General features: G+C 56.6%; 51 protein-coding genes, 1 tRNA gene and 5 pseudogenes (1 of these 57 cut by a window edge). 22 read left to right on the forward strand and 35 right to left on the reverse strand.

Going from position 1 to position 57,671, the window contains the following annotated elements; genetic code table 11:
- Nucleotides 1-266 (reverse strand): alpha/beta fold hydrolase (locus tag HMPREF2724_RS06265; protein ID WP_210386684.1); only part of this gene is annotated, 266 nt, incomplete at its 3' end.
- Nucleotides 267-403: 137 nt separating this feature from the next.
- On the opposite strand from HMPREF2724_RS06265, the gene HMPREF2724_RS06270 reads away from it, so the two are divergent.
- Nucleotides 404-703 carry an acyl carrier protein gene (locus HMPREF2724_RS06270; protein WP_061923789.1) on the forward strand — a complete coding sequence of 100 codons (300 nt, stop codon included), beginning with the start codon at nt 404-406 and terminating at the stop codon, nt 701-703.
- Between the two features lie 2 nt (nt 704-705).
- On the forward strand, nt 706-1,488 hold the full coding sequence (locus HMPREF2724_RS06275; protein WP_061923793.1) for an HAD-IIA family hydrolase: 783 nt from the start codon (nt 706-708) through the stop codon (nt 1,486-1,488).
- Nucleotides 1,489-1,504: 16 nt separating this feature from the next.
- Here HMPREF2724_RS06275 and HMPREF2724_RS06280 read toward each other — a convergent pair whose 3' ends face one another.
- Together HMPREF2724_RS06280 and HMPREF2724_RS06285 are read right to left on the reverse strand one after the other, a co-directional pair.
- Entirely contained in the window at nt 1,505-1,903 is a 399-nt protein-coding gene (locus tag HMPREF2724_RS06280) for a hypothetical protein (RefSeq protein WP_062038085.1), read from the reverse strand.
- Nucleotides 1,904-2,161: 258 nt separating this feature from the next.
- A complete protein-coding gene (locus tag HMPREF2724_RS06285; RefSeq protein ID WP_070587766.1) occupies nt 2,162-2,965 on the reverse strand; it encodes a serine hydrolase domain-containing protein in 804 nt (267 codons plus the stop codon).
- A 129-nt stretch (nt 2,966-3,094) separates the two neighbouring features.
- Between HMPREF2724_RS06285 and HMPREF2724_RS06290 the strand changes: the two genes are divergently transcribed.
- The gene (locus HMPREF2724_RS06290; RefSeq protein WP_070587773.1) at nt 3,095-4,801 is read left to right on the forward strand and encodes an alkaline phosphatase D family protein; all 1,707 of its coding nucleotides are present in this window, start codon (nt 3,095-3,097) and stop codon (nt 4,799-4,801) included.
- A 153-nt stretch (nt 4,802-4,954) separates the two neighbouring features.
- Here HMPREF2724_RS06290 and HMPREF2724_RS13170 read toward each other — a convergent pair whose 3' ends face one another.
- From HMPREF2724_RS13170 to HMPREF2724_RS06335, 10 genes and pseudogenes are all read right to left on the reverse strand, one after another.
- A complete protein-coding gene (locus tag HMPREF2724_RS13170; RefSeq protein ID WP_246818223.1) occupies nt 4,955-5,755 on the reverse strand; it encodes a prolipoprotein diacylglyceryl transferase in 801 nt (266 codons plus the stop codon).
- Between the two features lie 347 nt (nt 5,756-6,102).
- Nucleotides 6,103-6,567: pseudogene (locus HMPREF2724_RS13175) on the reverse strand (mechanosensitive ion channel family protein); the annotation flags it as partial.
- 58 nt (nt 6,568-6,625) lie between these two features.
- Nucleotides 6,626-8,212, reverse strand: coding sequence for a peptide ABC transporter substrate-binding protein (locus HMPREF2724_RS06300; RefSeq protein WP_070456102.1), 1,587 nt, complete (start codon nt 8,210-8,212; stop codon nt 6,626-6,628).
- A 132-nt stretch (nt 8,213-8,344) separates the two neighbouring features.
- Nucleotides 8,345-9,481, reverse strand: a complete 1,137-nt coding sequence (locus HMPREF2724_RS06305) for a trimeric intracellular cation channel family protein (RefSeq protein ID WP_061923808.1) — start codon at nt 9,479-9,481, stop codon at nt 8,345-8,347.
- A 171-nt stretch (nt 9,482-9,652) separates the two neighbouring features.
- Nucleotides 9,653-10,579, reverse strand: a complete 927-nt coding sequence (locus tag HMPREF2724_RS06310) for a PRC and DUF2382 domain-containing protein (protein WP_061923810.1) — start codon at nt 10,577-10,579, stop codon at nt 9,653-9,655.
- Between the two features lie 325 nt (nt 10,580-10,904).
- On the reverse strand, nt 10,905-12,482 hold the full coding sequence (locus tag HMPREF2724_RS06315) for a phospho-sugar mutase (RefSeq protein WP_070587778.1): 1,578 nt from the start codon (nt 12,480-12,482) through the stop codon (nt 10,905-10,907).
- Nucleotides 12,483-12,509: 27 nt separating this feature from the next.
- On the reverse strand, nt 12,510-13,157 hold the full coding sequence (deoC, locus tag HMPREF2724_RS06320; protein ID WP_061923817.1) for a deoxyribose-phosphate aldolase: 648 nt from the start codon (nt 13,155-13,157) through the stop codon (nt 12,510-12,512).
- A 10-nt stretch (nt 13,158-13,167) separates the two neighbouring features.
- Entirely contained in the window at nt 13,168-14,577 is a 1,410-nt protein-coding gene (locus tag HMPREF2724_RS06325; RefSeq protein ID WP_062038073.1) for an MFS transporter, read from the reverse strand.
- Nucleotides 14,578-14,597: 20 nt separating this feature from the next.
- Nucleotides 14,598-15,347, reverse strand: coding sequence for a purine-nucleoside phosphorylase (gene deoD, locus HMPREF2724_RS06330; protein ID WP_062038070.1), 750 nt, complete (start codon nt 15,345-15,347; stop codon nt 14,598-14,600).
- A 104-nt stretch (nt 15,348-15,451) separates the two neighbouring features.
- Complete coding sequence (locus HMPREF2724_RS06335) at nt 15,452-16,387, reverse strand: sugar-binding transcriptional regulator (RefSeq protein ID WP_070587781.1); 936 nt, start codon at nt 16,385-16,387, stop codon at nt 15,452-15,454.
- A 219-nt stretch (nt 16,388-16,606) separates the two neighbouring features.
- On the opposite strand from HMPREF2724_RS06335, the gene HMPREF2724_RS06340 reads away from it, so the two are divergent.
- Together HMPREF2724_RS06340 and HMPREF2724_RS06345 are read left to right on the forward strand one after the other, a co-directional pair.
- Nucleotides 16,607-17,968 carry a lipase family protein gene (locus tag HMPREF2724_RS06340; RefSeq protein ID WP_070432656.1) on the forward strand — a complete coding sequence of 454 codons (1,362 nt, stop codon included), beginning with the start codon at nt 16,607-16,609 and terminating at the stop codon, nt 17,966-17,968.
- A 90-nt stretch (nt 17,969-18,058) separates the two neighbouring features.
- Complete coding sequence (locus tag HMPREF2724_RS06345) at nt 18,059-18,712, forward strand: hypothetical protein (protein WP_062038061.1); 654 nt, start codon at nt 18,059-18,061, stop codon at nt 18,710-18,712.
- Between the two features lie 194 nt (nt 18,713-18,906).
- Here the strand turns inward: HMPREF2724_RS06345 and HMPREF2724_RS06350 are convergent, their stop codons facing one another.
- The gene (locus HMPREF2724_RS06350; protein WP_168164874.1) at nt 18,907-19,899 is read right to left on the reverse strand and encodes a DUF3039 domain-containing protein; all 993 of its coding nucleotides are present in this window, start codon (nt 19,897-19,899) and stop codon (nt 18,907-18,909) included.
- 60 nt (nt 19,900-19,959) lie between these two features.
- A complete protein-coding gene (locus tag HMPREF2724_RS06355) occupies nt 19,960-20,358 on the reverse strand; it encodes a helix-turn-helix domain-containing protein (protein WP_062038055.1) in 399 nt (132 codons plus the stop codon).
- 61 nt (nt 20,359-20,419) lie between these two features.
- Here HMPREF2724_RS06355 and HMPREF2724_RS06360 point away from each other — a divergent pair, with 61 nt between their 5' ends.
- The gene (locus tag HMPREF2724_RS06360) at nt 20,420-20,722 is read left to right on the forward strand and encodes a YrhK family protein (RefSeq protein WP_062038052.1); all 303 of its coding nucleotides are present in this window, start codon (nt 20,420-20,422) and stop codon (nt 20,720-20,722) included.
- Here HMPREF2724_RS06360 and HMPREF2724_RS12360 read toward each other — a convergent pair.
- The gene (locus HMPREF2724_RS12360) at nt 20,719-20,982 is read right to left on the reverse strand and encodes a sugar phosphate isomerase family (RefSeq protein WP_235591259.1); all 264 of its coding nucleotides are present in this window, start codon (nt 20,980-20,982) and stop codon (nt 20,719-20,721) included. The genes HMPREF2724_RS06360 and HMPREF2724_RS12360 overlap by 4 nt on opposite strands.
- 353 nt (nt 20,983-21,335) lie before the next feature.
- On the opposite strand from HMPREF2724_RS12360, the gene HMPREF2724_RS06365 reads away from it, so the two are divergent.
- From HMPREF2724_RS06365 to HMPREF2724_RS06390, 6 genes are all read left to right on the forward strand, one after another.
- On the forward strand, nt 21,336-22,574 hold the full coding sequence (locus HMPREF2724_RS06365; protein ID WP_062038049.1) for a hypothetical protein: 1,239 nt from the start codon (nt 21,336-21,338) through the stop codon (nt 22,572-22,574).
- Between the two features lie 182 nt (nt 22,575-22,756).
- A complete protein-coding gene (locus tag HMPREF2724_RS06370) occupies nt 22,757-23,176 on the forward strand; it encodes an organic hydroperoxide resistance protein (RefSeq protein ID WP_062038046.1) in 420 nt (139 codons plus the stop codon).
- A gap of 142 nt (nt 23,177-23,318) precedes the next feature.
- Nucleotides 23,319-24,791: a DUF3375 domain-containing protein gene (locus tag HMPREF2724_RS06375; RefSeq protein WP_062038043.1), complete on the forward strand. Its 1,473-nt coding sequence runs from the start codon at nt 23,319-23,321 to the stop codon at nt 24,789-24,791.
- Nucleotides 24,788-25,438: a DUF4194 domain-containing protein gene (locus HMPREF2724_RS06380; protein WP_062038040.1), complete on the forward strand. Its 651-nt coding sequence runs from the start codon at nt 24,788-24,790 to the stop codon at nt 25,436-25,438. Before HMPREF2724_RS06375 ends, HMPREF2724_RS06380 begins: the two co-directional genes overlap by 4 nt.
- Complete coding sequence (locus HMPREF2724_RS06385; protein WP_070587788.1) at nt 25,431-28,799, forward strand: ATP-binding protein; 3,369 nt, start codon at nt 25,431-25,433, stop codon at nt 28,797-28,799. The genes HMPREF2724_RS06380 and HMPREF2724_RS06385 overlap by 8 nt, the downstream gene beginning before the upstream one ends.
- Nucleotides 28,786-29,922, forward strand: coding sequence for a DUF3322 domain-containing protein (locus HMPREF2724_RS06390; RefSeq protein ID WP_070587792.1), 1,137 nt, complete (start codon nt 28,786-28,788; stop codon nt 29,920-29,922). Before HMPREF2724_RS06385 ends, HMPREF2724_RS06390 begins: the two co-directional genes overlap by 14 nt.
- A gap of 49 nt (nt 29,923-29,971) precedes the next feature.
- Here the strand turns inward: HMPREF2724_RS06390 and HMPREF2724_RS06395 are convergent, their stop codons facing one another.
- Nucleotides 29,972-30,568, reverse strand: a complete 597-nt coding sequence (locus HMPREF2724_RS06395; protein ID WP_246818218.1) for a hypothetical protein — start codon at nt 30,566-30,568, stop codon at nt 29,972-29,974.
- 39 nt (nt 30,569-30,607) lie between these two features.
- Here HMPREF2724_RS06395 and HMPREF2724_RS12365 point away from each other — a divergent pair.
- Together HMPREF2724_RS12365 and HMPREF2724_RS06400 are read left to right on the forward strand one after the other, a co-directional pair.
- A pseudogene (locus HMPREF2724_RS12365) lies at nt 30,608-31,359 on the forward strand (transposase); the annotation flags it as partial.
- Nucleotides 31,360-31,483: 124 nt separating this feature from the next.
- Nucleotides 31,484-32,113, forward strand: a complete 630-nt coding sequence (locus HMPREF2724_RS06400; RefSeq protein ID WP_070587795.1) for a hypothetical protein — start codon at nt 31,484-31,486, stop codon at nt 32,111-32,113.
- Between the two features lie 13 nt (nt 32,114-32,126).
- On the opposite strand, the gene HMPREF2724_RS13495 is transcribed toward HMPREF2724_RS06400, so the two are convergent.
- From HMPREF2724_RS13495 to HMPREF2724_RS13185, 6 genes and pseudogenes are all read right to left on the reverse strand, one after another.
- Nucleotides 32,127-32,270, reverse strand: a complete 144-nt coding sequence (locus HMPREF2724_RS13495; protein ID WP_083281246.1) for a tryptophan-rich sensory protein — start codon at nt 32,268-32,270, stop codon at nt 32,127-32,129.
- Nucleotides 32,267-32,326: pseudogene (locus tag HMPREF2724_RS13500) on the reverse strand (tryptophan-rich sensory protein); the annotation flags it as partial. The gene HMPREF2724_RS13495 and the pseudogene HMPREF2724_RS13500, both read right to left, overlap by 4 nt.
- Before the next feature lie 592 nt (nt 32,327-32,918).
- Nucleotides 32,919-33,431, reverse strand: coding sequence for an excalibur calcium-binding domain-containing protein (locus HMPREF2724_RS13180; protein WP_083291036.1), 513 nt, complete (start codon nt 33,429-33,431; stop codon nt 32,919-32,921).
- Nucleotides 33,432-33,524: 93 nt separating this feature from the next.
- A tRNA-Ile gene (locus tag HMPREF2724_RS06415) sits at nt 33,525-33,598 on the reverse strand.
- Between the two features lie 103 nt (nt 33,599-33,701).
- Nucleotides 33,702-34,121, reverse strand: a complete 420-nt coding sequence (locus HMPREF2724_RS06420; RefSeq protein ID WP_061923868.1) for a hypothetical protein — start codon at nt 34,119-34,121, stop codon at nt 33,702-33,704.
- A 257-nt stretch (nt 34,122-34,378) separates the two neighbouring features.
- Nucleotides 34,379-34,627 (reverse strand): hypothetical protein, encoded by a 249-nt coding sequence (locus HMPREF2724_RS13185; RefSeq protein WP_246818219.1) that lies wholly within the window; start codon nt 34,625-34,627, stop codon nt 34,379-34,381.
- Between the two features lie 293 nt (nt 34,628-34,920).
- On the opposite strand from HMPREF2724_RS13185, the gene HMPREF2724_RS06435 reads away from it, so the two are divergent.
- The 4 genes from HMPREF2724_RS06435 to HMPREF2724_RS12385 all read left to right on the forward strand — a co-directional run bounded on the left by HMPREF2724_RS06435 (nt 34,921) and on the right by HMPREF2724_RS12385 (nt 40,696).
- Nucleotides 34,921-36,255, forward strand: a complete 1,335-nt coding sequence (locus tag HMPREF2724_RS06435; RefSeq protein ID WP_070587798.1) for an AAA family ATPase — start codon at nt 34,921-34,923, stop codon at nt 36,253-36,255.
- A 320-nt stretch (nt 36,256-36,575) separates the two neighbouring features.
- Nucleotides 36,576-37,289, forward strand: a complete 714-nt coding sequence (locus HMPREF2724_RS06440; protein ID WP_070587804.1) for a hypothetical protein — start codon at nt 36,576-36,578, stop codon at nt 37,287-37,289.
- Between the two features lie 835 nt (nt 37,290-38,124).
- Nucleotides 38,125-40,389, forward strand: a complete 2,265-nt coding sequence (locus HMPREF2724_RS06445; RefSeq protein ID WP_070587810.1) for a DEAD/DEAH box helicase — start codon at nt 38,125-38,127, stop codon at nt 40,387-40,389.
- A gap of 10 nt (nt 40,390-40,399) precedes the next feature.
- Nucleotides 40,400-40,696: a hypothetical protein gene (locus HMPREF2724_RS12385; protein WP_246818220.1), complete on the forward strand. Its 297-nt coding sequence runs from the start codon at nt 40,400-40,402 to the stop codon at nt 40,694-40,696.
- A gap of 86 nt (nt 40,697-40,782) precedes the next feature.
- On the opposite strand, the gene HMPREF2724_RS06450 is transcribed toward HMPREF2724_RS12385, so the two are convergent.
- Both HMPREF2724_RS06450 and HMPREF2724_RS12865 read right to left on the reverse strand, forming a co-directional pair.
- A complete protein-coding gene (locus HMPREF2724_RS06450) occupies nt 40,783-41,673 on the reverse strand; it encodes a DUF2971 domain-containing protein (protein ID WP_070587817.1) in 891 nt (296 codons plus the stop codon).
- A gap of 320 nt (nt 41,674-41,993) precedes the next feature.
- Complete coding sequence (locus HMPREF2724_RS12865; protein WP_168164875.1) at nt 41,994-42,152, reverse strand: hypothetical protein; 159 nt, start codon at nt 42,150-42,152, stop codon at nt 41,994-41,996.
- A gap of 31 nt (nt 42,153-42,183) precedes the next feature.
- Here HMPREF2724_RS12865 and HMPREF2724_RS06455 point away from each other — a divergent pair, with 31 nt between their 5' ends.
- From HMPREF2724_RS06455 to HMPREF2724_RS06465, 3 genes are read left to right on the forward strand one after another with little or no spacing between them, the layout of a single operon-like run.
- Nucleotides 42,184-42,516: a helix-turn-helix domain-containing protein gene (locus HMPREF2724_RS06455; protein WP_070497729.1), complete on the forward strand. Its 333-nt coding sequence runs from the start codon at nt 42,184-42,186 to the stop codon at nt 42,514-42,516.
- On the forward strand, nt 42,509-43,312 hold the full coding sequence (locus HMPREF2724_RS06460; protein ID WP_070587818.1) for an ImmA/IrrE family metallo-endopeptidase: 804 nt from the start codon (nt 42,509-42,511) through the stop codon (nt 43,310-43,312). The genes HMPREF2724_RS06455 and HMPREF2724_RS06460 overlap by 8 nt, the downstream gene beginning before the upstream one ends.
- Before the next feature lie 7 nt (nt 43,313-43,319).
- A complete protein-coding gene (locus HMPREF2724_RS06465) occupies nt 43,320-43,910 on the forward strand; it encodes a PIN domain-containing protein (RefSeq protein WP_070587825.1) in 591 nt (196 codons plus the stop codon).
- A gap of 122 nt (nt 43,911-44,032) precedes the next feature.
- Here HMPREF2724_RS06465 and HMPREF2724_RS13190 read toward each other — a convergent pair whose 3' ends face one another.
- The 10 genes and pseudogenes from HMPREF2724_RS13190 to HMPREF2724_RS06510 form a co-directional block, all read right to left on the reverse strand.
- On the reverse strand, nt 44,033-44,725 hold the full coding sequence (locus HMPREF2724_RS13190) for an APC family permease (RefSeq protein WP_246818221.1): 693 nt from the start codon (nt 44,723-44,725) through the stop codon (nt 44,033-44,035).
- Nucleotides 44,662-45,234, reverse strand: coding sequence for an APC family permease (locus tag HMPREF2724_RS13195; RefSeq protein ID WP_246818222.1), 573 nt, complete (start codon nt 45,232-45,234; stop codon nt 44,662-44,664). Before HMPREF2724_RS13195 ends, HMPREF2724_RS13190 begins: the two co-directional genes overlap by 64 nt.
- A gap of 192 nt (nt 45,235-45,426) precedes the next feature.
- Nucleotides 45,427-46,331, reverse strand: a pseudogene (locus tag HMPREF2724_RS06480) (UTP--glucose-1-phosphate uridylyltransferase).
- 144 nt (nt 46,332-46,475) lie between these two features.
- Nucleotides 46,476-48,425, reverse strand: a complete 1,950-nt coding sequence (locus HMPREF2724_RS06485; RefSeq protein WP_168164876.1) for a glycosyltransferase — start codon at nt 48,423-48,425, stop codon at nt 46,476-46,478.
- A gap of 1 nt (nt 48,426) precedes the next feature.
- Nucleotides 48,427-50,949, reverse strand: coding sequence for a glycosyltransferase (locus HMPREF2724_RS06490; protein ID WP_070587837.1), 2,523 nt, complete (start codon nt 50,947-50,949; stop codon nt 48,427-48,429).
- Between the two features lie 36 nt (nt 50,950-50,985).
- On the reverse strand, nt 50,986-51,804 hold the full coding sequence (locus HMPREF2724_RS06495; protein ID WP_070587840.1) for a glycosyltransferase: 819 nt from the start codon (nt 51,802-51,804) through the stop codon (nt 50,986-50,988).
- 1 nt (nt 51,805) lies between these two features.
- Nucleotides 51,806-52,918 carry a hypothetical protein gene (locus tag HMPREF2724_RS06500; RefSeq protein ID WP_070587843.1) on the reverse strand — a complete coding sequence of 371 codons (1,113 nt, stop codon included), beginning with the start codon at nt 52,916-52,918 and terminating at the stop codon, nt 51,806-51,808.
- A gap of 41 nt (nt 52,919-52,959) precedes the next feature.
- Complete coding sequence (locus HMPREF2724_RS06505; RefSeq protein WP_070587846.1) at nt 52,960-54,183, reverse strand: glycosyltransferase; 1,224 nt, start codon at nt 54,181-54,183, stop codon at nt 52,960-52,962.
- A gap of 242 nt (nt 54,184-54,425) precedes the next feature.
- Nucleotides 54,426-54,596: pseudogene (locus HMPREF2724_RS13200) on the reverse strand (ATP-binding protein); the annotation flags it as partial.
- Nucleotides 54,597-55,170: 574 nt separating this feature from the next.
- Nucleotides 55,171-57,063 (reverse strand): glycosyltransferase family protein, encoded by a 1,893-nt coding sequence (locus HMPREF2724_RS06510; RefSeq protein ID WP_141748348.1) that lies wholly within the window; start codon nt 57,061-57,063, stop codon nt 55,171-55,173.
- A gap of 98 nt (nt 57,064-57,161) precedes the next feature.
- Between HMPREF2724_RS06510 and HMPREF2724_RS06515 the strand changes: the two genes are divergently transcribed.
- On the forward strand, nt 57,162-57,671 hold the 5' portion of the coding sequence (locus tag HMPREF2724_RS06515; RefSeq protein WP_083303845.1) for an ABC transporter permease. Its footprint extends 471 nt past the window's final position; 510 of the gene's 981 nt are visible here — the first part of the coding sequence; it begins with the start codon at nt 57,162-57,164; its stop codon lies beyond the right edge, outside the window.

Raw genomic sequence — 57,671 nt, forward strand, 5'->3', positions numbered from 1 at the left:
GGGGTGACTTCGGGGGAAAGGCCGTGGCCGCGGATGTCGACAAGCAGGCAGCGTGCCTCCGGGAAATGCCGGCGCATGTAGTCCACCTGACTGTAGTAGGCCTCCGCGGACAGGCAGTAGCCGTGGATGAACACCACAGTGATGTCCGAGTCCTGCGGGCCGACCTCGTACCACGCGATGTCCAGGCCATCGTTGCGCACGGTGCCCAAGGAATCGATTCCAGTCAGCCCAGGCTCGTCCGTGTGATTGTGCAAGGACTCGTACATGAGGTGCTGTTCGTTGCGACGCGTCGGCCGCAAACGGCGCGCCCAACTGTGCGCAATCGTCTTTGCTCGAGCCCTATAAATCATGACCTTCCCATAATAGCCGCACCTACCTATATGACCCTATTAGACTAGGACGCATGGCAAACGACCTTTCCGCGCAACTGCAAGCTCGCTTCAACCAAGCCCCTGAAAAGGAGGATAAGCGCCAAGACACTTTCGGCGCGGTGGCTGAGCTCATCAAGAAAGTCACTGGCAGCGCGGAGGGCGTAGAGCGTGAGGCCGCCCTCGAGGACTTGGGCGTGGATTCGCTCGAGCGCATCGAGCTGGCTGTGCGCGCCGAGGAACGCTTCAAGGTGCGCTTTGACGAGGCCGCAATGAAAGACATCCACACCGTCGGCCAACTTACCGAATACCTAGATAAGCACATGGAGGTTTAGCTTTGATTTCTTACCTATCCGATATGGACGGCGTCCTCATCAAAGAGGGCGAGATGGTGCCCGGCGCTGATAAGTTCATCCAGGCGCTCTATGACAATGACATCGAGTTCATGGTGCTGACGAATAACTCGATGTCCACTCCGCGAGATTTGTCCGCGCGCCTGCACAACACGGGCCTGAAGATTCCAGCCGAGCGCATCTGGACTTCCGCCACCGCCACCGCAGCATTTTTGACCACCCAGACGGGCGAGGGCAAGGCTTATGTGGTGGGCGAATCCGGCTTGACGACGGCCCTCCATGAAGCAGGTTGGGTACTCACCGACAACGACCCAGACTTCGTGGTCTTGGGCGAAACGCGCACCTACTCCTTCGAGGCTATTACCACCGCCATTAATCTCATCCGCAGCGGCGCGCGCTTTATTGCCACCAACCCTGATGTCACGGGCCCGGCGCCGCAGGGCGTGTTGCCAGCAACGGGTGCGGTCGCGGCACTGATTACCGCGGCAACCAACCGGGAGCCTTATTACGTGGGCAAGCCAAACCCGGTCATGATGCGCTCGGCGCTCAATAACATAGGCGCGCATTCCGAGAACACGGTCATGATTGGTGACCGCATGGACACCGATGTGAAGTCCGGCTTGGAGGCCGGCCTGCGGACCATCTTGGTGCGCACTGGCATTAGCGACGATCGCGAAATCCAGCGCTATCCATTCCGCCCGAACCAGGTGCTGGATTCGGTGGCAGATTTGGCTGATCGCGTCACTAGCCCCTTCCCCGAGGACTAGTTCTTCGGAGCTAAGGCTAGATTGTTACGTCAACGCGCGCGCTGAATGCGTGCTCGCTTGATAAGAGCTCGACTTCCCTTTCGAGGGCGGCGAGCTCTTTTTGCGTGCCGGTGATGACTTGGCGGCAGCCGATACCCACGCGTGCCGGTACGACGGCGCGCACAAGTTCGGCGTCACCGGGCATGTCCCGGTACCACCGTGTGCACCACTGGGCGGTGAGTGGATCGTCGCCGGGGACGATGAACTCTGACTCAGTGGTGATGCAGCGTGCCATGGCACGCTCTACTGCCGGGCGCAGTTTGCGGGGCATCCCCGCAATGGTGAGCACGGCGGTGTGCACCTGACCGGCATTGCGGTGCGGCCAGGCGCTGGGTGCCGTTGCAGTGGCGACGGCTTCGTGAACGCGAGTATTCACGCCGATTCTCCTTCGACATGTTTAAAGCAGCGCTTCACAGACCTCCCTAAAAAGGGGCGGCCTCCAAGTGCTGCCAGACGAGCTTCGTCTTCCCCAACGAACTGTCTGCGCGTTGGGGCCGATTCTCCCGCGTCACATGAGCCCCATCAACCCTAAACAACCACTTCAACCCCCGTTTGATAAACCTCAACCGAAGGTTGAAAATTCACACGAGAAACATTAGTTAACAAGGGTTTTCGAGAGCCTCACCAGTAACGCCTATCGCGCCTGACACTCCTTCCAAATCGCTGTGTTCGCCTCCGCCCACAAGAGCTTGGCCCAGTCGCCAAAATCGCGATCCGTCAGAGCCACCATGGCCCAATCCCCCGCCAGCCACAGATAGGTTCCAGACATACCGAAGTGGCCTACAGCGCTGGAAGGCAGCGCGCCCATCCACTGCTGTTTCTCGCCGTGAATCTCAAAGCCCAAGCCCCAGGTGCAATCCTTGAAGCTGCCATAGCCCGGCACAATTCCACGCAGGCCAGGAAACTGTACGCGGCGCATCTCGGCCACAGTGCCTGGGTCCAACAGCTGTGGCGAATAGACTTCGGCGGTAAAGGCCGCAAGGTCACTGACCGTGGTCACCAAACCGTGGCCGGCAGAGCCCTCAAGACGCGTCGAGCCCATCCCCAGCGGAGCAAACACGCCCTCGCGCAGATACTCCGGAAAAGGCATTTCCGTAGCCTCTTCCACCACCTCTGCCGCCCACTCGTAGCCGGCCGAGGAGTAGATGCGCCGCTCGCCCACCGGCTTTTGCTGCTCGCGGGAATCAAACTTCACGCCCGAAGCATGCGCCAGCAGGTGCCGCAAAGTCGAGCCTTCTGGCCCGGCGGGCATATCGAGGTCCACCGCGCCTTCCTCCACGGCCATGGCAACGCCATAGGCCACCACCGGTTTGGTCACCGATGCGACGGAGAAGGCCCTGTCCAGCGCGCCCACCGACTCAACGATTTCGCCGCGATGCAGCAGCGCCCCAGCGATATTGTCAGCTGGCCATTCGGAAATCTTGGAGAACTCACTCATGCATTCCAGCGTACCCAGCCCCATCCTTTCGAAAGGCCAGAAAAACGCTACGTAAACCGCAAGTAAAGGCAAAAATAAATCTTTCTCCCCGAGTTGCGAGCTTTCCAAACCGGAGAATATTTGGGGAACATGAATATTTTTCCGCAAAACACCTCTCAGAATGATGCGCCTGCCCGCCGCGGTTTTAACCGCCGCCGCTTCCTCCAAACCAGCAGCGTCGCCTCCGCCGCGGCGCTGACCGCGGGCGGGCTTAGCCCGGCCAACGCGCAGAGCTCACTTCCCGGCAACAAACGCCAGCTCATCGATCCGCCAAAGGGCGAGCTACCTTTCCTGCACGGCGTGGCCTCCGGCGATCCGATTCCGGATTCCGTCATCCTGTGGACCCGAGTTACCTCCTCGCCTGACACAATGCCTGGCTCCGGCGTGGGTCCCGACATCACGCTCGAGTGGGAGGTGGCGAGAGATGAGGAGATGCGCGACGTCGTCAAGCGTGGCAACGTGGTAGCCACAGGCGAGCGCGACCATACCGTTAACGTGGACCCGCACGGGCTTAACCCCGAGACCACGTACTTCTTCCGCTTTCGCGTCACCGACGGCGAGCACGCGGGCAAGGCAAGCCCGGTCGGACGCACGAAGACTGCCCCAGCGGCGAATGCTTCCCCGGAACAGCTAACCTTTGGTGTGGGCTCCTGCGCGAACTGGGAGTCGGGCTTTTTCAGTGCTTATACGGACATCGCCAAGCGGGCGCGCGCTGGCCAGCTGGATTACATGATTTTCTTGGGCGATTACATCTACGAATACGGCGTCGGCGAGTACTCGGGCTTTGGACCGGTGCGCCACCATCACCCGGCGCACGAGATTGTTTCGCTGCAGGATTACCGCGTGCGCTTCGGCCGCTACCGCACAGACCCAGAGTTGCAGGCAGCCCACGGCGCACTGCCTTGGATTGTGGTGTGGGATGACCACGAAACAGCCAATGACTCCTGGGCCGGCGGCGCCGAGAACCACGATCCGGCAACCGAGGGCGACTGGAATTCCCGGCGCGCCGGCGCGATGCAGGCCTACTTCGAGTGGATGCCGGTGCGCATGACGAATCCTTCTCAGGATGGCCACATCTACCGTTCACTTACCTTCGGTGATTTGGTGGAGCTGACCATGATGGATCTGCGTACCTACCGCGACAAGGAGCTTTCCTGGGACCCGGCGGGCTTTGCGAAGGAGGACCGCACGATGCTGGGCTCCGAGCAATACGAATGGCTGCTCGGCAAGCTGGAAACCTCGCAGACCGCGTGGAATATGCTGGGCAATTCCGTGATGTTTTCCCCGCTGAACCTGATTACGCTGCAGCAGGATCCGCAGACCGAAAAGGTATCTTCGGCGCTTTCTTCCAACATCACGGGCATCCCCGTCAACGGTGATCAGTGGGATGGCTACAGCGCTGAGCGACGCCGCGTCATCGAGGCACTGGCCGCCAAGGGCTCCCAGGCGCTCTTCGTCACCGGCGATATCCACACCGAGTGGGCACACAACATCACCCACCAAGGCAACATCATCGGCGCGGAGCTGGTGTGCGCTTCGGTTACGGCACCGAACATCAACGAGCAGTTGAAGCTTCCGCAAAATAACGCGCTTTCCGACGCCGCCGAGCACATCCTGCGCAGCGCCAACCCACACTGCAAGCACGTGGACCTGGATAACCACGGTTATTCCTTCGTCACCGTGCGTCGCGAGGAAGCGGAGATGCATTGGTTGCGCGTGGATGACATCTTGACTCCCGGCTCGCCAGTTCGCGATAGCCTCACGATGACGTGGCGCAAGGGGCAGGGCTTCAAATAGGGGCTTTAAATAAGGAATTTACCCCCGGTTCCCCCCAATCTGGTTGCTTGTTAACATTTCCCTGCGCGTTTCGATATCCATTACGCGGCGCGCGGGCGCCGTTGGGAATCTCCCCCTATTCCCCTTCACTTATTGCCCTATCCTCCCTATCGCTCAAGCGCCGTCGCTTCCCCCAGCGGCGGCGCTTTCTTCTGCCGCGGTGGGCTCCGCGCTAGGCACCGCGCTCTGTGTTGCGGTTTCAGCAGGTACGGTGGTGGCGGCGTCGGAGTCAGCGCCCGAGGAGCCCGAGCGCGAGTCCGCCCGAGAGCCGTCCTCACTAGAGCCGTCCTCACTGGAGCCGTAATCGGCAGAGCTTTCCGCGCTTGTGGTTGGCTCCGCGGCCTCGGTCGGGGTGGTGGTCCCCGGGGCAGGCGGGGTCTCCGCCGAGGAGTCGGCCTCCTCCCCCGGCGCGACTGGGGCGGGCGCTTCCGAGGTGGCGGCGTCGCGCTGTGACCAGTAGGCAGGGTTTAGCCAACCGGTGCCGGCGTCCTCCGGATTCCAGGAGGCAAAGATGAGCAGTCCGGTAATCGCAAGTGCCGCCAGCAGCGTGGTGGTAGAAGAACGAACGCGCCCACCGGCAGTCCACACGTACTGGAACTTGCTGCTTGGGGTATCCGCACGCCAGATGCCGGTGGCCGGCTTTTCTTCCTTTTCCACATCCGCACTCGCGGGCTTGCCGGGGCCATGGTCCTTGGCTTTGGCAACTTCCTCCAGGGCGGTGTCATCATTGTCTGCGTTGTGGGCGCTAGCGCGCGCTGCGACGCCATCTGCGCTTGCCGACGCCGCCACTGCCGCGCCCAGCCCCTTTTCCGCCGCGGTTTCAGGGGTGCGCTCGATACCGGGCTTTCCACGGAGCTGGAAGGACCTGCAGGAAATACGCCGGTCGCGTTGCTGGGTAGGTTGTAGTGATCCCAAAACGCCGAGAGCAGCGCGGAGCGGATTGCGCGCTCAACCGCCCACTGCCGCGAAGGGTTGACCTGCACGAGCACGCGGTATTTAACCTGCCAAGGCTGACCCGCAACAGTTGGTTCCACGATGCCGGTGGCAGAAAGGATCTCGAGCTCGCCGGCGACGTCGCCAGCAATGGCCGGATCCTTGATGGCCTGCTGGGAAATCGTACGCACCTGGGAAGTGATTTCCTCAAGGGTCTCGCCCTCGTGGAGCGGCACCGAAAGGTCCACTACAGCGCGGGACCAATCCTGCGAGAAGTTGGTGATAACGCCCGCCGAGCCATTGGGAACCATGACCACCTCGCCCGTGGGCGTACGTACCTTCGTGGTGCGCAGGGTCAGCGCCACCACGGTTCCTTCCACGCCCGTTGTGCCCTCAAAGCTCACGTAGTCACCGACGCCGAATTGCTTTTCCGAAAGGATGAAAAAGCCCGCGAGGAAGTCCCCGATTATCTTCTGTGCACCAAAACCAAGGGCGGCAGAAACCACCGTCGCCGGGATTGCCGCGCCCAGCGCCGGCACGCCCACGTTCGAGAGTGCGGCCAGCACGAGCAAGAAATATGCCACCGCCTGCAATACGTAGACCAAAGCTCCGCCCAAGGCCAGGCGCGCCTTCGTGGACTCTTCGCCTTCCTCGAGCCGCGATTCCAGGACGCGGATGGCCAGCCGACCCAGCCGCGGCACCAACATGCCCAGCAGCAACAACGCGACAAGCGGCAGGACATGGTCGATTCCGACCTGCCACATCCGATAAAAGAAGTAGCCAACGAGGTTCATATTTTTAGATTAGCCAGGATTCCGCAACGACAACCGGCTAAAAGCTAAAAATGCGCTGTTAGCCTTTGTCGCGAGTCAGCTCAAAGTAAAACGGCTTTCCCTTCCAGCTGAAATGTGGACGCGCGATATCGGTGTCATAGCCGCCAACCACGTTGGATTCCCACAGCGGCAGCGCCGGCAGGTCATGCAAAAGGATGGACTGCGCTGCAAGCAGTTTTTGCTCTTGGACCTTTTTATCGAGTTCGGAATTGGCTTCCTTGAGCAGCCTGTCGAATTCCGGGTTATTAAAGCCGGACTCGTTGAGCAACGAGCTAGATGCGAAGACCGGCTCCAGAAAGTTGACCTCCGAGGGGTACGCAGCCTGCCAGCTGGAACGGAAGGAACCGCGCATCTGACGGTCCGTTACGGCTTGCCGGTACTTCTTAAAGGTCGAGAAAGCACGGCCATAAGCCTCGATACCAAGTGTCTCTGAAACCTGTTTAGTTACCGCATCGACCCATTCCGCATGCCCGCCATCCGCGTTATATCCCAGAAGAAATGGCCCCGTCCACGGCGAGATGGCATCAGCCTTTGCCCACAGTTCGCGTGCCTTTTCTGGGTTATAAACCAGCACTTCCTGACCCGGAATCATCCCCATCTCAGGGCAATATTTTTGGGTGGCAAAACATGTAACCGGAGTGACAGTATCGTCCAAGACTTCGTGCGCGATGCGGGTGCGATCGAAGGACATGGAGATGGCGCGGCGTCGCAAAGCGCCGGCCTCTCCGCGGAACATCGGGTCATTGGCCGGGATGGTGATGAAGCTGAACATGGCGGAAGTCTCGTTGAAGCTTCGCCCGTCCAGTTCCTCCTCAAAGCGGTGGATATGCGTGATCGGCACATCCGTGACCAAGTCCAGCTCGCCGCGCTGCAGGGCAGCATAGGATTCCTCTTCGGTCTCATAAAAGCGAAACTCCAGCCCCTCGTTACGGGACTTTCGCGGGCCGACATATTCCGCGTTTGGGATAAGGTTGATCTTTTCATCCCTATCCCAGCGCGCCAGGCGGTACGGACCGTTGCCGATGGGGTTCATGCCATATGCGTCATAGCCCTTCTCGGCTGAAGGATGCATGGGGAAAAAGACCGAATGGCCCAGGCGTTTCACGAAGTTCGCGGTAGGCTCGGCCAGCTCAATGTGGAAGGTTCTATCGCCTGTTACCTTAAGACCACGCATGGTGGGCTCGCCCTCCCCAAATCCCAGAATCGGCTTGAAGAAGTAGGAGGAAAGCATGTTGTTTTGAACAGCTGCGTTCCAGGAATCCACGAAGTCACGCGCACGAACTGAAGAGCCGTCGGAGAACTTCGCATCCTCACGCAAGACGACGTCGTATTCAGTAGGCGAGGTCTGGGTAATCTTCTGAGCAACGTCGTATTCCGCCTCGCCTTCCTCGTTGAGGTAGACCAAGCCGGAGTAGATGAGATTAACGATGGTCGCGGCCGGCACATCGTTGATATCCGCTGGCAGCAGCGGGTTCTGCGGCTCCGCGCCGTCAGTGGTGATGAAGTCAACGCCCGAGATATCCGGGGTCTGGTCTGGGGGAACACACGCCGATAATGCCAATACCAGGGTGGCGGCTGCGCTAACGCTTAATACGCGCTTTAACATGACGTTTTCCCCCTTTCCACTTATATAAGGAATCGCCTCGGAAAGTCCTGAATGATTCCACCGCATAAGCTTATATGATTGCCCAGCTAAAGCAGAAGAAAAGGTGAGTTTTTACACTTAAGTATCCACTTTTTAATTCTGCTTCTTATAGCGCTGGACTAAGTGCTCCACCAACTCATCGGTCAGCTTTTCATCCGAGAGCACGATGTCTAGGTTCTCACGCTGCTCCTTGAGCATTTCTGGATCGAGCAGCGGTTCATCCTCGTCATAGTCCTCATAGGAATCGCCGCTTAAGTCCACGCCGATTTCCTGCAGGATGCCCTTGGATTCTTGGCTTAGAGCTTCCTCATTCTTCGCGGCAGAATCGGAGTCGGTGGCTGGGATGGCCTCGCCGTGGAGCTGCTCCATGGTGTCGGTGAAGGACTCAAGCAGCTCGGTGGCATCGCTGGTGGCGGCCGCACGGAGGCGACCATTTTGCACTTGCTTTTCGATGCGGCGCTGCAGGGCTTTTTCCATCTGTTGGTGCCGCCAGCTGCGCACCTTGGTGGGCTCTAGGCGACGCCCCACTGCCCGGCCTTTGTTCTCGGCCTTACGCGCGAGCAGCATGACCTGCGCCGCAGTATCGTTCAGCGGCGCCCATTCCTGGCGGGCAGGAATGCGCCAGCCGGCCCAGATGCCGAACAAGGTCAGGATGAAGGAAACGACCGGCCCCACCAGCATGCCAGTGGCCAGGTGGTCGAAGGAATCGGCCACGAGCACCACTGCGGCACAGGCCACCGCGGGGATCACCGTGGGCTGATTATCGCCGAAGACGGCTGGCTCGCGGCCCATACTGATGTCACGGATCATGGAACCGCCCGTTGCAGTAAACACGCCCATCATCACGCATGGGATAAGCGGCAGGCCATAGGTCAGCGCCTTCACGGTACCGGTGGCTGCCCACAGCGCGGAGACTATGGCATCCCCGTGAGATTGAATATAGTCCCAGGTTCTGCCTTTGAAGTAGAAGAATCGTGCAATCAGCGCGCCGGCGAAAGCAAGGTAGAGGTATTCCGGCTGCGACATGGCAGCGACAGTGCCGCGGTTGATGAGGACGTCACGGATCATGCCGCCGCCCAAGGCTGAGAACATCGCGATAAAGAAAAAGCCCACAATGTCATAGCCGCGCTGGCGAGCAAGCGTGCCACCGATGATCCCCATCAATAACACGCCGCTGACGTCGGACCAGTAGTACAGCGCCTCAATCAGCGGATCCACCTCAACATTCATGATTCCAGTCTATGGGCAGAGGCGCCCTACGGCAGGGAAGTTCCTAGTCTTTTCCGAACGCGGGAGGAAGCGAGAAAGACATAAAGACAAATAGGCCGCCGGCAATACTGCCAGCGGCCTATTTAGGAGGTGTCTGTACTAGGTACTAGCTACCTAGTACTATCCAAGTTTTTACTTGGTGGTCTTGCCGTCTACACCCTCGGTCTCGATGCGCTCCTTGCGCAGATCCTCGGAGACGCGCTCGGTGTCGGTAACTTGCTTCTTGTTCAGCTCAACCTTCTCAACCGGAACGGTGTCCTTCTCAACGCGGACGCGCTCCTCGTGGAGGGTGACGGATGCTTCGTCATCGGTCAGGTTATTCTTGCCGCGCAAGGAAGCAGCCTCTTCCTCGGAGATTGGGGTGCGCTCGACGCGAACCTCTTCGCGGGTAACCGGAACCTCAACGTTCTCGGTCTCGGTTACGACATACTTGCGCAGGCGAACCTCACCGGTCTCGACGCGCTCCTTGTTAACGTCCAGCTGCTCCTCGGAACGAACCAGGGAATCGCGGCCATCAACGTCAGCGTGGGTGTGGCCAGCGTTCTTGGTGTGGTCTGCAGCCTCGGTGCCAGCAACGTGGTCCTTGTGAGCGTGCTCCTTGTGCTCTGCACCAGCAGCGTGCTCTGCACCAGCAGCAGCGCCAACGCCTGCACCTGCACCAGCGCCAGCAGCCAGGCCAGCCTTGTTCTTATCGGAAACGTCGTGGCGGCCACCGGTGTAGGCCTGCTCGTCCTTCATGGTGTCAACGCCGTAGTGGCGGAAGATTTCGTTCTGGTCGTTTGCGCTAAGAGCCTTGTCGGTGTCAACGCTTGGAGCATCCTTGATGCGCTCCTTGTCGAATGCGAGGATGAGGTCGTCTTCGCCAGCGAACTTGTGGCCGCGCATCGGAACGATGGACTCGCTCATACCAAACAGACCGTGGCTAACCTCAACGAAGGTTGGCTGACCGGAGTTGTCATCAACGAATACTTCCTTGACGGAACCCAGCTTGTCGCCGTTTACGTCGTATGCGGTCTTGTTGAACAGGTCCTTGATATCGCGTGCATTCTGGTTAGTCATAATTTCCTCTTCCTTTAAAAATGGGCAACTATCAGGCCGTTTGGAAAAACTAAGCGTTTGTGCTAGCTCTCTTTACGGCGCCGAAACCCACAGTACGGAAGTCGCGAGATTCCGCCACCGCAATGTATGGACATCGCCTGCCATAAACCTGTGAAATGTCTTCATTCAAGCGTTAAAAGCCAGCTTATAGGGTTAGGTAACGGTTAGGTCACAACCCATAAATTTCTTAAAATTAATGGCACCAGACGCGAAAGGGGGCGTAACGCGCTCAGCGTTACGCCCCATCTCCTTCCAGGCATCACGGCCCAAGGCAAAGAACTTGCAGCTACATGTCGAAGAAGACCCGCAGATCCTCTGCAATGGCATCCAGGCGGGCCGGATCCGGGGACTCCAGGTAGCACTTGAGCTTCGGCTCGGTGCCAGACGGGCGCACGATGACGCGGTCATCGTCCACGGTGTAGAGCTTCATGCCTTGAGCAAACTTTTCTGCCTTTGCAATCTCCGAGCCCGCCAGTTGAGTCGGTGGGGTCGAGGTGATCTTTTCCATGCCGCGGGTAATCAGCGAAAGGTCTTCCACACGGAAGGTCAGCGGAGCGGTGGCCAGGCGGCCCACGGTGGAGTAAATCTCTGCGAGGCGATCCTGCAGGGTGATGCCTGCATCCTTGCACTCCGAGGCCAGGCTGGCCAGAACCACCGAGGTGGCAACGCCGTCTTTGTCGCGCACGGCCTGCGGGTCGGGGCAAAAGCCGATGGCTTCCTCATAGCCAAAGCTCAAGTCATGGGTTCGGGCGATCCACTTGAAACCGGTGAGCGTTTCCTCATGCGGCAGGCCGTAGTGCGCGGCAATGCGGCCCAGCAGGCGCGAGGATACGAGCGAATTAGCAAACGTTCCACCCACTCCCCTGCGCGCCAGGTAGTCACCCAGCAAGGCGCCGGTTTCGTCGCCGGTGAGCTGACGCCAGACGACGCCGCCTTCCGCACCGTGCGTCGGGATAGCGGCCGCACAACGGTCAGCATCCGGATCGTATGCGATGAGAATGTCCGCGCCGATCTTTTCCGCGTGCGCCTTGCCCAGGTCCAGAGCGCCGGGCTCTTCCGGGTTGGGAAAGGAAACGGTTGGGAAATCCGGGTCCGGCTCGGCCTGTTCCGGCACGAGGGAAACCTCGAAGCCGACCTTCTCGAGCAGCGCGGTGCCCAGCTTTGCGCCCACGCCGTGCATGGCAGTCAGCGCAATCTTGGCGCTGGTGGACCGCCCCACCAGCTTGGCGGCGCGCTCGAGGTACTGCGCGCGGGTATCGACTTCCTCGATGTTGTCGGCGGAACGCGGGACTTCGCTGGCAAACGGCGCCGCAGCAATCGCCGCTGAGATCTCTGCGTCCGCCGGGGAGACAAGCTGCACGCCGTTGGCGTCACCGGTGGCCACGCGGCCGCCCAGGTAAACCTTGTAGCCGTTATCGGCTGGAGGGGTGTGGGAGGCGGTGACCATGATGCCGGCGTCGGCGCCGAGCTCGCGCACGCTATAGGCGGTCAACGGCGTGGGGTTCTGCTTGGGCAGCACCAGGGCACGGCCACCGGCAGCGGAGATAACCTCCGCAGCATCCTGGTAGAAATCGGCCGAGCCGTAGCGGGCATCGCAGCCGATGACCACGACTGGGTTTTCAACCTGCTGTTTTAGCCACGAAACCAAACCATAGGTGGTGCGGATGACCACGGCACGGTTCATGCGGGACTCGCCTGCCCCAACGGCGGCGCGCAGTCCGGCGGTGCCGAAGGCCAGCGGGCCGGCGAAGGCGCCGGACAGCGCGGCTTCGTCGCCAGCTTCAATCCAGCCCAAGACCTCGTCACGGGTTAACGGGTCTGGGTCGTGTTCGGCCCACGTGCGAGCGTATTCAACAAGTGACATTGTTTCCTCGATTCAGCTTCTAAGCCACTAGTTTTCTAGGTCCGCCAGCACCGCGGCGGAGGAAGACAGGCCGAGGCGGGTGGCGCCGGCGTCGATCATCGCCTGCGCGTCCGCGCCAGTACGGATGCCGCCGGAGGCCTTCACGCCGAGACGGCCGCCCACGGTATCTGCCATGAGCTTTACTGCGTGAACGCTGGCGCCGCCGGCTGGGTGGAAGCCGGTGGAGGTCTTGACGAAGTCAGCGCTGGCAGCCTCGGCGGCGCGGCAGGCGGCGACAATCGCGTCGTCGGAAAGCGCGGCGGACTCGATGATGACCTTCAAGACCTTGCCCTGGCAGGCGCTGCGCACGGTGCGGATCTCTTCCTCGAGTGCGTCGAAGCGGCCCTCAATGGCCAGCGCGATGTTGATGACCATGTCGATTTCTTCGGCGCCATTGTCCACGGCAAGGCCTGCCTCGGCGGCCTTGATCTCCGGCTTGACCGCGCCGGAGGGAAAGCCCACCACGGTTGCCACGTGTAGACCCTCGGGAACCTCGACCGGCAGCTGGGACGGGGAAATGCACACCGAGTAGGTGCCCAGGCGCTGGGCTTCCTCGATGAGTGCGGCGACGTCCTGCGCGGTGGCTTCCGGCTTGAGCAGGGTGTGGTCGATCATGGATGCGACGTTGGATGACATTTCTTCTCCTTTAAGCGAGTGTTTCGGAAGCATCTACAGATTTCGCGCGAGAAACATCTCGCGCCTTGCGGGCCATGATGCGGTCGGCCACGACGTAGAGGACGGCGCCACATGCGCCAACGGCGGTCAGCACGCCGAGGGCGAGGTTGAAGCCATCGCTTACGTCAATGAGCTTTGCGGTGTACGCGATGCCGAGCGGGATGGCGATGTTGATGGTCAGGTTGTAGAAGCCGATGGCAATGCCGGACTTCGCGGCCGGGATATTTTGCAGCGCAGTGTTGACCAGCGGTGCATACATCAGCGCGAAGCCAGAAGCGAAGGTCACGATGGTCACGGCCAGCACGGCGACGTGCTCCTGCACGAAGAGAGCGGCTACGGCCAGGGAGCCGACGATCATGACAATTGCGGTGTAGATAGTCTGGCGGGAGTTCAGGACTTTGCCGATCTTGCCGGAGAAGACACCGACCAAGATGGCGCAGATGTAGCCCGGAATCATCAGCAGGCTGGCGCGGTCAATGCTCATGCCGTGCAGCTCGTTGGCCGCAAATGGCAACAAGAAGATGTAGCCCAGCTGCGTGGAGTAGATGAAGAACACCAGGGTGATTGCCCACACGTAGCGGCCGTTGGTGAAGAATTCCGGGCGCACCACGGGCGCCTTAGCGGAGCGGATGTGCAGCGTAAATCCAATCACTGCCACGACGGCCAGGAGGAGCCACTTCCAGTTGAACGCCTGCATGAACATGGTCAGCGCGGTGGCGAAAAGTCCCACCAGGATAAGGCCGAGCACGTCCAGGTTTGACTCCACTGCTTCGTCCTCGGGCACCATCTTGTGGATGGCCGGGATGCACAGCACGAGGATGAGCGGCACGAGGAACATCGCGGTCCACGAGATGTAGGTGGAGATAAAGCCGGAGGTCAGCGCGCCAATCAGCAGGCCAGCTTGGAAGGCGGCGGTGGAAAAGCCGAGGTAGGTCTTTTGGTCTGCTTCAGATAGGTGCTTGGTCACGTAGATGACGTACAAGGTTTCCGCGGCGGCCAGGCCGGTGGTCTGGATTAGGCGGGCGGCCAGCACGATGGGCCAAGAGCCTGAGCCCACGAAACCAATAATCGAGCCGACGGCCACGAGGAGCACACCGGTGATCATGAGCTTGCGGATGGACACGGAGTCCGCCAGCGCCGCGTAGACGACGGCGCCGATGCCGATGATGACGCCGGCAAGGGATGCCTGCAGCGAGGCGGTGTTGTCATCAATGCCCAAGCCTTGCGCAATCGGCATGGTCATGGTCTTAAAACCATTATCCACCACGAGGGAAAAGACGAAGCAGAATAGCAGCACCGGTACGGCTGCCTTAGGGTTGAGGGCTGCATCGACGCCGCGCTTTACGACGCCCGATGGCTTAGCGTTTGTAGCTTTTGACATGGCTTTTTAAGCCATCCTTCCTAGTCCAGGCCTGCCAGTGGCAGTGCGAGCTTCATCATGGTGTGGAATGCGGTCTGGCGCTCCTCAGCCGAAAGGTGGGTATCGGCAGCAATGTTGTCAGAGACGGTGAACAGGCCGAGGGCGTTCACGCCTGCCTCGGCAGCGGTGGCATAAAGCGCAGCGGATTCCATCTCGACGCCGAGCACGCCCATGTGTGCCCAACGGTCATTGACGGTCTGGTCGAAGTTGTAGAAGACATCGGAGCTCAAGACATTGCCGACGTGGATGTGGGCATCCTGCTTTTCTGCCTCATCGACAAGGCCCTTGAGCAGCTTCCACGAAGCCGTCGGAGAGTACTGGCCCGGCAGGTTGTACTGGCTCAGGAAGTTGGAGTCAGTGGAAGCGGCGGAGGCGACGATGACGTCGTGCAGGTCGATGTCCTCCTGCAGCGCGCCGATGGAGCCGACGCGGATGAGGTTCTTCACGCCGTAGTTGTGGATGAGCTCCCAGGAGTAGATGCCGATGGAAGGCATGCCCATGCCGGTGCCCATGACGGAGACGCGGTGGCCCTGGTAGGTGCCGGTGAATCCGAGAATGTTGCGGACTTCGTTGAACTGGACGACGTCCTCTAGGAAGGTATCGGCGATGAACTTTGCACGCAGTGGGTCACCTGGCAGCAGGATGGTCTCTGCGATTTCCGCGCCCTTGGGGTTGATGTGCGGGGTGGCGATTTCGGTGGAAAATTCGTTTGCGTGTGCGGCTTCAGACACGGTGAACTCCTATCGGAAGGATAATGACTTTCAGGCATTACCCTACTCCAGCCAGCACAAATGTCAATGACGCTATTTACATTTGTTCACCTTTATGATACGGCTCACTCCCCTGTCAGAACGCGCTGCGCCGTGTTGTGATCGATGACCAAATGCGTGGCCAATCCTTGCTCGAGTACTACCCGGATGGCGCCGGCCTTTTCCGGCCCGCCGGCAACGAGGACGCGTGCCGGCCGCGCCGCCAGGGCGTCGAAAGTAATGCTCACCGTTCGCGCGTCCACCTCGGGCACGGCCACGCGGCCTTCAGTGTCAAAGAAGCGGGAGCAGACATCCCCCACCGCGCGCTCCAAGATAAGCTGCGTTTCTTCTTCGCTGAGATAGCCCAGGTTCAGCGCCAAAGACTCGCGCGCGGCCGCGCCCACCGTGAACACCGCGACGTCGACATGAGAGCCCATCTCCACGATGTGGGCAATGTGGCGATCTTTTTCCACCCATTGCTTCGTCTCGGCCGAATCGAAAATGACAGGCAGCGGCAGCATAAAGGTCTCCGCATTAAACGCGCGGGCAAAGCCCTGGAGGGTGGCAAAGTCCTTGGTGGAGCGCTGCGTGTGCGAGTGCCCGCCCTTTAGCTGCACCCCCTTTACCCCTTCGAGAGGCAGCTGGCGCAGGTGCTCCGCCACGGCGGACATGGTCTGGCCCCAGGACACGCCGACGCTGGAGCCGTCGTGGACGAGCTCTTCTAGCAGCGCGGCGCCGGCCGCGCCCAAGTCCTGCATGAGGTTGCCGCCGCGTGGGGTGGTGACCACGCGGGCGTCGGCAAGAGCGAAGCGCTCCTTTAGCTCACGCACCAGCTCATCGGAGCGCTCGCGCGGATCGTTAATGCTGATGACCACGAAGCCTTGGTCATGCGCGTGCTGCAAAAGCTTGGAGACCGTGGGGCGCGAAATACCCAGACACTGCGCTACCTCCGCTTGGGATAGGTGCGAGTTGTAGTACAGCTTGGCCACATCCAGGGCCTGCCTATCGCGCGCGTCAATCATGATTCCATTCAAGCACGCCCGCTCAGAAACGTAATGCTAACGGCGTACACCCCTATACGGGCCTGTACAAACGGATTAAATTCATTTCCCCATTGTTAGTTAGCAAAATTAAACCAATAATAATCGGTGTCAGCTCCACCGCGCAGCGCTCTCCCCGCCCCCTAACGGCGTAGCCAGACAAACACTAAGACTCCTCCGATCTCTAGAAAGGACGTTACCGTGCAAAAATCACTGCGCACCTACCTGCCACTGCTTGCTTCTGCTTGCCTGACCTTCAGCATCTGCCCCGCCGCCGTCGCTGCCGATGCTCCGAACACCGAGCTGCCTGAAAGCGCCCTCATTGAAAAGGCCCTCGAAGATCCAGTCGCTGACGAGAGCCCGGCTGAGGCCTCCGACATCGCAACCGACGCCAAGGAGCTTGACGACGCCGCGCCAAGCACCGACGCCGCAGCCCCCTCCGATAACAAGGTCGGCGACGAGTACAAGGCCTTCTACCACGACCCAGTCGAGCTCGAAGGCTCTGAGCCAGGCCAGCTCTTCCGCTCCGATGCCGTGCGCAATCCCGCCAACACGCTGGGCATTACCAACGTGGGCCCGTACAAGGCACAGCGCATCCTATACTCCTCCACCAACCGCAAGGGTGAGAAGATTCCGGTCAGCGGCATCGTGATTGAGCCGAAGGCGGAGTGGACCGGCAACGGTCCGCGCCCGCTCATCGCCTTCGCACCGGGCACCCAGGGTGTGGCCGACCGCTGCGCACCTTCGCGCAAGATTGCCGACGGCGTGGGTGACTACGAGCAGTTCTTCTTTGAGCAGTACCTGAAGAAGGGCTACGCAGTCGTGGTCACCGATTACGAGGGTCTGGGCACCCCGGGCATGCATACCTACATGGACCGTGTCTCGCAGGCACACGCCGTGCTCGATAGCGCCCGCGCTGCCCGCCAGCTAGAAGGCTGGGATATCAACGCCGATAACCCGGTCATCATCAACGGTTACTCGCAGGGTGGTGGCGCCGCCGCTGCTGCCGCTGAGCTTTACAACGACTACGCCCCGGAGCTCAACGTCAAGCTCGCCACCGTCGGCGCCGCTCCTGCGGATCTGACCTTGCTGCCGCCGGCTCTCGACGGCACGCTTTACTTCCTCTTCGAGTCCTTCGCTCTACTGGGGCTGAGCAACTCCTACGACGTGGACCTGTACTCCCACCTCAATGAGGAGGGCAAGACCGTCCTGCAGAACGCCACCAACTCCTGCACCCTGGGTCTGACCAGCTTCGCGGGCAAGAAGATTGAAGACGTCAGCATCGACGGCAAGAACGTCGACGAGTTCATCGCTGAGGCACCTTACGACAAGATCCTGGCCGACCAGCACATTGGCTACGACGCCCCATCCATCCCGGTGGTCATCACCCACGGCCGCGGCGACGATGTGATTCCTTTCTCCACTGCTGAGCAGCTGGCCAAGGAGTGGTCTGAGCGCGGCGGCAACGTCACCTTCATCCCGAACGATGCCGGCTCGCATGTGGCAGGCACCATCCCGCACATCAAGGAATCCCTGAAAGCAATCGAGTCTGCTTTGCAATAAGCCGACAGCTAGAAGCCAGCTTCGCCACAGAAACGCTTCCTAACATCACCCGTGGTCCGAAAGACCGCAACGATAGAAAGGATTTATCCTATGCGTTCCATGAACGCCCTGCGCCGCGCAACCATTGCCGCCGCACTTCCCGCAGTCGTAATCGCCGGTGCCGCCAACGCCACCGCCGCTGAGACCACCGCTGCCGACGGCGCCGTAACAAACCCGGCTGCCGCCACCACCACCGGCACCACCGCAACCGCGCCGGCTGCCGACGGCGCCGCAACAAATCCGGCTGCAGACTCCGATGCCACTGGCACTGCTAACACCGCAGGCATCGACGCGGACACCCCGCTGAACCAGCTGTCCTCTGCCGACCCTGCTGCCCTCCTGCAGCTAGGCAGCTCCCTGCTCGGCGGCAACCGCCCGGACTTCTCTGAGCTCCTCGGCGGTAACACCGACGCCCAGGCACAGGCCGCCACTACCGACGGGCAGGCCGAAGCTGGCGACAACGCCGGTGAAAACACCGACTCGAACAAGGAGAACCTGCCAACCGGCATCAACGCCTTGAAGCACAAGGCCGCACAGCTGGAGCAGGAAGCCGGCCACAAGCTGTTCGAGCTGGACGTCAACGATTCAACTCACGTCCATGTTGGCTTCGCTGAGACCTACGACCTGCAAAAGGACGCCAAGGCTCTCACTGCACTGCAGCAGACCGCCGAGACCAACGGCATCACCCTGACCGCCGACCGCTAAAGCGGCAGAAAGTCAGACAAAGCACGAAAGTACTTCTTCTTCAGATAGCCACCCCGCGGCGCAGTAAATCCCTGCCGCCGCGGGGTAGTTTCAAATTCATCCACAATGCGGTTCACTACGAAGGAACGGTCCTCCCCCCAGGAACGCAAGTAGCTGAGACACCGAATGCACTACGGAGAGTGACATTTTCGCCGCTAATCGCCCAAGGGTAGCTTCGGCAATGCAGCATACAGCACGTCGCACTGCGGACATGTTGGCAACGAGTCTGCGTCTTGTGCGGGAACAAAATAGACTCCGCACAAGGAACGCACACCAGTCCCATCTATGATCTTGCTTGCTAAATGTTCACGGTGGGTGAAGTGTGCGACGGCTCCGAGCTCAACCTCCGCGAGGGTGCGCTTCACATCATGCGTTTCTAGCTCGGAAATGCGCTTGTCGAGACTCCCCGATTCTTCCATTTGGTGAAACTCGTCCCCAGCACAATCCCAGCCCTGTGCGGGCGGGTAGACCGAAGCTAATACACGAACGATGAGCTGCCAGTAGAGCTCCTCGCTGAAGTTGACTCCACGCTGCGGAAAGAACTCAACGATGACTTCATCTGTGGCAATGCGGTCCTCGCCCCGCACCAATTCCACGTATAACTCGATGGTAGCGAACCTACCCAATCGTGCTAGCGGATGGTTTACGTCAAAGCGCGCTGCCCCACCGCCGCGAATCTCCTGCAACGCAGCCAGCACCTCACGCTGGATATTGAGTTCCCACTCCGTACGAATACGCGCCGCCGTCTCCAACTTCAGCAAGCGTTTATCGTCTTCTGTCGGCAATAGCCGAGTAATAGTACCGTTGTGTTCCTCACGCTCCACAAATTTATAGAAATCGTCATTGTCCTCATGACCGCCTTTTGCAAGTCCTGCAGCAACCAGCCAGCGTACTCCAGTTTCAGGATCGGTCCACACCCCGCCTCGCCACTGGGACTGCTTAATCTCTAGCAGACGAATGGAGACAGCACTCCCAATAGCTCCCACGTAGTTATCGGCGGCTGCGGTGTCGGTGAAGGAATCAGCGGTCTTCCTTACGATAGGATGTGCAAGCTCGCTTAACGGCAACAAATCTTCGTAACGCTCATCACCCACCGCACGCATGACGAACGGTTCTTGCCATCCGTCCCTCAAGTCCTCTTTAAGCACTCGAAGCGTGGGACGCCCGCGCCTACTATGCATAGCCCTTTTCGTACCGCAGAACCAAAACTAGAGCAAGTCCGCAATCGTCGCGTCTACTGCACGCGTGGTTTGCTGCTGGCGTGCCAGACGCTGTGCCAATTCAATACGATCCGAATCGCGCTGCTGCTCGAATAGAGCGAGATCGACTACACGGATGCGTCGATGCGTCCCCACCTTAAAGTAGGGGATTTTTCCCTGATCAAGGAGGCGATTGAGAAATGTACGGCTCATGCCGAGCTGCTTAGCTGCTTCATTCGGCGACAACGCAGCATCTTCCTCTGCACTCAGCAAATTGCCACCGTTACGAAGCACCTCTGCGATGTTCTGCATAAGAGTACGTACAACCGGCGATTCGCTCGCTTTCGCAAGCGCATCAAACTCCTCCAGCTGCTGAGGAGTCAGCTTTTCGTCCTGGAGAATACGCATGGTCAACCTCTGCTTCAACACAACATAGTGTGTAGCAATCTCACTACACTATCTGTCGTAAGTGACACTACCGGTAAGATGGGAAAGTGTAAAGCAAAGTGACGCGACACCCCACCACAACGAATTCGTTATCCGCAACCGCTTTGAGACGGCCTCCATCGCCGTCGATGTCTCCATCTCCGTGGTCTTTATCGCAGGTTCCCTCCTCTTCTTGTTCAGCCTCACCAAGGTAGGAACCGTCTTCTTCCTCCTGGACAGCCTCGCCATGGCCGCCCGCGCCGCCATCCGCTTACACCGCCGCATGTACCTGCAAAAGATCGGCGCCGACCGCGAGGTCACGAACGAGGAAGGCTCCTACTACTAAGCCTTACTTACCCGCGGGCACAGTAATGACCTGCACCCCAAGGTCGCGAATCTGCGCGAGGAGCTCCGCTGGCGCGTCCGTGGTCGTGACCAGCTGATGCAGATCCTCGATATCGCCGTAATGGGCCGGCCAGCCAGCCGCTGTGCAATGGCTTGCGCCGTCGTGCCGTTGTCAAAAATGACCGCGTCGTCATCTCCAATTAACTCCGATGCCGCCCGCGCAATCGCCGCCTTCGCCTCCGAGTCTTCTGCCTGCCGCACCCTGAAAGGCTTAGGCGTCCCGCGCCGCTCGACCCGACGCGCCCCACCATGTGTGCGACCGTCACGCTTACTTCATCCTGCCACACCAACCGGTCCCTCAAGCCCCCGATCCCATCCAGGCTGCAGTCTGCACTGCCGACGCCGATAGCGCGGCGCTTCGCCTCCACCACCTTGGCTGCACGTTCACCGGGGTGTCCCTCAACGAATCGTGCCGACCGCGCTCCACACGGACATCGCCGAAACGGCGAACAAGGCCCGCGAGTTTACTTCCGACAACTTAGTATCCAGGCGCACAGCTCCAGTAAGCTACATACATCCCCTTAAAAAGTCTCACGCACCGAGGAACCTTACCCATGTCTGATTCACCAAGTTCCGCACTTCCCCAGAATCCTGGCGCGAGCGACGCCGAACTCCAGGTCATCCTCCACGGGGACTCACTCATGTTCCTCGGCTCTGAATCCGCTCTGACACGACTCGATGAGTCTTCTCCTCAGGAGAAGCTCGCTCGCGTCGCCCCGAAGGTGGCGCATAACCTGAGCAAGTCCGCCCGCACGCTGAGCCAATTCCAAGAAAACAGCGGCCGCTACCTCAAACTCTCAAAGGACAGTGCGCAATTCCTCAAAGAGAACAAGGTAGCCGCCGAAAAGATCCGCGCGGGTGTCCTCCGCGTCGGCGACCTCCCCGGCGCCAAAGGAAATGCCGGGTCCATCGTCAAGCACCTGAAGTTCGAAAACACCGCACTTCTCGCCACACCAGCGGCTCCTCTCGCGGTCGCCGCCATCCTCGAAGAAAGCGCTGCACAAGCACAAATGGACCAGGTGCTCGACTACCTCGAAGAAGTCTCCGAGAACGTCCAGAAGCTCATCCAGCAACGCAAGACCGAAGTAAACGGCGATATCAACGGCTTCACTGAGGCCATCGAAGAGGCGTTCAGTCTGCTCCAAAAGACCGGCGAAGTCGGCGCCGTGACGTGGAGCAAGGTCGATGACCTCGATGTCGACCTCAAACGGCTTCAGGGACAGATCATTGGAGAACTCGACGAAGTAGCCAAGGAAATTGCGAAGAAGGCCACCAATCCCAAGAAGGCCTACCAGGCTTTCACTGAGGCCGAGGAAAACGCCACGTACTGGATTTTCCAGCTTGCCCGAGTCATGGTTCTCCAAAATCAGCTGAATATTCTCGAGCTCAACCGCGTCGCCGCCAGCGAACCCGACCACCTCGAGCAACACCGCCAGGGCATCGCCGAAGCAAAGGCCAAGCGTGAGGAACGCATCATCAACGCTCTTAACGCCATCGCCGACAAAGCCAACGACTCCGCCACGTTCAAGGATCTTCAACTCGTCCTCCGCCTCGGCGGCAATACCAAGGCCGCCGAAGCGGGCAACCGCCTCGTCCACCAGCTCAATGAGTTTGCTACCGTCGCCGGAATCGACGCCTACACCCGCGAGTCCATAGAGTCGACCGGCTGGAGCGACGCCATCAAACGCACCGCCGAACGCGCCGGCGACGGCGTCGTCGACACCTACAACGAAGCACTCGGTAAGATCCCCTGGCGTATTCGCATCGAGCGCACCACCCCGAGGTCGAATTGAACCCCCTCTTCGAGGATTAGACAGGTTCCGGCGCACACCTCTCACACTTATGGAAGTTTTTCGACCTGACTGCCGTGCCCAGCAAACTCAACATCCACTACGTGAAGTGCCCCAGGTTTTCAGACTAGCGTTCTTGCGTACAATCGGCGGACGTACAAAGACCCGATAGAAAAGGAGTCATTATGGACGCCGTTTATAGCACCGAAGCGCTCTCCACCGGCGCAGGCCGCGACGGCCGAGCTGTAGTTAAGGATTCCGATCTGGATTTCACCATGACCGCTCCAAAGGAAATGGGCGGCAGCGGTGAGGGCGCCAACCCCGAGCAGCTTTTCGCTGCCGGTTACGCCGCCTGCTACCACTCCGCGCTCAAGGCAGTGGCCAAGGACAAGGGCGTAGATGCCGAGAATTCCACCGTCGGTGCCCGCGTTAACTTGGGCAAGAACGACGAGGGCTTCTACCTCGGCGTCGACCTCGAGGTCACCATCCCAGGTGTTGAGGACGCCAAGGCACAGGAGCTTGCCGACGCCGCACACCAGATGTGCCCTTACTCCAAGGCCACCCGCGGCAACATCGAAGTCAACGTTGGTGTTGCACAGGACTAAGAAGGTGGTCTACTGACGCGCGAGAACTTTCAATGCCTCGCGCTTTTCACTCACAAGTGGACCCTTATCATGGCAGGGTGTTGTTCGAACTATTGAGCCATATTTCCCTGCATATGTCCGTCCCACCTGTCAGAATCGAGTCATGTCTGTTGAAGCACGCGCTTTGTCACTCCGGCGCTTGATGCATGATTCCGCCGCGATTCGGCTCCTCGCCGCGGATAATGCGCCGGTGATTCTGGCGCTGATTGCGGAGTACTTTCCACGCGGCACCCGGGCGCGTCCGGCGGCGGAAGTCTATGAGCTCATGGTCACCGATTTCGAAGTGATTGCCAGCGAGTTTCCCATGCCGCGCACCCCACAAAACTATTGCAATGACTGGGTCAAGGCCGGTTGGCTAGTGCGTAAATCCGGAAGGAGTTCGCGTGGTGAAACACTCGAGCCCAGCGAGGAAGCCCTATCCGCGTTGGAAGCCATTGAGCGCTGGGAACAACCGGTGACCACGGTGACGGCCTCGCGTGTTGAATCCATTAGCTCGGCTCTGCAGAGGTTGGCGCGGGATACCAATGAGGACATCGCCAGCCGCGTGGCCAGTTTGGAGGCAGAACGCGCGCGCATTGACCGCGAGATTGAAAAAGCACAGCTGGGTCAGTTTGAAAGGCTCACCGCCGCCGAGACTGAGGAACGAGTCCAGGATGTGCTCAATATGGCTATGGCGGTGCCGAGCGATTTCGCCAGAGTTCGCCACGATCTTGAAGCGCTCAACCACCAGCTGCGCCGGCAGCTTTTGGATCCGGAAGGCTACCGCGGTGATGTGTTGGAGGAGATCTTCAACGGCGTAGACCACATCGCAGAATCAGATGCGGGCCGCAGCTTCCAAGGCTTTTATTCCCTCCTTATGGATAGGGAACGCAGCGTCTGGTTGGACCAGTGGATTGAACAGGTGCTCGATAGTGAAGCGGGCCAAGATGTGGCACCGGAGAGAAGACGGCAGCTGCGTCGTCTCTTTCGCGATATGGAAGAAACCAGCTTTGAGGTCAACCAGACCATGACGGGCTTGGCACGGAGTCTGCGCCACTACGTGTCCTCGGAGCAGTTCGCGGAGGACCGGCGCATGATTGAGCTGCTGCGAGAAGCCCGCGGCATGGCTATTGATGCCGCGCAAGGCTCAGAACTCAAGGCCTTCCACCGGATGGACACGCCGCTACAGCGCATCGGCATGTCTATTCACTCGGTCTCCCGCATTCGTCTGGCTAACCCTGGACGGGAGGTCGTGGAGGAAGCACCCGTGGCCTACCAACCGGGCGAGGACGACGCACACGCCCTTTATGAGCTGGTACGCGAGTCCGAGATCGACTTTGAGGAGTTGCACGAGGCGATTCGGCAGACAGTGAGCGACTCTGGCCCGTGCACCATTGCGCAGGTATTGCAAGCTCATCCCCCAACACAAGGCCTAGCCAGCGTGGTGGGATTGGTCCATATTGCTGATCAACATCCGCTGCCTGCTGTACGGGAGTCGCAAGAAAAAATCACGTGGACTGAAGAAGACGGTGCTGTACGTGCCGCACAGATTCCCACTATGTATTTCGATCACACAACCGTTGAGGAGCTTCAGTGACCACCGCCAACAGCCCCCGCGTGGATTCTACGCACGAGCCCCCGCTATGGGAGCACGACAAAGGAACGTTGACTTACCACTCGCGCCGCGCCTTAGTGCAGCTGCTCCAAGGACCACTTATCCGCGTGCAGAAGGAACCAGTGCTGTGGTCAGCAATTATCTCTGACGAAGAAAATCTGCGTGCCAGGCTGCACGAGGTATTTTTGGAGCTCGTCATCGATGAGACCGAGGGCTTTGCCTTTACCCGCATGGTGGAAGAAGACAGCCTGAGCATCCCGCAGGTGCTGCGCACGGACAAGCTCAAGCACATCGATACCGCTATCTTGTTGAACCTGCGCCAGGAGCTGGGGCTGGCTCTGCCCGGCGAGCGCGTCATCGTGGACGTAGAAGATCTCCGGGAGAGCATCGGCTATGTCCGCGCGGTGGATAACCGCGACGAGGCCGGATTCACCAAGCGCTTCAACGCGGCTATTAAGCGCATCCAGAATGACTATTCCCTGCTCAGCACCACGGAGACAGAAGGCCGGTTGGAGGTCTCGCCGGTGCTGCGCCAGCTTTTCGATGCCTCCACGGTCACCGCCATCCGGGATGAATACGCCCGCCTGGCGCGAGCCGAGGATACCGAGGAGGACACCTCAGATGACTAAGCACACGGAGCTTTACCCAGGCCAGTATCGCATCAGCCGCATCCAGCTGATTAACTGGGGCACCTTCCATGGCTATTTTTCCATCCCGGTAGCGCGGAAAGGTTTCCTCATTACGGGTGGCTCAGGATCAGGTAAATCCACACTGCTGGATGCCATGTCAGCCGTCCTTGTCCCCCAGAATCACGTGAAGTTCAACGCCGCCTCGCAGCAAGACCTCGGTCGGCACAACGGCCGTAACTTGGTCTCCTACGTGCGCGGAGCGTGGCGGCAGCAGGAGAATACACAGACTGGTGAGATTACCCCGGAATACCTGCGTGAAAGTGCGACCAACTCAGTGGTGGCGTTGACTTACGACAATGGCCAGGGCAAGCAGCACACCCTCATCGCCATTTTTCGCCTCAACGGCGGTGAGAACTCCGTAGGCCAGATCAAGAAGTTGTATGGGCTGGTGCCGGGCGATGAGGACATCGATAAGCTCAGCCCCTTGCTCACCCGCAGCTTGGATAGCCGCAAGATCAGGGCCCTGTATAAGGGCCCCGGCGCGTTCTTTACGCCGACCTATGCCACGTTTGCGGACCGCTTCCGCAAACGCTTGGGGATTAAGAATGTGGAGGGCCAGCTTCTTCTTCACCGCACTCAATCCGCGAAGTCCCTGTCCAGCCTGGACCAGCTCTTTAGGGATTACATGCTGGATGTGCCGGATACCTTCACCAGAGCGGATGAGGCCGTGGAACAGTTTGAGGATTTGCGCCAGGCCTACCTGCGGGTTGAGGACGTCAAGGCGCAGATTGATACGCTCGGGCCGCTGCCCCAACTTCACTCTCAGCGGTCTAGTGCTGAAGCGGATAAGGAGAAAGCAGAGGCGATGAGTGAGGCGCTGCCGGCCGTACGCGCCCGCCTGGTGGCAGAGGAACTAGACTTCCGCATCCGTGCGCTCACAGCACAGCTATCGGAGGCCCAGTCGCAGTCGGAGACCCTCAACGCTGAGGTCGCACACCTGGATGATGCCGAGCGCCTGGCCGCGGTGGCTGTTACCCAGCTCAGCGCTGGCGAGCTCGATGCCTTAAGCGCCAAGATAGAAACTGCGGACAAAGAAATTGAGCACCGCACGAAGGAATTCCAACGGTTGGCTGCGGCCGCTGGAGCGTGGACTGATGATTACGAGTTCAGTCCACACGGCTTCGCCGAGCTGCAGGCCACCGCGAAGCTGCGCATCGCAGATTTTAAGGTTGACTTCGCCAACCTCATCAACGAGCAACAAGAAGCTGGCGTGGCCGCCCGGGACGCTGCCACCGCCTGTGCCGCGCTCGATAGCGAGCTGCGCTCATTTAGCTCGCGGCGCACCAACATCGACAAGGCTCTAGTTGAACTGCGCGCGCAGCTGGCTCGCGATACCGGCTATGCCGAATCCGAGCTTCCCTTCGCCGGCGAGCTCATCGATATCAGCCCGCAGCAGGCCGAATGGGAGCCGGTGATTCAAAAGCTCCTCCACGGCTTTGCCGCCACCCTGCTCGTTCCTGAAGCTGCCCGCGACACCATCAACCAGTGGGTCAATTCGCGCAACGTGGGCACCCGTTTGGAGTACCGCACCATTCCGGAGTTTGCATCACCGCAGGCCTCCGCGCACAGCCCGCGGCAGCTTATCCACAAACTGGAATTCCAAGACCACGCCATGGCGCACTGGATTCGCCAACATATTTCGCGCCGCTTCAACTACGAGTGTGTGGACTCGGTTGCGGAACTGGACCATGTCACCACCACCCCGGCGGTAACGCGCGATGGCCTGGAAAGCCGCCCCAAGGATAAAGACGGCTCAACCCGCTTCATCAAGGATGACCGCAAGCGTTTTAGTGGCACTACCTGGTACCGGGTGGGTTCCACCAACACCGCCAAGATTGAGCTCTTACGCGCCCAGCTCACGCAGGCCAAGGCCACTGCTCGTGCCACGGCCAAGCAGGTCCAGAACCTCAACCGGAAGATGGACGTTCTGCGCTCCCAGCGCGATAAAGCCCAGCAGGTGCTGGAAACCTCCTTCCAGGATATCGACACCGCCTCCGCCGAGGCTCACCGGCAGGATCTGCAGGAGCAGTATGACTCGCTGGCCTCCTCCCCGGAGGCCCAAGCCCTCGCCGCAGCCCACGAGCAAGCCAAGGCCAAGCTCAAGGCCGCACGCGCCAGGCTGAACGCCGCCCAGAAGAACCTGGGCAACGTCGAAGGCGAGCTTGAGCGCTCAACCGAGCGCCGCCGTAGCATCGGTATTGTGCCCGCCATCGAGGACCAGGACATCGCGAAAGCAGTCGAAGATGCCCTGCACAAGGGCAAGCGCAAGCTCACCATTGATGACATCGATGCCCGGCGCGATGAGGTGCAGGCTAGTCTTCAGAACACCGCCCGCACCGCCACGCGGCGCATCGAAGACGCCAACGCCAAAATTGTCTCTGTCCTCCACACATATCTGGCCCAGTGGCCGGCGGAGGCCGCGGACCTTGAGCCGCAGGCGAGCTTCGCTGGCGAGGGCATCGAGAAGCTCAAGTTCCTACGCGCCGACCGCCTGGCGGATTTCCGCGCCCGCTTCCTCGAGCTTCTCAACGGCTCCACCGTGCGAAACCTCTCCCACCTCACCACAGACCTGCGCCGTGCTCGCAGTGATATTGAGAGGCGCATGGAATTCATCAACAAGTCCCTGGAGCGCTCTCCCTTCAACGGTGAGCGCACCCTGCGCATCGACGTCAAGGATGCTCGCGGCCAGGTGGTCCAGGATTTCCAGCGGGATCTTGATGCCGCCACCTCCCACAGCTTGGGCGAATTCGGCTCCGATGATACAGAGGCTGCCCTTGCGCGCTACCACGCGTTGGACAAGATCTTGAGCCGTTTGGGCTCGAGCCAGCCAGAGGATCTCCGCTGGCGCAACGTGGTGCTAGATACCCGCCGGCACGTGAGCTTTATCGGCCGTGAGTTGTACCCCGACGGAACGACAGCCAATACCTATCAGGATTCCGCCTCGCTGTCTGGCGGCCAAGCGCAAAAGCTCGTCTTCTTCTGCCTGGCTGCGGCCCTGCGCTTCCGGCTGGCGGAGCCGGACCAAGACGTGCCCACCTATGGTTCCATCATTCTGGATGAGGCCTTTGACCGCGCCGATCCCACCTTTACCCGCACTGCCATGTCCGTCTTTACGTCTTTTGGTTTCCACATGATTCTGGTCACGCCTTTCAAGCTCATCCAGACGCTGTCTCCTTACGTGGATGGCACGATTGTGGTCAAGTACGATGAGCCCATCATCAATGGCCGCCCGCGGGCGCGCACGGGCTATTCGCTTATCGACGCCTCCACCTACCAGGACCCCGACTATGCGCAGCCCTAAAGACCTGCAAGCACACGCGTCAAAATACCTGCGCAATCACTTTGCCGAAGCACTGGCTGACCCGGATTCTGTGCGCGTCGACTGGCCCCTGCACCCGCCCACTGCCACTGCTGCCGCCCGCGATATCGACGCCACGCAGGGCTTCATCCGTGCCTGGCAGCGCTGGCCCCACCAGGAGGACGTCATCTACGAGTCCCGCAATTGGTCGCGCGCGGGCCTGGGCACGAACAACATACCGGCTCGCATCACAATCAACGGTGCCGAACGCATCGCCACCGCCGCGGGCCTTAACCTCGAGTACGCCCGCGCCCGTGAACGAGCGCACAGCATCGCTGCCGTCTTTCCCGATTCCCCCGACTTCGCCCACACCGTCCGCCGCAGCTATACCCAATGGAAGGATTTAAGCGCCTATGATCTGAAATGCCTAGAACCGTGCCTGACCTGGCTGCGCGCCAACCCTGACTCCGGCGAGTGGGAGCGCGCCGTGCCGGTCAAAGGTGTGGACGGCAAATGGATTGGTACCCACCGCCGCCTACTCCTCACACTCCTCGCGCCGTTTGGCATCACAGACTTAGGCCTGCGCCGCAGCGACGCCCGAATCCGCCTGCGCTACCTCAACCACGCTCCAGCGCTCAGCGATATCGAAATCCCCCTAGCTCACGCCGCCACGCTTTTCCCGCATACCCCTCCCCGCGTCCTCATCGTGGAGAACAAACAAACCTTCCTGGCTTTGCCCACGCTTCCGGACACCTCCCCTCCCACCGTCGCCCTCCTCGGTGCCGGCACCGCCGCACACCAACTCCACGCACTGGACTGGCTTAGCCGCATCGACATCACCTACTGGGGCGACCTCGACGCCGCCGGCTTTGCCATCCTCAACGCTGTGCGCGCCCATTTCCCCCACACGACGTCACTGCTCATGGACACCGCCACCGTCACCAAATTCCAGCACCTGGCCGTCCCCGACCCCGGCGACGGCTCCGCCACCCTTACCCACCTCACCACCGAAGAGCAGCGCGCCTACCGCCTTCTCTTCACTGCGGGCCGGCTGCGCATTGAGCAGGAGCGGATTCCATTTGCTCATGTGAATGCGGTGATTCATGCAACGCTCGCAGCAGCGTGACGCTGCCACCCCCGCGAACGCTGGACAAAATGGCCTCTTCCTGCAGTAGCTATTCTTCCTTTTCCCTTCTTCTGGCTTGTCTGCGCTCACGCCTTCGGGCACGCTTTGCTTTGCGGATATCGACGACCCAACGAGGAACAAAAGGCCACGGAAGCGGAACCCCGACCGCGCCCGTAAATCCAATGACTCCGACAACGAAAGCTGCCACGAGCGGAACCTTCAGCACCGTGTAGACAAACTCGGGAGGGTTGGCACTTGCGACCAACCCCATGGCGCCGCCAGCGCCCATAATGAGCGAGCAGTAAGGATAAATGAAAAGGACCCCATCACTTTCTGCGCCTACAAAGTCGACATCGTCGTACCACTTTTCCGATCTGGGTTGCCTCCGCACGCACCTAATGTAGTAGGTCCAGTAGAGCACCATGACAAGCACTAACCCGGCGCATACAAGCAGCACAGTAACATCGCCGTCCATAGAATAGGCCTCCCGTGGCTGTCGGTTGCGGTATGTATAAACGCTACCAGCGTCTGCAGGGGTGCGGCGTGGGACGAAAACAAAAATATTGATGCGGGCAAGCGCCCGAACCACGGACGCAGACTTGCCCTTTTGGAAGCAGATCCCGCCACAGGAAATAATAGAAATCAAGGCAAATGCCTAGGAACAAAACTCGGGGCACTTCACTGGGTGATCAACAAGTCTGCCTACATGGCCATCGGCGTTGATATCGAAGCAATCAAGCACATCTTGGGACTATGGATAGCTAAAGAAGAAGGAGTGTCGTTTTGGGCACAAGTGAGCTCTAACTTGTCGAACCGTGGGGTTAAGAACGTCTTAATTGTCTGCTGTGATGGGCTGAAGGCTTACCTGACGCGGTCGCCTGGTTTCATGGTGCAAACCTGTGTCGTGCACCTGATACGTGCCGCCAACCGGTGGGTAGCCTACGGGGACCGGAAGAAAGTGTCAGCGGCGTTGAAGAAATCTACACCGCCCCAGATGAGGCCAGTGCTGCCGCGACGTTGGAGGAATTTGCAGGCTCTGAGCTGGGTTAGAAATACGTCCGGTCCGTTAAAGTCTGGCAGGACGCGTGGGAGCAGTTCGTGCAGTTTTTACAGTTTCCTTCGGCAGCGAGGAAAGTCATCTACACGACGAACTCTATCGAGTCGTTTAACGACGAACTCTATCGAGTCGTTTAACAATGAGCTGCGTAAAGCCACCCGCAATCGAGTGTAATTTACCAACGACGAATCCGCGCTAAAGACACTGTGGTTGATGATCTGCACTATTGAAGACAAACGCGCTGATCAACGCGCCAAGAAAGGAAACGGGCCGCAGCGTCAGCGAGCCGACTTGTCGAGGGCGAAAAGGTTTCCGGCTGGAAGCAAGCCATCAACCAAATGGCTGTGGCCTACCCCGACCGCTTCAATAAATACCTCTAAGAAAACCAAACCCCACACAAAAACTTGACACGCTCCGCGAAGCCAAATTTAGGCAAGGAACGCACGTAGGGGAAGATTCCCCATTTTCCCGCAGTGCGCTGTGCAATCGGCTTAGATTACTCCTATGCACAAACTCTCTTCTCGCCTACTTTCCCTGTCCTTTGCAGCAACGCTTCTTCTGACCGGCTGCAGCAACAACAGCGAGGATTCTGCCCAGACACTGCCGGAAACCTCCTTTTCTCAAGCTGCCGGCGCTACGCAATCCGATGCTCGTTCAACCTCCAGCGAAGACGCTGCAAAGGGACATCAAGGTCCACAGCCAACTCTGGCCAATCGCAGTGAGGGCACCAACGCCCAAGACGCTAGCGGGGCTGCCGCAAATCCAGATACCCAGTCTGGCAGCAACACCTATCCCAACGGCGATGCCATCGCTTCAACCGACTGCTACGACTTCCCCGCAGACATCACCGTTCGCCCTGGCAGCATGAGTTCCTGTGCCTATGTAGCGGAGCTCTACAAGGCAGCAACCGCAGCGACCTACACCTATGGTCCATACAAACCTCAAGTCACTTCCGTCCCGAAAACGACCGTGACAGTCACCAGCCCAACCACTGGCCAGACCTACAACGTCGATTGCAGCATCGGTTCCGCTGGTGACACCCTTGGCTGCGAAAAAGACGGTGATCACAACTCCGGCGCCTCATTTAGCGTAAATAGCGGGCCGTTCTGGCATGGCCGGGTCACAATCCTCTAGCGCAGTCGCAGTGCTAGTGTCTGCGATTCAATCGCGCAATCTCCGCACTGAGCACGGTGGCAAAGCCCGTCCATGCCGCATAGGGTGCTAGCAACGCACCGCGCTCAGGTGCGGACTTCCAGGCGCGACGAACTAAATCCGCAGAGCTTGCGGTCAGCGCACCGGCCCATACAGCGCAGTCCAGACAATTGGGAACGCGATGGCCGGCGGCTGCCAGTTCGGGAGTTTGAGGCTGCGGTAGTGGCGGCTATCTCTTCCAGGTCGCGCTCCTTGGCCACAGTATTGTGCAGCAGACTGCCGATGAGCGGCTCCGCCAGGCCCGTCTTAATCGGCGTCACCAAAGCAATCCACCGAGCAGCCAACTCCGGGGTGGTCACCGGCGCGGAGAACGCCAAGCGCGGCAACAAGCCTTCCGTCTTCGCGTACTCCTTCATCATGAAGGCATATTCCAGAGTGTCCGGGCCGCCAATATCGAAAGTGCGATTCGCATCAGCTGGTAGCTCCGCCGCGCTAGCCAGGTAGAAGACCACATCGCGCACCGAAATCGGCGTAATCTCATGGCGAATCCAATCCGGACCAATAGCGCCCTGCAGACGCTCCGAGAGCTCTTCATCCGAAGGACGCAGCCCACCCAAGAACACGATGCGCCCAATTTCCTGTTCTTCTACCACCACGCTCCACCTTGTCTGGAGCACCGGCATGGCGTTCCTGCTGCCACTATTTATCAACTAGGCAGGCACGACAAGAAAGGGCACATGCTTGGCGACGCCGCGCAAATGCCTTCTCCTTAACAGTTGCCGTTTAGCTAGTTTTCACAAGCTACGCCGTCACCGTCGCGATCGAGATCGGAGCTGTAGCCAGGATCTCCCGCATAGATCGGGGCTGCACCAGCAGCACGAACCGCTGCACAGTTCGGATAGTAAGCAGCCGCTGGCGCCGGCGCTGGAGCCTGCTGTTCCTCAACAGCTGGTGCTTCCGGAGCCGGCTGTTCAACGTAGGCGCCTGCATCAGGATCGACATTTGCATCAACGTCCGCTGGTGGAGCCAAAAATCCGGCTTGTTGCTGGACGGTTTCTTCCATTACCTGCGCGGGACTTACCTCTGGCTGCACCGCCGGTTCCGTCGGCGGCGGGGTTACTTCAGAAGGCTGGACAGAAGAAGTAGTGGAAGTAGCCGAGCTAGAAGAGGAAGTGGTGGTCTGCGATGTCGTCGTGGCTGGCTCCGACGTAGGTTGAGAATCGGAGCCTCCCCCACCGCAGCCTACAAGTAGTGCGGCAGCGCCCAGAGTAGTTACCATCAAACCAAGAGAGCGAGACATCGGGAGAACCTCCGAAAGAGAAGAATTAAGGCTTCTTCAGATTACAAAGATTCACCCTGTACGCTGGCACTTTGTGATGAGAATCCCAAAGAGTGGGGCCACCGGGGCTCGAACCCGGGACCAGCGGATTATGAGTCCGCGGCTCTAACCGACTGAGCTATAGCCCCGCGTATCCCTGCCTGCTAAGGGCACCAGTATTCAACTAGCGCACGATACAAACAGCGAATCCGCTCCCAGCAACATTAATCGGCAGGCCCGGAAAATGGCAATTTAGGGCCCGTCCTGGCCGCCATCCTCACCGAGGTTTTCCGGGCCCGATCTCTGCGTCGAGTCCTCAGCAACGGTCTTCCGCCTTTTCACCGCCACAACTACGCCCACGATGTAGGACGCAATCATCCCAAGACAGCAGAGCCAAAACAAGACCGCGGAAAGATCTAAAGCCCACCGCCCCACAATCTGAGTGAAGGCGGATTTCACGCTTTCATCCGTATCACCGGAATCGACCATAAAGAAGCCGGTCAGGAAGAGAAACGCCGTCACCGCGATGAAGGCCCAAGATTCACGCCACCCGAAGGCCTTATACGTCCCAGCATCCGCGTCCTCCTTCACGCTGCGTACAGGGATAAACCACAGTCCAAGAAGCGCAATGGCTATGAATCCCCAGCCGGAATGGAGAAGAATGCGGCCCATCCGCCAACGTCAAAAATGACCCGCCCCAAAGCAAAGAACGCCGCACCTAAAAGGCTCATGACAAGCGCCGCGACGGAGCTGATGTTAACGTTCCGATACTTCATGCCAGAAAGCCTAGCGCGCATCACCGCTACTTTCACCCACAAAACTGAAACGTCCCCAACCCCAGACTCCACAGCGGACCACTGCGCACAGCCTTCGGACACTGGGTTAGCGGAGCCCAAGCCTATTCCTTCTTTTCTTGCTTTTTCATTTTCTTAGCTTGCCTGCGCTCGCGCCTCCGAGCGCGTTTCGCTTTGCGGATGTCCACGACCCAACGCGGCACAAAAGACCACGGAAACGGAATCCCAAGCGCCTGTAAAACCAATCGCCCCAATGACAAAAGCAGCAATAAATGGAAGAAACAGCACCGCTTCAACAGGCTCGGGAAGGTTCATATTTGCAACCAACCCCGTGGCACCGGCAGCGCCCATAATTAGCGTGCCATAAGGATAAATAAAGAGCACGCCATCACTTTTGGCACCTTCCGAATCGGCTGTGTCATACCATCTTTCTGATCTGGGAGTTTTCGCACACTCCGGATGTAATAGGTCCAGTAGAGAACCATGACAACCACCAACCCGAGACACACGAGCAGCTCGGTAGTATCCCCGTGCATAGGATGTGGCCTCCTGTGATTGCTTTTGCGGTGTGTACTAAAACGCTACCAGCGCCCACCGGGTTAAGGCACGGGAAGAAAACGAATCTCAGCACCCAAACCTAGGACCGATTTACATGGTGGGCTTGTAGTCTTGCGACCATGAGGCTCCTTTCCTTTAGTGTGTCTAACTTCCGCAGCATCCGCGCCACGCAGACACTTTCGCTGTACCACCATTGGCAGCACTCCACCGCGCCGGAGGAAGGCTGGGAGCAGGTCAGCGACCCCGTCACCGTTCTCATCGGCCCCACCGCTTCCGGAAAGAGCAGCGTCCTCAACGCCCTAGCCTTCGCACTGCTTGCTATCGAGTCTTCTGCCACCGCCTGGCTTGCCGACGCCCCACCCAACCAACTCCCCCACGCCCCGTACCGCCTCAACCCCCCCACGCAGCGCTTGCCCCGCACTTTTGAGCTGGAGTTCGAACTCGATGACGTGCGCTACCTCTATGGCTTCCAGTGGAGTTTCACCGGCGTGCATGCCGAGTGGCTCAGCCGCGTGCCCTCGACCAGGTGGAGCCCCTGCTTCGTGCGCACCCGCGGTGAGGAGGTGCAGTGGACGCGTTCCTTTATGGATAAGGGGGATGTGTCCAAGCTCGGGCCCGTGACAGACACCGAGCTGATCCTCTCCGCCGGCCTGCGCGACGGGCACCCCGTGCTCGCCCCGCTGGCCCGCGCCTTGGTGCACGACGTGGCCTACCTGCCGCACGGGCATACCGCGATGAGCACTGCCTCCCGCATCACCGCCCTCATCCGCACCGGCAAGCTACACCTGCATGAGGCTGCCGCCCTACTGCGCGCGGCCGATGCCGGTATCCACTCCGTGCGGCTCAACCAGGACCACATCCCGGAGCACGTCTTCCGCCAGATGCGCCCGGTCATCGATGCACTCAGCCGTAGCAACGCACGGCTCCGCCGCCCCGACGAGTTCAGCGCCTACTCCGATGCGGAGATTGAATCACTACTGCACGCCATCATCGTGGAGCACAAGGCCGATAATTCCTTTTACGAGCTGAAGCTGACCGATGAATCCGGCGGCACGCAGAACTGGATGGCCACCGCTCCCCTAATCCTGGACACCCTGCGCCGCGGCGGGACCCTGGTTGCCGATGAACTAGATTCCGCCCTGCGCCCAGCACTCCTCGACTTCATCATCAACGCCTTCCGCGAGCCCAGCATCAACGTCAACGGCGCACAGCTCATCTTTGCCTCCCACGCCTTCAGCGCCCTCGAACGCGCCGGCGAACTGGGCCTGCGCCCGGAAAGCTTCTGGTCCGTGGAAAAGACCGCCGCCGGCGAATCAGAACTGCACAACCTCAGCGAGACATCCATCTCACTGGACAACCCCGACGCCACCCACCACTTCCTGCGCGAGCGCTACGGTACCGCCTCCCGCCAGGCGCTCAATACACTCAAGGAGCTCGTGAGGGACAGCTCATAAAGGGCGCGGGCGCTTGGCGACATCTCCCCGCCGACCACTCCACCGCGATCCCAAGATCGAGATTGTCCACATCTCCGCTTGCTGTTCACCAAAGGCTAGCTGCGATTGAGTAGGAACGCATTCCATTTGCGCATGCGCGTACCCAGGTTGAACAAGAATTCTACCCAATAGAAGAGGTCGAAGACGCGCTCAAACGAACACCTATACGACCAAAAGCTTACAAACTGCACAGATCGTAGGTTCCCCTCTTCGCATGAACAAAGTTGTGTCCCACACAAAAGGTATACTTACCACAATGCCGAACAGGTTATCTAAAGTGAATGGAGGAATCGCTTTTGCCCCACCGACCCCACCCTTCTCTAACTCGTATCTTCCAACAAGCTTCTCCCGAAGACACGATTGTTTTTATCGACGAGAGCTACGTAGCCCCCGGTGAGGAATTTTCCGATTCCTTTTACTCGCTGGTCGCAACCGCCATTAAGTTCAAACACCTTGCCGACACCCGGTTTTGTCTGAAAGAAGCTGCACAATCCACCTATTGGCATACTACTGATTCAATGCAGACCAGAGAAGGTCAAGAAAGGGTCGAGGCAATGCTCAGGCTTTGTTATGAGTTTGGTGACTCCCATTCTGTCGCTTGCCTTCGCCCCCTTCAGTACGACCAGGATGTTGAGCACGCCCGCCAAGATTGCCTTGAAAAACTGATCACCACTATCACTGGGCAAGACCCTTCGCTCAACGGAATCATTTTCGAAGAACGGCGTTCCCAATCTGATAACGACAAAGATAGAAACACGTTAAAGCGCTTACGAAAATCAAACGTTCTTCCACAGGGAATTCCCGCAGCATGGGTTAGCCCAGCCGACGAAACGTGCCTTTGGGTACCAGATCTTGTGGCCTATATGTACCGCCGAACGCTGACTCACGGCGGTCAGAGCACAGCGTGGTTCAACAAGTATCTGGGAGAGCATTGCCAAATTTTGATGGTGGTACCGAGGCGTAAGCCCTTGCAAGCTCCAGGAAAAATTAAATGACCCTCACCTGCCAGTAGCCTCGGTGAGGGGCGAGCAGCTGTACATAATGTAGGGCTGCTCCTGTCTCAAAGTATGCCTTATTAAGCCCAATTCAGTCAAGAGGCACAATGTCACCTCCCTGGCGCCGCCTTCGATACTCAACGCGAACTGGAATTTCATCAGACTCCAATGACCTGTCAGGAGTCTCACGGATGGCATACGGCGTTATTTAACAATCAAAGGCAGGTTTACGATTGCTTAAAACTGATTGGAATCACGGATTTACGGAGGGCCCACAAGCCAATTCCCCGACGATAAGGACTTCCCCTTCGTCGGGATAAATGGTCATGCTAAACGGCGGTTAAGTTCCGCGGACCAATTGGCAATCTCCCTCCCTAGGTACTCGACGTAGTGGCGACGATCTTCCTCATCCATATCTTGGGCCTGAGTTACAGAAGTATTAATGAGGTCAGGTTTTGAAACGGTCGACTTTGTCAATTTAATCCCTCCTTTCCCAGCATGACACATACGCCTGAAGCGTCTTTCACCTTTCAGTGAGACTCTTCTTAAGGACAACCGAATTGTGTGCGAATGTCTAGAGGCCACTCCAATGCTCCACTTGCTGCGCATGTCCGGCACTCCTGCCAGAATCAGGGCTTGACTGTTAAGGTACGCACTCCATCACTGTGCCCAGAAGGCCCTCCAAAAAGCTCTGGAGCCTACGCGGCTCCAGGCGACAACGTTCCGGTGGCCGGCTCGTCGTGCGCTTATTCTAAGCAATACAACACCAAGCCGACAAGGCTCTTATCCGCACACCGTCCGATAAACTAGTTCCGACGCACAAGGAACACGCACCATGACTGAACAGGAACGCCTCCAAGCACTCGAAACTCGCGTTAGCGAATTGGAGTCCCAGGTGGCCCAATTACTGCAGGCCCTCGGTAATGGTCCTTCGCGCCCCAGTACTGCAGACACACCGCCGCCGGCGAACGGTTACTCTGAAAACCGCTCACCGGAAGAGAAGATTGCGCTCTTCATGGATTACTTCACGGGGAGGACAGATGTCTACGCAGTGGCCAAAAATACTGCGGGAAAGAAGGCTTGGTACCCGGCTAGCAATGGCTACTATGACCGAAGAAATCCCAACCTAAAACCCCTGACGCCGAAGGTGATCGAAGGACATCTGCGCCGTGACAATCGCTTCCACGTTGGGCTTTATCCACTGAGCACAGATGACAGTTGCCGGCTGGTGGTCTGCGATTTTGATGATGACGACTTCAAGCAAGCCGCCCGCGCCTACGCGGAAGAATGCAAGAACCAGGGCCTCGATCCACTCATAGAAGTATCGCGTTCTGGGAACGGAGCCCACGTCTGGGTATTCTTCGACGAACCTATTCCCGCCGGCCTCGCTCGTTCCGTGGGTATCGGGCTTCTTGCCAAGGCTAGCCCGGATTCCTACTTCTCCAGTTTCGACCGGTTCTTTCCATCTCAAGACACACTGCCGGCGAAAGGCCGCGGCTTCGGAAATCTGATTGCCCTCCCGTTGGCTGGCCACCATCGGGCCGAAGGCACAACAGTATTCGTCGACAGTAATTTTCAACCTTTGCCAGACCAATTCGAAGCTTTGGCAAAAACGAAGAAGTCAACGCTTTCCGAGCTCAAGAAAATCTACGCTGCGCTTCAGCCCGATCCCGAAACATCCCTTCCCCAGGCACCCACCCGCGCAGAACTAAAGAAGCTCAAGGCCTCGGGAAAAGTCCACGTCACGCACGATTCACATGTCCACGTCGATTTATCAGGCGTCGACGCCACCACTCGTACAGCCCTGCGGCACCTAGGTGCTATTGCCAACCCGCAGTTTTATATAAAACAGGCCCAGCGTTTCTCCACTTTCGGCACTCCACGGCTCATCGTACGTTTTGATGAGAAGGACCAAGTCCTCACGCTCGACCGCGGCACGCTCGATGACGTCCTCGATATTCTGAAAACCGCAGGATATACCGTCACCCGCCGCGGACGTACGCCCAAACCTCAGCGCATCGATGCGTCATTCGCCGGCGAACTACGCTCCTACCAGCATTCCGCCATCAAACAGATGCTCAAGCACAAGTCCGGAATGCTCATTGCTCCTCCCGGTACCGGAAAGACCGTCATGGCGTGTGCAATCATCGCTCAGCGTTCGGTCCCCACCGCAGTGATAGTTCCATCAAGGGAGCTAGCTACTCAATGGCGCCAAGCCCTAAAACAGTTCCTCCCGGAAGTTCAGGTTGGACAATACTCAGGTTCCAAAAAGAAGCTCAGTGGAGAGATAGACATTGTCACTGCCCAATCCATTAGCCGTAGCGATTCCAAGGCTGACTTTCTCTCCAGCTATGGCCACATCACAGTTGACGAATGCCACCGAGTCGGCGCTGCCGGATTAACCAATGTTTTAGCTCACCTCAATGTTCGTTTCATGCTCGGTATGACCGCGACTCCTTACCGATCCGACGGCCTCGATAAGCTACTTCCTCTCATTTGCGGCCCTATCCGCCATACCGTCAAGCTCGAGCGCCCCGGACGCCGCGACTACATAGTCCACAACACCGAGTTCACTTACGACTCCCCTTACCTGTTCTGGCCCGACCTCGACACTGCTCTGGCGGCAGATGCGGATCGCAACCGCCTCATCGCCAATGTCATCACACAAGCAGCACAGGAAAAGCACACAGTCCTCGTCCTAGTGAAACGACGCGAACACCTCGCTGCCCTCAACGCCCTGCTTGCCGACGCCCCCTTCCCCGTCCTTCAGCTCCACGGCGGGCAGAAAGCCACTGAACGGCAGGCCGTACGTGAACAGCTTGCCGCCACACCACATTTCGTCCTTTTAGCCATGTCCCAGGTTGCTGGCGAAGGCATTGATCTTCCCGCGCTGGATACCCTTGTGCTGGCAGCACCAGTAAGCTTCCGCGGCGTTGTCATTCAGCAGGTTGGCCGAGTCACTCGCGATACCGATGATAAAGAGACCATCTCTGCCACCGTGCACGACTTTCTCGATGCCAACGTCCCTGCCCTCGCCGCAGCCTTCAGAAAGAGAAGCTCGACCATAGCCAAGCAAGGATTCACTCGCAGCAACGGTTAGACCCCCGTGCGTGACCAATTCCTACTCGATTAGGTGCCGCGCACAACTGAAATCCTCGCTGAACAGCCAAATGAATCGGAGCAACACAGTGACTGAATTTATAGTCAATTACAAACGTCGCTCATGCGAGTCTTTCATCAAACAATTCTCTGATTCGACTGAAGCACTTAAAGAACGCCTCCACCGCGAAGCAGCGATCGACGGTCCAGATACTGAGATCGCCCACATTTCAGCGCCTTCCCTGGAATCCTTGAAAAAGTCTCATTCACGGTATTTCATGGGGAGCGTTGAGATAGAAGGCATCTAGGTGGACGTAACCTAAAGCGGCACCTAAATCTCCGTCGCTATGGCTTGACTATTACAACCTGCGCGGCGGAGTGCCTAATGCGATTGTCAGCGAGAAGGCAAGTAGGGGGAGGCCGACATGGTCACCTTAGTTGAGTCAAATCCTCTCGCTTGTAGAAATTCCCTCGTCGCCCTAATCTCTTTTCTAGTTGCGCCTGGCCCCAACCGCACATGCGCAAGGTGAGGCATGTTGGCTTCACCGCGCACGGGAGCTGATCCAAATCGGGTCTCTAAGTAAGGAACAATCGATTTTTGCGTCGCACGAAAGTGCGACAAATCACCACGGTAATCATGATAGATTGCACGGACTTCTCGTTCATCCTTGAAACTGGGGTGCTTCAAATACGAGCACACTAAACGAGCGGTACGCCAGAAATCGTCTGCGGTTTTTGAGGGATTTTCTTTAATTCCCGTCGCAGATTCAGGCAGCGACTCGTTTCGCATGGACCGAAGATAGAAACTGATTAGCTCATCAAGCTGATCGATCTGCCGATCAGGGTCATAGAGGACTTTTCGCCACCCCGACGAAATGTAACAAGGATTCCAAAGGTTCTCGTACTCCCAATTACCCAATTCAAACGGGACGAGTTTTCGATCTCGGTCGACGATCTGCAGGTCGTACTGCGCGCAAATACCTACTGCCACGCCGCCACCGCCTGCATAATGCGCCCATTGGTTTAAGGAATCACCCTCGACGCTCGCAGAAAGCAAATAAAATTGACTGGTTTGGGACTCGAAGAAACCAGATGAATCCTTGAAGGCCTCAAAGATATATTTGAGGTTTGCCTGTTCCTCAACACGCTTTTCTTCCGCAAGCCTTTCAGATAGGCGTCCAATTAAAAGTTCTACACCATATTTAAGCTCAGTAGGATCGTTAAGAAAGTCAGCATTCGTGGCCCATAATCCTTCGGATTCAACAATCCCCTTGAAGCCTTGCACATCCGTGTAGTGCCAAACAATCCCCTCAAGAACGGCTTCTGTGGTGGGGATTTTAAAAGCAAATCCAGCCCCTTCTAAAAAACTAAAACAAGTAACTTCGAAAATCTTTATCTCATTTTACATTGGATCGGTTTACAGGCTGACCGCGCTACTCTTTGGCTTACAAAATGCAGAATCACGGCAAAGTGCCTCCACACCGGTACCAAAAACTCGCATCTGACAATGAGTCGGCGCACTTTTAGATTCGAATGCTATCGCTGGAGCGAGAGCGGGCAGTGAAACTCTTCCCTATCAGCTTTGCTGCATTCTCTTTTGCAAGTCTAGGCCTTCCGCTCTTGCGCCCGCTCAAAAACGAATTGACTAACCAAGGTTTTAGGCTTGCCAATTTCAGGTTTGCCCGGGCGTGCGATAGCGGCAATAGCTTGCGGCCAATTCGCACCAGCTTCACCCAGAATCACTTTGACAGAATTCTGATTCACGTGTTAAATCGAAGTCAACAAGGAGCACAAAATGAACATCCCCACCGACTTCGGCGAGCGCGTCCGCACGCAGCGTAAACTTCGCGGACTTAGCCAAAGAGAGCTCGCCGCCATGACCGATGAAATTCTGTCCCAACCCACCCTGGCCCGCCTAGAGAAAGGCACTTCCACGCCAACTCTCCACCACATCATGGCCCTCGCGTGGGCTCTTGGTATAGATGCCGCTGAGCTTGTGGACGCCACCCCGCTCTCCCAGCGTGTACGCGTTGCCGCCCGTGGTCACCAGGCCAAAACCGAGGAAGCAACACAAACTCTTCTGCCTTATCTCCAGCTACGAGTAAACCTGGATAGCACACATGCCTAAGTCAACGAGCCCCTCGCAACAGGGCGTTGAGCTGGCTGCTGGTTTTCGCGCGAAGCACGATCTCGACTTGGGGCCTGTCGGCGACATCAACAATCTCATGAAGCTCGTTGACGCTGACTTCATCGTGCTCGACTTGACGGATGACCTCGATGCACTGACTCTTCGCGATCCTGCTTCAGGTGCCTTAACCGTAGGGATCAGCACGAGTAATAATCCTTTCCGACAGCGTTTCACTGTCGCCCACGAAATCGGGCACATCGTGGCCGGAGACATCACGGAGGATGGCGCTTCCTTACAATGCGACAAGACCCTGCCTTCCGAAACACGCGCGAACACCTTTGCGCGCTGCGTACTCTGCCCTGAAGAAGCGTTGCAAGAGCTGCCTCCGTACGCAGATACGGAAGAGCTATTGTCTGCAGTTGTCCAACAATTCCAAGTCTCTCCACGCGTAGCAGCCATCCAGCTGCACCAAGCAGGACTCATTTCGAAAGATACAAAGGAAGAGCTAAGGAATCACACCGCCAAGGGACTCGCCTCCCGCTTCGGTTGGAAAGCCTCGTATGACCACGCACGCAAGATTGCTGCTCTGCCTCGGGCCTCCGAAAGGCTCGTTGCCGATGCCTACAAGGCCTACGCCAAAGGACTCATCACTCTGTCGACCGTAGCGTTCGCCGAGCAGGTAAGCCCCGAAGAGGTAGCGGACTCTATGCATACCGCCCCAAGTTCGATCAGCCAAAATCTCACAGGTCAGCATGATATTGAGGCAGACCTAGATGACTTCTTCGCCAACGAGTAGCTTCACCATGTCTAGGAAGTTTATCGTTGCGGACACCAGCGTGTTGCTGAATTTCATCTGTGCCAACGAGCAGGACCTGCTTCTCAAATTCGTAGGCGATAACAAACTGCACGTGCCCGCTGCCGTCAGCCACGAAATGCAAAGAAAGCTAGAGGAGGCTCGGTTTCAGTGCGGCGCCCAAACATGGGTATCACTCATTACGCATGGATACGTGCACGTGCTTGACGACGACATGGATCGCCTCTTCAAGCACATCCGCCTATTCGCGGGCCCCAGATTCTCGATCCAGGGCGGAATGGCGAAGAACCTTGGAGAATACGTCGCAATCGCTCACTGCCTAGCGCTCCTTGATGAGGACCCTTCGGCGCGTACTGCCATCATTATCGATGACGAAGACGCGAAAGCACTCATACGCAAGCGACAGGCAGCAACAGTCTTTAACACCGAAGCAGTACTCCTCCGCTGTGTGAAGCTCGGTATCCTTACCGACCGTGGACAATCACGCAAAGTATGGGAGAAGCTCTCAAGATTCGACGTCCTCGCCCCATTCGAGACCACTCGGCTAAATGACCGTTCGGTTTACCGAGGCACCATGTAGTCGCTCGCCCATCCAGCAACCATCGCCGACTAATCACCCCCACTACCCCAAAATCAACGCCGCCGTCTCCTCCGGCAGCACATCCTTCAGCTGCCAGCTCTTAATGGCCCACGACGCCAGCCCTAGCACAATCCAGACCACCAACGCGATGAGCGGAGCCGTTCCCAGCATGCCAGGCGAGCCCGGTACAAAGAGCAGCGCCAAGAAAAGAACCCAATGGAGAGGATGCACCCAGCCAGCGCGAAGTACTCGTAAAACTGGTTCGGCGCAATCGCCTTGGACATCCCAGGAACCTGCCCGGTGCGCGCAATCTTCCATGCGCAGAAACACGTATAGAAATACGCCACCGTAATGCCAGCACTGGACATATCGACGACCCACGTCAACGCCGCGCGCCCAAACCACGGGGTAACCAGGCACACCGCGCACACCAAAAGAATCGCGTTGCGCGGGGTGCGCTGCTTACCATTTAGCTCACCCAGCCGACTCGAGACTAGGTTGGCGCGGCCAAGAGTAAACAAGACTCGGCTTGCCGCAGTGAAGAATCCGTTCAACCCAGTAAGTACTCCGGCGCTGACAGCTACAACCATGAGCACCAAACCGGCAGGCCCCATCACCTCGCTAATCGCTGCCGCCGGCGGCCATGGCTCCCCCTCATAAGCATCGTGATGGGTTCCCACAGCGATGGAGGTCGCGAGCATCATCGCCAAGTAGATCAAGGTCGCCGCAATGACTCCCCGCATCAGAAGGCCTAGCGCTTTCTTCGGCGAGAAATTAAACTCGCCCGCCAGTTGCGGAATGGAATCAAAGCCCACGTAGGCCCACGGGCAAAAGCGATGATGGTCGCCACCGCTGCCGCCGGCGCAACGTCGACAGGGAAAGCTGGTGCAAGCTCCGGGCGCTTGGCGACGTAATAAATCACCATCGACGCCAAAATGACCCCCCCCGCCACAACAATCATGATCACAACGGAAAAGAACTGAAACTGGCCAGAAAGCGCGCCCCGCATAACCAATTCAGGGAACGTGACACGGAAGACGAGCGTGACCGCCGACGCATTCAACGCGACAACGCACGAATAGCCCAGCGTCAGCGCCCACCCCGCGATAAACGCATGAGTCCGGCCGAGCACCGCCATAGCGAAAGCCATCCCATCACCCGTCAGCGGCAGCGCGCGAATAGTAAAGCCGTAACTCAAACCAAAAACGGCAATCATCAGGCCACCAAGGACAAAGCCGATGACCGTACCAGCCAGCCCTGCCTTCTGCATCCAGTCAAAGGGCAAGATATAGACGCCCAAACCAATTGTCGCGCCCAGCGCCATGGCGAAGACCCATGAGGGCTTCATAGTTTTCCGCAGGGTCGTGTTGTCCGACGGCTGGCTTCATCCCAGACGATTAACCGATTGTGCAGGAGCTTGTCGACGCCGTCATCCCCAGCGAGATCCTGACAAGTCTAGAGATCACTAATTAGGTGCCGCTACAGACCCAATGATTTGGGGACGCGATACTAACCGCTACCCCAACTGTGGCCGGTACTTCTCCATAATCGCCTCAAGGTCTCGGAAGAGGGTCGGCCCATACTTCGGGTGGCGCAGGCCAAACTCCACGCTCGCCGGGATAAAACCGGCGGGATTTCCTAGGGCATGACGAATACCGTTGTGCACAACAACATGGACGGGGTGGCCTTCAGAGATAAGCAAATCAATTGCGTCGGTTAACTGAAGCTCTCCACCCTTCCCGGGAGTGATGCGCCGCAGAGCATCAAAAATCGCCCTGTCGAGCAAGTAGCGCCCAGTAGCCGCCAGATTTGAGGGCGCATCCTCCACCGCGGGCTTTTCCACCATGCCCACGACCTTCTTTACGCGGTCGTTGTCAGTATCCTCAATATCAAACACGCCATAGTTAGATACATGGTCAGGATCCACTTCAACCGCTAGGAGCACGGAGCCTCCCTGTTCTTGGCGCACACGAATCATCTCGCTCATAGCAGCAGTGGGCTCGATGACATCATCCGGGAGCATGACGGCAAAGAAATCCTCGTCATCATCGAGCACTCCCTCAGCCAGTCCAACCGCATGCCCTAGCCCAAAGGCTTGTCCTGCACAACTGCCACCGGCTGAATAATCTGCGCAGCACGCTCAACTTTTACCGCCTGCTCATCGTTACCACGAGCGCGGAGAGTCTCCACAAGTTCCGGGAACTCATCAAAGTGCCGCATCACTTCGTCTTTGCAAGGCGAGGTTACAATTGCCAACTTCGTCGCGCCGGCCGCTGCGGCCTCCTCCGCAATCATCTCAATACCCGGAGTGTCCACGACTGGCAGAAGTTCCTTCGGGACAGTTTTCGTAGCAGGCAGAAAACGCGTACCCATACCAGCTGCGGGTACAACAACAGTGCGGACGGAAGTGGAATTAGCCATAAACCAATCTTAGAGGACGACGCGCCGCGAAACTCTCTGGGGTGTTCCCATTTAGTTTGTCAACCTCGCGGGTGGATTAGCCGGGGTTGTTTAGCCGTGTTGTTTTGGCACGGCTGTTAGCCGACTGGGATTTTACCCAGTCGGCTAGATATTTAGAACCATTCGATCATACTCGATGACAAACTTCTCCACGTCAAAATTGTTGCGCACCCAGTCGCGCCCCTCGGTTGCAAAGTCCTCAATGGCCTCACTCGTGTTGGCTGACACAATAGAATCCAGCATCTGCCCTATGGATTCGACGATATACTTAGAAGGATAGATGAACTCTACCCCTCTCCAAGGGAGAAATAACGCAGCATTTCCGGCAGCAAATGCCTCTGCAGGGGCGACGTGAAAACTTTCAAAATCACTCATCGAAAGCAAAAACCCAATTTCAGAGATAGCCGAACGCATATCCTGCCAGCCTCGGTATTCAACCTTGTCAGATAACCCATAAGAGGAAATCAAGCTTTCACAACGATCAAAATACTCCTTTTCAACAGGATTGTTTGCTACCCAATCGACATCTTCGACAGTTTTACCGAACACGACGAGCTTATAGCGGTCATCAACCCATTGAAGCTGTTGCAGCAGCTCAATCGCCCTATGAAATCCTTTTCGGGCAGGAAGAATGCCCACCATTCCCAAATTGAAACAACGATCTTCGCCTTCCCCCTTTTCATATGAATCCACATCAAGGAAGTTAGGCATGAGCCTCGTCCGCGCACGCGGCAGATCGAACCTCTCGACAAAATCCTCAAGAGTCGGTAGGGAAACCACAACGAATCTATCTACCGCACCAACACGAATCCGGTCGCCAAAGTCCCGCGTCATCTCAAATAGATGACAACGCACAATCAGCTTTTGTCCCTGCCTCTTGTTTTCGCTGTACCACACAGCATTCCCTAGGAGCCACTCACAATGAATAACTTCGGCCCATTCCAAAAGCTTGCGGCTCTCCGCCTCATCGTGTCGATCATGCCCACTCCATCTGTCAACTTTCAGTTGGTAAAAACGCTCCAATTTCGGAAACGATTTTTCAATAAATTTCAAATCATATCCGGCAACGAGGAGCCGCTCCTTAATCTCCTCGAGGAAAAGGCTGTACTTCCCCGACAAGATTAAACTCAGAACACGGGAAAGACGATCGTTGTACCTAAATCCATTTACAGTCTTTTTGTGAGTTTTTAGAAAATCCCGAAGTTGAAGAAAAAGCCGTTCACACACACCACCACGGTTAACGTGAATAAGATTCAGCATCACCGTTTGGAGGGCAACCTTACCTCGCAGTGAAAAATATGAAAGCCCAATGGATTTAAGTAACTTTTCAGCTTCGCGCCACACCTCAAGGTGATTTTCCAACTCTCGGTCATCGTACATCTGCGTCGAGGACGCAGAGCCTTCCACACGCTTGACGTTGTAGAGGTAGTCAGGGTCAGGAGAATAGCAAATTGTCTCAGCAACTTTAAGCACGGAACAGAGAAAAAGCGTGTCTTCTCCCATTCTCAAATCGCTGCGCCAGCTTAGCGAATTGGACTTAATCAATTCCCTCTTGATTAACCCACCGACAGTCGTGCTCTGGTATCTAATTATGTTTGCGATTGCGTCTTTGCGGGCAACACTATCATTCCAGCGCAATTCGTTAAAAAGACGTTCACTACCTTCCTCACGCCTCATCAATGGTGCCCGAACGACATCGGCATCATGTATCCGAGCAATTTCCAACGCTTTCAAAAATCCGGCTTGAATCAAACCATCATCTACATCCAAAAAATAGATGTATTCACCAGTTGCAAGTGACATCCCGAGGTTGCGCGGCTCCGAAGGAGATCCTGAGTTACTACTAGTTGTGGCCGCTACAGCCCAACCACTCCCCCGGCCACTACAGAATTCATCCAACCGCTCCCGAGTATGATCCGTCGAGCAATCGTCGACGAAAATCGCTTCGATCTTTACACCAGACCTCGATAGAGATTCCAGCGACTCGAGACAACATTGCATCTTGCGCTCCGCGTTATAGCACGGTACTACAAATGATACATCTACAGTAGACATCTTAGACTCCATATACTCGCACGGTCGGTTCACCAACTACCTGTAGTAACCTTTCAAAACCATCCGTAGCTACAAGCATCGGGGTATTTCCATTCCACAACTGGTACTTATACTTTTGAGACGAGACCGGAACAATTGGGTCGGAAATATACTGGCGATGGGCTCGTAACATACGTATCTCCTCATTGGACGTACTAAGCCCAACACCCGCAGGAAAGAAAAGGATTTCTGCACTACTACCAAACAGCGCAGACGTTCGTAGCCTTCCGTCAACCAACATGCGTTCGGAGAAAACCAGTGTGTTGTTTCGATTGAATTTTTCAAACAACTTGGCGGCTTGAGTTCCTGGGCAGTCTCGCTGGACCATCAGGAAGAGGCGAGCCCTGTTAAGGCCCAAAGAATCAAACCGATAGAGCGTGTCACGACAGTCCGCTTCAGTAGCTACAGTAACCACCAAGTCGACGTTATTGTGCTCTCGCCGATACTTCAGCCCCACCGTATCGACAATGCTCTGAAAGCGATTCCTATAAGTATGCTCCTGGAGAACCCGGTTCAAATTAACTCGACGACGCCTCGCGATTTCCTCACGGCTAATCAGCTTCAGCTCGTCAGGATGCAGATCTGCAAAGGTAACAGTGTCGCCGAAAAAATCTTCGACCCCTTTAGAGTAGTTAGATACTACATAAGTATTGCAGGCCATCAGCTCGAAAATTCTCCTCGCGAACATAGTCTCTGAGTCGACTACCGTGTTTATAGTAAGTCCCAATTCGGACTCCTTGTAAACACGGGAGACCTGGTCGTACGACACTGGCGGCACCGTGAATTCCTCGAACTCCTCCGGATACATATGCAAAGGATCACCAGAAGCGTGGAACCTGTCATAAATCTTTAGGCCTCTGCCGCTTGAGAGCGCAGACCTGAAGATTCGGGTCATACTGGCGCTTCTATCTTCATGGTTGGAATACCATCCCCCTGCGAAGACGAGAGCACTGGTTCTTGAAGAATCTTCTATCGGATTAAACAATCTCGGTTGAACCGCGAAGGGCAGACAATGGACGCTGGGGTGATTAAAGTCCTGTTTATACCGTTCAACGCACTCAGCATCTGTGGTGAAAATATGATCAAATCGAACGGCAGTATCTACGAAGTTATGTACTTTGTCCGTATAGTGAGTCGGGTCTTCCTTGTTCCAAAATACTGTGGGAATTGAGTGCTCATTACAGTACTCGAGAATTGATAGCAAGGCGTGTCGGTTTTCTTTCTCGAAGTTGATCGAGGAATAGACACTTCCTTTCCATTCTCGGTTTACGGAATCTGGCCCACTCCAAGCCGATTCGCACAGAAATAAGTCTGGCCGCTCCACTAAGAACTTTTCCCGCCAGTTAGACGGCGAGACTACGATAGGTTGAAACTCTGGGGCAAAGCTCTTGAACGAAAACTCGTCCAAAACAACCGCGACCCGAAGATCCTTAAGATTACGAGCTTGGAGCCACTCTCGATTAGGGACGCTACGGCGTAGTTTAAAGGTCGGCGCTACGGAAATGTTCTTTTCCCACGGTTCAATACCAATATGAAGACGTGTTGTACCAGTAGGTATAACTAGGTCAACGCACTTGTTACTAAACCGCCGGTCGTCTAAATAGGAGTAACTGCCGAGCCGAGGATTTGGCGAAGACAGTAGCTGCGCGTCGATGGGCTCGCCATCCGCAGCAAAGGCCCTCGCCCAAATAAGCCCTGCTTTATTGGAACCATCGGAATCAAGATCCGCGATAACCGGAACTTCAATTTCCAAGACGTCCCCCGGCTTAGCATCGAAGTTTACTTCCACACCGTTACCGCCCTTTTCCAACGTAATTTGCGTTGGGAGATCGCTGGCAGACTGATGTCTCCATTGGATAATCGATTCCTCATCCACGAACCGCGGGATGGATGCGTTTTCGGATTCATGCGGCACAATCTCGTCGATAGACGAAGAGAAACCCGTTGGATGCTCAACGCTTTCCGACTTCGCACGACTATCGGCTCTAGGCCAACTGCACACAGAGCGCCATTCTGGCACTCTTTCAAGATCCTGCGCACCAATACGGTCTTCCTCGACCTTGCTCTCTCGTGTCACTACTGGAAGTGCAGCCTTGCTATGAAGAACAGCGTCAATATTTTCTAACTGCGAAATTAGGACGCCGGTGCGGCTGGAGAGGTACCTGAGGGATTCCTTCTGACCGGTCGATTCAATATATTGTCGCTGCAACGACTCGTCCATATCCCTCAAGGTATCCCGAACCCCCTTCGAATAGTGATGGAGTCCATTAACCCGCGTGTTCAAGCGGCTCAAAGAGTTGCGCATAATCAACGTCACATAAAGGCCCGTGCCTAAGACATAAACGAAGACTAAGCTCAAGAATAGAATATAAATCCAGCGCGAAAAACTACTCGTAAACAAACTAAGGCCCAACACTGCCAGAATTAGACCCGTTGCAGAAATGAATAAACTTTTCTTTCCTAAAGTTTTAATTAGCTTCCTCATTTTATTGTTCCCTATGCACGGTATTTGTCTGTAGTCTTAGAGACTCACGTCATCGAACAGGTTTAAGTAGCGCTCAAAGGTCTCGAGCATACAAAACTTTCCCTCTTTCGCAAGGTCATGCCTAAGCTGCGTGACCTCGGTTCCGCTATAGTGCCAAGGCTTCTTGCTGCCAGCAAAGTGCACGACTGCTACGTCCGCCAAGCCTCCGACGAGGTGATCTCGACAGTATTCTTCCAAAAAGGCCCAAATCAGATTGTATGTTTCGGGTAATTTCCGACGGTCATCATTAGCCCAAATAGCGCCATAGACCATGTTTATTACATCTTGGTCGCCGGCCTTGTGCCCTTTCGCCAATTTTCGCTCAACTACGTCCTCCACAGCCTTCAATACATTCTCGTAGGAGCTAGGGCTAGGCTCCAGGACCAGAACACCCGAAGTGAGTCCTTGCCAAGCTGCGCCGCGCAAGCCAATAGCAGGTCCAACGCTTGCAGCAGAAATATGTGGCAGCGCGAAAAGATCATCGATATTTCGAAGCAGTAATATATCGCAATCCAGCAAGACAATCTTGTCAAATTGCACAAGGTTGAACACCTGCAATTTGAAAAACGTCTTTGCCCAGTAGTGGCTTCCCAACTTTTCCAGACACTTCAAGTCTATTTCCGGAAACGTAACCGTAGCTATGTTTCTTTCGCCGAGCTTCTCGACCAAATCTTCGCGCGTTTCTGGCACTGTCACTACGAGTTGATATTTCGATGAAACCGCTCGAAGATTGCGATCCAAGGCAAATACGCCCTCGAGGTAGTTTTCGGAATTAAGAGCCGTTACGTAAGCAAATTTGCGAGCGCCTATAGTCATACTAATTTTCCTTGACTGCTAGCGAGTTGAGAGCAATGGCCGCGTCAGAGTTGCCCCAACGAAGCAACTTGATCTTGACACATCGAACGGATTCTGGCAGTTGAATTTTGTGAGTAAAAGTATTTATTCCCGGATTCGAGCTAAGAAGATAGAAGAAGAAGCCGATAGCAGGCGAAGGAGAGCATGCCAGCCCTTCGATTTCGACTTCGGTAGACAGCTGTCTACCGTCGAAGTCGACGAGATCGAATGAAAACAACGCGCTCTTGGGTTTGATCCCTTCCCCAAGTTCCAAGGTCGTCTCCAGTTCAAATGGGCCCGTAATATCTGTGCTCACCTCAATGGTGTCGGCCAGGCGAGCTGGCTCATCTACTACGATTTCCCTTCGAGGCTCGATTAAAAGTTCTCTAATACCGTACGGCAGGGCTTGCTCTTCATACTCATCGAGAGGTCGTATACTGCCTTGCAATTGTTCATTTATCGCTGGGGCGGCTAACAGAAACCCGGGGCAATTTGAAACGTGAATGATGGGATGGTAATAGGCTGCCGCGTCCAAGCTCTTGTAGCTGAATGCCCGCGGGTCGCTTTCATTAGAGTATGATACGGACACCACCATACTCGGCGCTTCCAACTTCCTAATACGCTTGAAGCCCTGTGCCACCGAACGTGCGCAGTAATTGCTCTCAAATGTATAGCATCGGGTTCGGCCCACTTGGGCACCCTCGCTCGCCAGTAGATCGAGGGCCTGCTCGGTATATAGCTGCCATGGCACGATCGGCAGAAGTGCCAGCGGTTCCCGCCATTTATCTTCCTGAAATCGATTCGCCGCAGCATCGTCTGTGTCAATTATGGATTGGAAAACGACAAAGGGATATCGGCCCGAAAGACTATAGAGTTCCTCTTTTAACTCTCCCGTGATCTCGCCCGCAACGATCTTAAAGACGATCTTTTTTGTTTGCGCAATCTTCTCATACCAGGGTAAAGCCACATGTTTCAAAAATGAAATTTGGTCGTTCTTTGGCGCAGCTTCAACTACTCGCTTTTCCGAATAGTGATTGTCCCAACTCCTGATATTGTCGACATTTCGTTCAAGCTCGCAAATAAGCTGATAGATCATGTGTTAGCTCCGCTAGGTTGTCTGCTGTCGAACCGCGTGCTCTATTCGACAGAGCCGATCTGGATATTGTGGACAGTGAAATCTCGGGAATTTTTGCCGAATTGCATAACAGTTATTTGCGATAGACGATGTCCGCTCTCGACGCCCACCGTAAAAGTTTGCCAGACTCGACCCGCATCAGTTTGCAAATATTTATACCACCCGATTGCATCGTTGGGCGAGGACGTTAAGCCTTCAATAGCCACGTCCTTCGCCTTAACCGGCATTCCCTCGGAGTCTTCAAATTGAAACGAAACCAAGCCAGCGCGAGACACAGTCCCTAGTGGGGCTTCTACTTCCAGCTTCACTTCAAAGGTTGAGGAATTCACCTCTACTGCCAGAGACACAGGTGAAGCACCGATTTCCATTGCGTTCTGCACAATGGGCTTGAAATTAATAGGTCTTAGGTTCCCCTCTAGAGTAGGAAACAGTTCAATTGCTTTTTCTGTGTCTCCGAAACTGGGACGAGAATTTAGCTCCTTTAGGATACTAGCGCGACTATCGCCCTCGTCGGCGACATTTGTATCTTGATTACAATGACGCGTCCAAAAGTACATCGGCTCTTCTGAATCAAGGATCACAGGATCATACCGGTCCGAATATATATGAGGCGCGTCGCTGGGTTGGGTAATATTGTGCGCGTCAACTCGATGACAGATATTTAAGAGTCCAATGGCAATCATCGGGTGATAGCAAGTCTTCAGATAGGAAAATTCACCATTTTCGTAGAATCCGGTGACACCACTCGCAAAGCTCAACCTCATCCCCGCAAAGGCGGGTTTAATAAAGCGCTCAGCTCGGCTAAAAAACGATTCAGATAACAAGTCGTCGTCGTCCAGTCGGTAAATACCATAAGTGCCTTCATCACCCAAGTATTTCTTGGCGATCATATGAGGCCCAGGCACGGTCTCATCAGACTTTCCGTCAACGTGCTTGTTGAGCACAAGAAAATCCCACCTTGCAGCGGCTTCCTCCAACCTTTCCTTGTACTGTTTCGGCATCTCTTCCGAGTACATTACAACGTGCCTAATGAAGTGATGCTCGGCAGCCTTCGCGATTATGGGCAACGAGAAATTGAGGAATATGTCGAGCCTAGGCTCAATCCGATGAGGAGAATATAATACGCTTTTCAGTTCGTCTGGGGTGCCCCTTCCAGCATTTTTCGTCAAGTTCCAAGCATGGGAACTCGGTTGGAAGACACTGAATCTAGTCGCTCCTATGAACATTTTTCCATTCTCCTAGATAGGTGAAAATTGGTGACACTTTAGAATATCTTTTCACCACCAATGACTTCAGCGGCCCAACGCTAGATTACACTGCATTCACGACCTTCACGAACTTCCCTTTGTTCTGAAGGGAAGACTACTGTCAGATGCGAGTTTTTGGTACCGGTGTTCTGAGGACTCGGTACTGTCGTGTTCCGGGTAGTTGGTACCGGGCCGAGGGGTGTCGGCCCGGACCGTCGGTATTAGTCGTCTGGGGTGGTTGGGGCGGTGGCTTTGCGCATGTCGAAGTCTCCGATATGGATTCGGTGGCCGTTGTTGAGGCGGCTTACGAGTGAGTCGGCTACGACTCTGTCTGGCAGTGTTTCAACCCAGTAGGCGGCAGCTGATTGGGAGGAGATTAGTGTTGGCAGCCTTCTGATGCCGCCGAAGGCAGTGACATACTCCAGACTGCTAAAGGGAACCTGTTCCTTACGATATGTGTGAGGTCTCAAAGTAGTGTGGATGCCAGTGCGAAGTACGTCCGACCACCAGCGATGAAATAACTCTCATACTCGTGGGCCCGGCCCCCGGAAAGTAGACACGTCGGAGGTTAGCTATGGTGCTTGGGCCAGTGCAGCTGATGTGCGTGCTTCGAGAAGACATCGGGGGGCTAAAAGGTTGCACCAGGTGTGTCGTCTGCGCGTGCTGTACCGCATGCACCATCGGAAGAGTTCTTGGCGGCAGACGATGGGATTGTCAAAGACCTTCCGATCACGCAGAACTTCACGCTTTAAGGTGACGTTAAACATCCCTAAGGGAATCACGCTTCGCGTTCATCACACAAGCAGGACTTTCCATACTAGCCGTCTTAGGACAAGCTTCTTTTAGATGACATAACGAGCCCCTGCAAATTCTCAGCAGCTTGGTGCTGTAGGCCTCATATGGTGAAGGTCCCCGACCCTGCGGGGGAAATTCATCCTACTGTTCTCCCAACTTAGAAAACAGTATTCAAACAACTACTCGAGACATGTTCATGCCAGTGCCTTCCAGACTGCCTCCGACCATAAGTTCGGAATCACTAATTTTCCAAGTGTGTGAAGAGGACCGCACCGTAACGTAGTTAAATCTATCAGATGAATAGATTTTGTATCCTCGCTCCACAGCTCTCCGGAGAAACGAGGAATCTTCACCCACCTTTTTATCTTCAAATTCAATATCTTCGAGAACTCCTGCTCGAAATACGAGTGTTGCACCAGCCACTAGCTCAGACCAATGGTGCTCAAAGTCGGGTCTTCGACGAATAAGCAAGTCCGACTTGCGCAAGTAGACGTACGTACAGCCTTTACCTACTACGTCAGCTTGCGACCATCCTAGTGTATTTACTTGGTCGCGAAGATAGTTTGGAAAGTAATAGTCGTCGTCATCGAAACGCGCAACAAACTCACCTTGTGCGGCATTTGCAAGACGGTTTAGGATCCTGCCTAAGCTTTCATGAGGTGGAATATCCAAGAACTCAATCCCTCTAAAACCACTATTCGATTCTAGACGCTCCAAAATTCGCCTCTTAGCCCCATCATCAAGAGCGAAACCGTGAAGACCAATGAGAACCTCAAAATTAACTCCCCTCTGCCCGGCGACTTGCGAAACTATATGCTCCATTTGTGCAGGTCGTTTCGTCGGAAGAATAATTGATATCAGAGAGCTATGTTCCCATTGATCGTCAATTCGTCCCACCGTTCGCAATATTTGTTCAGCCCGATGGGTGTAGGTGTGCCCTTCCCAAATAATCCTCTGCCCCTTGTGCACTTCCCGTTCGACGAGCTCTTTCGACTCAAGAAGTTTCGATACGACATTTTTAGCTTCAGAAGCATTCGATGCCCGAAACAAACCCCGGCCTTCGAACAACTGTCCTGCCGGACTGTAAGCGCTAACTACTGGAGTCCCACAAGCTATAAGCTCCCAAACACGCCTCGACATCATTGTTTGCGAATCGACAACACTATCCACATTGATAAACGCTTTAAATCTACGGTAGGCGGTTAAGACTTCACTATAGGGAATCGCGCCGCCCAAATAGTCCTTAAATTCCGTAGGGAATTGATACCGGTCTGGGCCGCCTGCGTGACGCGAAAAGATAACCACCGGCTCGCGCCTATTACTAGCAGCTGATATTGCACCGCGCAGGAGAGCGACAAGATTTTGCCCTCGTTCATCAAACTTGTCTCTATAGAATGTACCCGCGAATGCCACACCCCTTCTTTCAGGGAAGGAGTTCCACTTGACTGGATTATGCATTGGCACACTTGCAGCAAATTGCAAGACTCCAACCCTGTCCTGTCCGAGTACATCGGCGTACTTTTCTACCATCTCGACAGCACTTGTGAAAACAAAATCGCACATACACGCTACCGGAAAGAAGTCTGCAAAGTGAGGTGGATCTTCCTTATTCCAAAAGACCACAGGAACATCTGCTCTTTTAGCTCGCTTTTTCAGCTCGACAAGCTCTGACGGCACACCGTTGGTCAGCTTTCCTTTCCAAGAACTAGCTTCTCCGAGCCACGCTGATTCAACTAAGAGAAAGGACCATGTTTTAACTTCATCCAGTGAAGGTAGTTGGTTTGATATCACCGGAAAGGTCGAAAATTCCTTGCTCCAAGCAGCAGCAGAAAACTCATCGGCAATTAAGCCAATTTTATGCGACGAAAACAAGCCTTCCCACTGCAGCGATTGATAACTCCCCAGGCGACTCCCTAGTAGCTTGACATATGGAGGCGTACGTAACCCACTTAGCAACCCAGCACCGCCGGGACCACCTACTCCCCCACCAAATGCAGAATCCAGCTTCCGCCTTCTCGCAAACGTCTGCACCTGCTCAATACCACCGTGGCGGAAGTGCCACACAGCTTTTCGCAAGTCTGCTGACGACCAAATCAATGTAGCGTCCCCATCTTTTGCATATCAACCAAAGTACACTATCATCATACGGCTAGCGTTCCACTATGGAGAGCTTCCCAACACGCATTAACCGATTGGAAGATGGAATGGGCAAACACCGTAGAAAAAGTTTACCCCAGCAAGATTCTAGTGACGATGCTTTCTCAAGCAGGAAGGTCACCTCACGAGGCGACTATACGGTGCACATCGATGCTGGGAATTTAAAAGTCCTGGATACCCGCCCACCTCTCCTTCGCTACTTGCGCCAGCTATGGGGCAGACGTGAATACATTTGGGCAGAGTCGACCGCGGGTACGCTGAGGGTGGATAAGGACTTTAAGCTGGGCCGCCTTTGGCTTATTTTCCAACCACTTTGCGACGCAGCCATCTACATTATTATGTTTGGCCTACTGCTAAAGACCTCACGGGGAATTGATAATTTTATTGGCTTCGTCACAATTGGAATCGTCTATTTCGGTTTCATTAATCGGCTATTGCTGCTGGGGTCTGGCCTTCTAAGGACACAGAAGAATATGATAGTTTCTTTTAAGTTTCCACGAGCCGCCGTACCACTA

Source organism: Corynebacterium sp. HMSC071F07, assembly GCF_001810285.1.
GTDB classification, from domain to species: domain Bacteria; phylum Actinomycetota; class Actinomycetes; order Mycobacteriales; family Mycobacteriaceae; genus Corynebacterium; species Corynebacterium simulans.

What these genes read in the sequence shown, in the direction of transcription:
- HMPREF2724_RS06270 (WP_061923789.1), top strand. Translation starts at nt 404, where the DNA reads ATGGCAAACGACCTTTCCGCGCAACTGCAAGCTCGCTTCAACCAAGCC.
- HMPREF2724_RS06285 (WP_070587766.1), bottom strand. Translation starts at nt 2,965, where the DNA reads ATGAGTGAGTTCTCCAAGATTTCCGAATGGCCAGCTGACAATATCGCT.
- HMPREF2724_RS06290 (WP_070587773.1), top strand. Translation starts at nt 3,095, where the DNA reads ATGAATATTTTTCCGCAAAACACCTCTCAGAATGATGCGCCTGCCCGC.
- HMPREF2724_RS06300 (WP_070456102.1), bottom strand. Translation starts at nt 8,212, where the DNA reads ATGTTAAAGCGCGTATTAAGCGTTAGCGCAGCCGCCACCCTGGTATTG.
- HMPREF2724_RS06305 (WP_061923808.1), bottom strand. Translation starts at nt 9,481, where the DNA reads ATGAATGTTGAGGTGGATCCGCTGATTGAGGCGCTGTACTACTGGTCC.
- HMPREF2724_RS06310 (WP_061923810.1), bottom strand. Translation starts at nt 10,579, where the DNA reads ATGACTAACCAGAATGCACGCGATATCAAGGACCTGTTCAACAAGACC.
- HMPREF2724_RS06315 (WP_070587778.1), bottom strand. Translation starts at nt 12,482, where the DNA reads ATGTCACTTGTTGAATACGCTCGCACGTGGGCCGAACACGACCCAGAC.
- deoC (WP_061923817.1), bottom strand. Translation starts at nt 13,157, where the DNA reads ATGTCATCCAACGTCGCATCCATGATCGACCACACCCTGCTCAAGCCG.
- HMPREF2724_RS06325 (WP_062038073.1), bottom strand. Translation starts at nt 14,577, where the DNA reads ATGTCAAAAGCTACAAACGCTAAGCCATCGGGCGTCGTAAAGCGCGGC.
- HMPREF2724_RS06335 (WP_070587781.1), bottom strand. Translation starts at nt 16,387, where the DNA reads ATGATTGACGCGCGCGATAGGCAGGCCCTGGATGTGGCCAAGCTGTAC.
- HMPREF2724_RS06345 (WP_062038061.1), top strand. Translation starts at nt 18,059, where the DNA reads ATGCGTTCCATGAACGCCCTGCGCCGCGCAACCATTGCCGCCGCACTT.
- HMPREF2724_RS06355 (WP_062038055.1), bottom strand. Translation starts at nt 20,358, where the DNA reads ATGCGTATTCTCCAGGACGAAAAGCTGACTCCTCAGCAGCTGGAGGAG.
- HMPREF2724_RS06365 (WP_062038049.1), top strand. Translation starts at nt 21,336, where the DNA reads ATGTCTGATTCACCAAGTTCCGCACTTCCCCAGAATCCTGGCGCGAGC.
- HMPREF2724_RS06370 (WP_062038046.1), top strand. Translation starts at nt 22,757, where the DNA reads ATGGACGCCGTTTATAGCACCGAAGCGCTCTCCACCGGCGCAGGCCGC.
- HMPREF2724_RS06375 (WP_062038043.1), top strand. Translation starts at nt 23,319, where the DNA reads ATGTCTGTTGAAGCACGCGCTTTGTCACTCCGGCGCTTGATGCATGAT.
- HMPREF2724_RS06385 (WP_070587788.1), top strand. Translation starts at nt 25,431, where the DNA reads ATGACTAAGCACACGGAGCTTTACCCAGGCCAGTATCGCATCAGCCGC.
- HMPREF2724_RS06390 (WP_070587792.1), top strand. Translation starts at nt 28,786, where the DNA reads ATGCGCAGCCCTAAAGACCTGCAAGCACACGCGTCAAAATACCTGCGC.
- HMPREF2724_RS06400 (WP_070587795.1), top strand. Translation starts at nt 31,484, where the DNA reads ATGCACAAACTCTCTTCTCGCCTACTTTCCCTGTCCTTTGCAGCAACG.
- HMPREF2724_RS13180 (WP_083291036.1), bottom strand. Translation starts at nt 33,431, where the DNA reads ATGTCTCGCTCTCTTGGTTTGATGGTAACTACTCTGGGCGCTGCCGCA.
- HMPREF2724_RS06420 (WP_061923868.1), bottom strand. Translation starts at nt 34,121, where the DNA reads ATGGGCCGCATTCTTCTCCATTCCGGCTGGGGATTCATAGCCATTGCG.
- HMPREF2724_RS06435 (WP_070587798.1), top strand. Translation starts at nt 34,921, where the DNA reads ATGAGGCTCCTTTCCTTTAGTGTGTCTAACTTCCGCAGCATCCGCGCC.
- HMPREF2724_RS06440 (WP_070587804.1), top strand. Translation starts at nt 36,576, where the DNA reads ATGGAGGAATCGCTTTTGCCCCACCGACCCCACCCTTCTCTAACTCGT.
- HMPREF2724_RS06445 (WP_070587810.1), top strand. Translation starts at nt 38,125, where the DNA reads ATGACTGAACAGGAACGCCTCCAAGCACTCGAAACTCGCGTTAGCGAA.
- HMPREF2724_RS06455 (WP_070497729.1), top strand. Translation starts at nt 42,184, where the DNA reads ATGAACATCCCCACCGACTTCGGCGAGCGCGTCCGCACGCAGCGTAAA.
- HMPREF2724_RS06460 (WP_070587818.1), top strand. Translation starts at nt 42,509, where the DNA reads ATGCCTAAGTCAACGAGCCCCTCGCAACAGGGCGTTGAGCTGGCTGCT.
- HMPREF2724_RS06465 (WP_070587825.1), top strand. Translation starts at nt 43,320, where the DNA reads ATGTCTAGGAAGTTTATCGTTGCGGACACCAGCGTGTTGCTGAATTTC.
- HMPREF2724_RS13195 (WP_246818222.1), bottom strand. Translation starts at nt 45,234, where the DNA reads ATGGCGCTGGGCGCGACAATTGGTTTGGGCGTCTATATCTTGCCCTTT.
- HMPREF2724_RS06485 (WP_168164876.1), bottom strand. Translation starts at nt 48,425, where the DNA reads ATGTCTACTGTAGATGTATCATTTGTAGTACCGTGCTATAACGCGGAG.
- HMPREF2724_RS06490 (WP_070587837.1), bottom strand. Translation starts at nt 50,949, where the DNA reads ATGAGGAAGCTAATTAAAACTTTAGGAAAGAAAAGTTTATTCATTTCT.
- HMPREF2724_RS06495 (WP_070587840.1), bottom strand. Translation starts at nt 51,804, where the DNA reads ATGACTATAGGCGCTCGCAAATTTGCTTACGTAACGGCTCTTAATTCC.
- HMPREF2724_RS06500 (WP_070587843.1), bottom strand. Translation starts at nt 52,918, where the DNA reads ATGATCTATCAGCTTATTTGCGAGCTTGAACGAAATGTCGACAATATC.
- HMPREF2724_RS06505 (WP_070587846.1), bottom strand. Translation starts at nt 54,183, where the DNA reads ATGTTCATAGGAGCGACTAGATTCAGTGTCTTCCAACCGAGTTCCCAT.